Source organism: Luteimonas sp. A277, assembly GCF_054052045.1.
Map to the genome: position 1 here is coordinate 166,482 of NZ_JBSVRG010000007.1, position 44,054 is coordinate 210,535.

Here is a 44,054-nt window from a genome sequence, read left to right on the forward strand (position 1 = left end):
GTGGCCCAGAAGGGCGGGGTGTACACGGTCACCAAGGGCATGCAGAAGGCATTCGGTCCGCGCCGGGTCTTCAACACCCTGCTCGACGAGACCATGATCCTGGGCCTGGCGCAGGGCTATTCCAACATGGGCATGCTGCCGCTGCCGGAGATCCAGTACCTGGCGTACTTCCACAACGCTGGTGACCAGATCCGCGGCGAGGCGGCCAGCCTGCAGTTTTTCTCCAACGGCCAGTACCGCAACCCGATGGTGATGCGGATTGCGTCGCTGGGTTACCAGCGGGGTTTCGGCGGGCACTTCCACAACGACAACTCGATCACCGCGCTGCGCGACATCCCGGGCCTGGTGATCGGCTGCCCCAGCCGCGGCGACGATGCGGTGACCATGCTCCGCACCCTGACCGCGCTGGCCAAGGTGGACGGCCGCGTGTGTGCGTTCCTGGAGCCGATCGCGCTGTACATGGCCAAGGATCTCTACGAAGCGGGTGACGGTGGCTGGCTGACGTCTTTCCCGGCCCCGGGCGAGGCCATGGAGTTCGGCGCCGAGCGCGTCTACAACCCGGAAGCCACCGACTGCGTGATCCTGACCTTCGGCAACGGCGTGCCGATGAGCCTGCGTGCCGCCCGCGACATCGAGGCCAAGCACGGGTGGAAGGTGCGGGTCGTCGACCTGCGCTGGCTGCTGCCGCTCAACGAAGAGGCCATCGTCCGCCACGTTGGCGAATGCGCGCGCACGATCGTGGTCGATGAAGGCCGGCGCAGCGCGGGGATCGGCGAGGGCGTCATCACCGCCATCGCGGAAGCCGGACTGGGAGATCGCCCGCTGCAGCGGGTGGTGGGGGCGGATACGTTCACCCCGCTCGCTGGGGCGGCGTTCCTGGTGATCCCGTCCGAGGACGACATCGTCGCCGCCGCCGCCGCCCTGCCGTAGGAGCGCGCGAAGCCGGGTGACGGCCGGCGTTGCCGCGGGGCGCCGGCAACGTCGACCTATCCGACGCCATGCCGCGTGACCAGAGTCACGCGGTTTCGCGCGCGCGGCGCGCTCCTACGACGGAGGCGCCGCGGGGCGGGGGAGGTCAGTCCGCGAACTGGACGCGCACCTCGACCCTGCGGTTGGGAGCCAGGCAGTCGATGACCTGCTGGCCGCCGCGACCCTCGCAGTCCACCACCGGCTCAACCGCCCCACGTCCGACCGCGGTGATGCGCTCCTCGGGAATGCCACGCTCGATCAGGTAATCACGCACCGCGTTGGCGCGCTGGCTCGATACCGTCTGGTTCGCCACTGCGGTGCCCAGCCGGTCGCTGTGCCCGATCACGTGCACGATCTCCACCGGGCGTTCGGCCAGCCTGGTGGCCAGTTCGTCCAGGGCAATCCGGCCCTCCGGGCTCAGGTCTTCGATGCTGGACTTGCCGAAGGCGAACATGCCGTCAGCCGACAGTCGCTCCAGGAACGAGGACGGCAGTGGCTGCATGTCCTGCGCTTCCGGTACCGGTTCCTGTTCCGGCGTGGTGCTGCATGCGCTGGCAAGCAACACGAAGCCAGCTGCCGCCAGCGTCAGCCAAGGCTTGATCGTCATAGTTCCTTCTCCCCCATTTCCATGTCTGGTTGGCTCCCCCCTGCCGTTCGGAGCATAGCAGCCGCGGATTGCAGTTTGGACAGCCCTGGAAAGGGCGCAGGGAGTGGGCGGGAGGGGAGTCAGCAGGGGCGTTTCAGCGTGCCAGGCCGTCCTCCAGCGCGGCCACCATGCATGGAGTCCCGCCGATGGCGAGGGGGGCGTCTTCCCGCTCCAGGGGCAGGACCGCCAGGGCCTCACGGCCGGCAGCACACACGACCCGCCCGATCTCGCGCTCGCCCGAGGTGACCGCGTCGCCGGAAGCCACCGCGGAATCAACTTGCAGTCGCACCAGGCCGCGCTTTGCCTGGCCCAGGAAGTGCGTGCGGGCAACGATCTCCTGGCCGGGGTAACAGCCCTTCTTCACGCTGTAGGCGCGCAGACGCTGCAACGACAGCTGCTGCGGGGTCCACTTTTCGGTCTGGTCCGGATCCAGCCGCGGCCAGCCATGGGACAAGTCGAACGCGCTCCACCGGCTGGCCACATCATCGCTGACCGGCGCGGTGGTCGCGCCCAGGCGCAGGGTGCGGGCTCCAGCGGGAGTGCCCATGTCCAGTTCCACGCCGCTGTCCTCATCGCCGGCAAACGCAGACCCCGTCGCCTGCTGCGGGGCAGTGAATGCGGCAGCGGCATGCACTGCTTCCAGCGGGCGCAGCGTCACCTTGGTACGGAATACAAAGCGCTGCAGCTGGGCGGCCAGATCCGCCGGATCGGCGTCCGGCAGCAGCAGCCACAGACGCTCGGCGTCAAAGCGCAGCAGGGCGAACAGGGCCACGATCCGCCCCTTGGGAGTCAACCATCCGCTCCATTGCCAATGCCCGTCGGCCAGCCCGTCCACATCGTTGGTGAACTGGGCCTGGGCAAATTTGGCTGCATCCCGGCCTTCCAGGGCCAATACGCGATGACCGGGAAGGGCGGAGAACTGATCAGGTAGTGACGGCGACTTGTCGGACATGGGGGTGGGACTTAGACTTGAAGAGGTGAAAGACCCAGCCATCATAGGCGAAAGCAAAGCCGTGCCCGAACAGGACCAGCCCGTGGAACCGGTGCCTGAGCCTGAACGTCCGCGGGAAATCGGCGGTCGGGAGGGGCCAGACCCGACCCGCTACGGGGATTGGGAAAAGAACGGCCGCTGCATTGATTTTTGAGGCGGCACTGTCCGCCACCTGCCACGCGGCCCGCGTTCCAGCAGCCGCCCAGCGAGGATCCTTCCTGCGATGAGTCACCATCAACGTCCACTGTCCCCTTTCATGTTGGGGCAGACATACCGTTTCCAGATCACCACGGTGATGTCCTTCCTGCATCGCACCAGCGGTGTCGTGCTGTCCGTCGGCGCGTTGGGCATGGCCTGGTGGCTGCTGGCGGTCGCCCAGGGCGGGGAGGCATACGCAAGCTTCTCCGAGTGCCTGGCCTCGCCGCTGGGCATGATCGCCCTGGCCGGCTTCTCGCTGGCGCTGGTGTACCACCTGCTCAACGGCATCCGCCACCTGTCCTGGGACATGGGTTACGGCATGTCGATTCCCGAACTCTACCGGTCCGGCTATACGGTGGCGGTGCTGACGGTGGTGCTGACCGGCATCATCTGGTTCTTTGCAATGCGGGGTGGGGCATGAGCGATACGAGGCTTGATCAGGACGGTACCGTGCGCGAATTCCGCACGCCCCTGGCCCGCGCCCGCGGACTGGGTTCGGCCAAGTCCGGCACCAGCCATTTCTGGTGGCAGCGGGTGACCGCGGTGGCGATGATCCCGCTCGTAGCCTGGCTGCTCGGCACCCTCATCTCGCTGGTTGGCGCGGACCTGGCCACGGTGCAGGAGGTGATTGCACGGCCCTGGAACGCAATCCTGTTTGCCGCGTTCTCGATCGCCATGTTCTGGCACATGCAGATGGGCCTTCAGGTGGTGATCAGCGATTACCTACACGGCGGCCTTGAGCGGGCCCTGCAGCTGATCGTCATCTTCGTTTGCGTGCTTGGCGCACTCGCCTCGCTGTTCGCCATCGGCCGCATCGCGCTGCTGGCCTGACCCCACTTTTTCGACAGAGCTGCAATGACTACTGCCTATCCAATTACCGAGCACCAGTACGACATGATCGTGGTCGGCGCCGGCGGCGCCGGACTGCGCGCCACCTTCGGCCTGGCCCACAAGGGCCTGAAGACCGCGTGCATCACCAAGGTCTTCCCGACCCGTTCGCACACAGTCGCCGCGCAGGGCGGGATCTCCGCCGCGCTGGGCAACATGGGCGAAGACGACTGGCGCTTCCACTTCTACGACACCATCAAGGGCTCGGACTGGCTCGGTGACCAGGACGCCATCCAGTACATGTGCCGCGAGGCCATCCCCGCGATCATCGAGCTCGAGCACCAGGGCGTGCCGTTCTCGCGCACCGAAGAGGGCAAGATCTACCAGCGTCCCTTCGGCGGCATGACCACGCACTACGGCAAGGGCACCGCGCAGCGCACCTGCGCCGCCGCCGACCGCACCGGCCACGCCATCCTGCATACGCTGTACCAGCAGTCGCTGGCCCATGACGCCGAGTTCTTCGTTGAATACTTCGCGCTCGACCTGATCATGGACGAGGAGGGCGCATGCCGCGGCGTGCTCGCCCTGGACATGTCCAACGGCACCCTGCACCTGTTCCGCGCCCACGGCGTGGTGCTGGCGACCGGCGGCTATGGTCGCGCCTACTTCTCGGCCACCTCGGCCCACACCTGCACCGGTGACGGCGGCGGCATGGCGCTGCGCGCCGGACTGGGCTTGCAGGACATGGAGTTCGTGCAGTTCCATCCCACCGGTATCTACGGCGCCGGCTGCCTGATTACCGAGGGCGTGCGCGGCGAAGGCGGCATCCTGCGCAACGCCAGCGGCGAGCGCTTCATGGAGCGCTATGCGCCCAACGCCAAGGACCTTGCGAGCCGCGACGTGGTCAGCCGTTCGATGACCATCGAGATCCGCGAAGGCCGCGGCGTGGGCGAGCACAAGGACCATATCCACCTCGACCTGACCCACCTGGATCCGGCCGACATCCACAAGAAGCTGCCGGGCATCGCCGAGAGCGCGCGCATCTTCGCCGGCGTGGACGTGGAAAAGCAGCCGATCCCGGTCATCCCCACCGTCCACTACAACATGGGCGGCGTGCCGACCAACTACCACGGCGAAGTGGTGCAGCTGAAGGACGGCAACCCGGACTCCGTGGTCCAGGGCCTGTACGCGATCGGCGAGGCCGGCTGCGTGTCGGTGCACGGTGCCAACCGCCTGGGCTCCAACTCGCTGCTCGACCTTGTGGTGTTCGGCCGCGCGGTGGCCAACCGCTGTGCCGAAACCATCAAGCCGGGCCAGCCGCACAAGCGCCTGGCTGGCGACGCCTGCGACCGTGCCCTGGCCAACCTGGACCGTCTGCGCAACGCCAGCGGCGGCACCCCGACCGCTGTCATCCGCGACAACATGCAGCGCACGATGCAGAGCCACGCTGCGGTGTTCCGCACCCAGGAAACCCTGGCTGAAGGCGTGGAGCACGTGCGCGAGATCCGTGATTCCTTCGCCGACGTCAAGGTCAGCGACCGCTCGCTGGTGTGGAACTCGGACCTGATTGAAACCATGGAGCTGCAGAACCTCCTCGGCCAGGCACTGGTGACCATTACTTCGGCCGAGAACCGCAAGGAATCCCGCGGGGCCCACGCGCGCGAGGATTTCCCCGATCGTGATGACGTCAACTGGCAGAAGCACACCCTGTGCTGGCTGGAAGAAGACGGCAGCACCCGAATCGACTACCGCCCGGTGCACATGTACACGCTCGACGACGAGGTCGAAGTAGTGCAGCCGCAAGCGCGCGTTTACTGACGGGAGATAGAGACAATGGCTGAATTCACGCTCCCGAAGAACTCCAAGGTCCAGAAGGGCCGGCACTTCCCCGCCACCGGGGCCAAGCGCACGCGCACCTTCAAGGTCTACCGCTGGAGTCCGGACGAGGGTCGCAATCCAAGCACCGACACCTACGAGGTGGACCTGGACAGCTGCGGGCCGATGGTTCTGGACGCGCTGATCAAGATCAAGAACGAGATCGATCCGACGCTCACGTTCCGGCGCTCCTGCCGCGAGGGCATCTGCGGCTCGTGCGCGATGAACATCGACGGCACCAACACCCTGGCCTGCACCCGGGCGATCGAGGACTGCGCCAAGCAGGAAGTCCCGATCTATCCGCTGCCGCACATGCCGGTGATCAAGGACCTGGTGCCGGACCTGACCCACTTCTTCGCCCAGTACGCCTCGATCAAGCCGTGGCTGCGCACCCAGGGCAAGCCGCCGCCGGACCGCGAGCGGCTGCAGTCGCCCGAGGAGCGCGACCGCCTGGACGGCCTGTACGAATGCATCCTGTGCGCCTGCTGCAGCACCGCCTGCCCAAGCTACTGGTGGAACGGCGACCGTTATCTGGGCCCGGCGATCCTGCTCCAGGCCTATCGCTGGATCGTTGACAGCCGCGACGAAGATATCGGTGCACGGCTGGACGACCTGGAAGACCCGTTCAAGCTCTACCGCTGCCACACGATCATGAACTGCGCCCGCACGTGCCCCAAGGGGCTGAACCCGGGCAAGGCGATCGGTGAGATCAAGCGGCTGATGCTGGCCCGCCAGGGCTGAGTCGCAGAACGCCGTGACTCCCGAAGACCAGGTTGAACTGCGCCGGCTGCGCTGGCGCGCGCGGCGCGGCATGCGCGAGCTGGACGTGCTGTTCAACCGCCATCTGGACCATGCCTGGGCGACGGATTCCGAAGCCCAGCGCGAGGTTTTCCTACGCCTGCTGGCGTGCGAGGACGATAAGCTCTGGCGCTGGTTCATGGGCTATGAGGATGTCCCCGATGCCGAGCTCAAGCAGCTCATCCAGCGGATCCTTGGGTTGCCATATTGAGTGGCAACCCTCGCGCTGGCTTTGCGCGGGGCTGGTACTGCTTGCGATGCTGGCCGCGTTTGCCATAAACGCGTCGGAAATGCCGCGCATGGTTGCCTGGCCGCTGGCGGTGCTGGCCCTGGCCTACGGGCTGTTGTCGGCCGTACGGCATCACGCGCAGCCCGTGCACCGTTTCGTGTTCACTGGCCAGGACGGCCCAGTGCTGATTGACGGCGTGCCCGTGCACGAGGCCAGCGTGACCTGGCGCGGCCCGCTCGCCTTCCTGCGCTGGAATGACGGTGCAGGGCGTACGAGGCGGTTGGCCTGGTGGCCGGACACCCTGCCGGCGCCGCTGCGGCGTGAACTGAGGCTGGCCGCTCCTTTAAGGCGGGCTGCGCGAAAGGGCGCTTCAGTGGCAACATAGCGGCCCTTGTGCCCGGCACCGCCGCGGCATCCGTCCTGCCTGCGAGAGCCGATGTTCAAGCCCGTCCCCGTCGCGATCGGCCTGCGCTACCTGCGCGCAAAGCGCCGCAATGGCTTCATCTCCTTCATTTCCCTGGCGTCGATCCTGGGCATCGCCATCGGCGTGGCGGTGCTGATCACCGCGCTGTCGGTGATGAGCGGGTTCCAGCGCGAGATCCGCGACCGGATGCTGGAAATGACCGCGCACGCCACCATCAGCGCCTACGGCGAGCCGATGGAGAACTGGCAGGGCGCCGTGTCCGAGGCAATGGTGGACGCGCGGGTGGCCGGCGCGGCACCGTTTGTTGAAACCCAGGCGCTCATAGCCGGGCCGCGCCGGGAACCCGCGATGGTGCAGGGCGTGGTGCCCGAATACGAGCGCGAGGTGTCCAAAATCGCCGAGCGCATGGTATCCGGCGACCTGGATGATCTTGCTCCCGGCAGCTTCAATATCGTTCTCGGTCGCGACCTGGCGCTGTGGCTGGGTGTGGGCGTGGGCGACAAGGTGGTGGTGACCACCGATTTCCAGACCACGCCGATGGGCGCAGTGCCGCAGCTCAAGCGGTTCACCGTCAGCGGCATTTTCCAGGTGGGCCACCAGCAGTTCGACCGCAGCCTGGCAGTGGCGAACATGGAGGACCTGCAGCGGGTGTTGCGCATGGGCGATGGCGTGACCGGAGTGCGCCTGCGCCTGCACGACATGGATCAGGCCTGGGAGGTGGCGCGCGATCTGGTGCTGCGCCTGCAGGGCCCGTACCAGGTCAGCGACTGGAGCAGCGAGAACGCGAACATGTTCCGTGCGCTGCGCCTGGAAAAGACCATGATCGCGATCCTGCTGTCACTGATCATCGCCATGGGCGCGTTCAACCTGGTGTCATCGCAGGTGATGCTGGTGACCGACAAGCAGGCCGACATTGCCATCCTGCGCACCCTGGGCCTGACCCCGCGCGGGGTGATGCAGACCTTCATGGTCCAGGGCAGCATGATCGGGATTTTCGGCACCGTGCTCGGGGTGGTTGGTGGCATCCTGCTGACCCTCAACCTGGAGCACATCCTGCGTGCGATCGAACGGACCTTCAACGTGGTGCTGATCCCGCCGGATGTTTACTACATCACGGGTTTGCCAACCGAACTCAGCGCTCCCGACGTGGTGGTGATTGCCGTGGTGGCGCTGGCCATGGCGCTGGTGGCAACCGTATACCCGGCCTGGCGCGCTGCGCGCACCGCGCCGGCGGAGGCGTTGCGCTATGAATGATGCAGTGGTCCGTGCCGAAGGCCTGGGCAAGGTCTATTCCGAAGGCGGTCTCAACACAGCGGTGTTCTCGGGGCTGGACTTTGAAGTTGCGCGGGGCGAGACAGTCGCCATCCTGGGCGCATCAGGTGCGGGCAAAAGCACCCTGCTGCATCTGCTGGGTGGGCTGGACACACCCACCGCCGGAGAAGTGTTCGTTGACGGGCATCGCATGAGCGGCCTGTCGGATGCGGCGCGCGGCCAGCTGCGCAACAGGGCGCTCGGCTTCGTCTATCAGTTCCACCACTTGCTGCCTGAATTCACCGCGCTTGAAAACGTGATGCTCCCGGTGCTGCTGGGCGGATCCGAAGTGAAGGACGCCACGGCGAGGGCGCGCGCGCTGCTGGAGGCGGTCGGCCTGGGGCCGAGGTTGGGACACAAGCCGGGTGAACTGTCCGGCGGTGAACGCCAGCGGGCCGCGGTGGCCCGCGCCCTGGTCAACCGCCCCGCCTGCGTGCTGGGCGACGAACCCACCGGCAACCTGGATGAGAAGACCGCGGCGATCGTGTTCGAACTGATGCTTGAACTCAACCGTGAGCAGCAGACCAGCCTGGTGATGGTGACCCATGACCGCAGCCTGGCACGGCGCCTTGACCGGGTGATGGAGTTGCATGAGGGCAAACTCCGGCCGTTTCCGCAGGCCGGCGGCTGACCCGCTCCCCATACGCTTGCGTTTGGAAGTGTGCTAGCTTTTCCGCAAGGCACAGGTCACGCCCCCCACCGGGACCGGAGCCGACAACAACAGCGGGCAGCCACGCCTGCGCCGTCTTGTCGATTCGATCAACTGGTTTTGGGGGATGTCATCCATGCAATCGATCCAACCGCAACGCAATCTGCTGGCCGCGGCCGTCCTGGCCGGCCTGGTTGCACTGTCCCAGGTCCCTCTTGCGCAGGCTCAGGACACGCAGCCTGCAACCAGTGACCGCGAGGAGCCCGCCACCCTGGCAACCATGGTGGTGACCGCGCAGAAGCGCGAGGAAGCGCTGCAGGACGTGCCGATCGTGATCAACGTGCTGCCCGAGCAGCTGCTGCTGGACACCGGCGTGCGCGACATCAAGGACATGCAGGTGCTGGTGCCGGGCCTGACCGTGACCAGTACCCAGTCCGCCGCCCAGACCACCGCCCGTATCCGCGGCATCGGCACCGTGGGTGACAACCCGGGGCTTGAGTCGTCGGTGGGCGTGGTGATCGACGGCGTGTACCGGGCCCGCAACAGCGTCGGCTTCGGGGACCTGGGCGAGCTGGAACGCATCGAGGTGCTCAAGGGTCCGCAGGGCACGGTGTTCGGCAAGAACACCTCGGCAGGCGTGATCAACGTGGTCACCCGCAAGCCTAGCTATAGCCAGGAAGCCGAGGGCGAGGTGACCGTGGGCAACTACGGCCTGGTGGGCGTGGGGGGCTCCTACAACGATGCCCTGGGTGAAAACGCGGCCTTCCGCGTCTATGCCACCAAGCGCAAGCGCGACGGCGTCGACAACGTGTTCACCGCCAACGGTCCGCGCACCCAGACCGATGATGCGGACCAGAACTACCACGCAATGCGCATGCAGCTGCTGTTCGAGCCCACGGCCGACCTGAGCATCAATTTCGCCGGTGATTACGCCAGCCGCGAGGAAAGCTGCTGCGTCAGCATGACCACGCACCGCGGTCCGACCGCGGACATCATTGATGCGCTCACTCCCGGCGGGGAAGGCATCATTCCTGTGCCGGACCTGGATCGACGACTGGCCTATGCCAACCGTCCCTCCGAGCAGGACCTGAAGGACAAGGGCGTGTCGGCTGAGATCAACTGGACCACGCCGTGGGCGAACAACGCCACGCTGACCTCGATCACCGCGGCGCGCACCTGGGATGCGATCACCAGCATCGACTTCGACTACAGCGCGGCCGACATCATGTTCCGGCCCGCGGACGAGGATTATTCGCTGGTCGCGTTCGACACCTTCAGCCAGGAACTGCGCATGACCGGCTCGACCGACCGTGTCGACTGGATGGTGGGCGTGTTCTATTCCGATGAGGACCTGGCCCGCAATGATTCCTATCACATGGGTGCCGGCTACGAGCCGTACCTGTCCACCCTGGTGGGCAGCCAGGTGCTGGCCGGCCTGTCACAGGCCGTGGCCGGATTGCAGCAGGCGGTCGGTCCGCTGGGACTGAGCGTCAATACAGGCAACCCGGCGACCTTTGTATCAGAGGTCACCGGACGGCCGTTCGGCACCAACTTCACCGGCATTGGTGCACACGACCGGTACGCGCAGAATGCCAAGAGCACGGCGATCTTCACCAACAACACCTTCCACGTCAGCGACACCCTGGATATCACCCTGGGCCTGCGCTACACCCACGAGAAGAAGACGCTCGATTCGTCGTTTTCCAACCCCAATGGCAGCGCGGCTTGTGGCATTACCCTGTCCGATCCGGCCGCCGCCGTGGGCGGGGCAATGATCGGCCGCGTGGACGGGTTCGCCAACCTGCCGCCGGCGCTGCAGCAGCAGCTGATGGCGCAGATGCTGCCGCAGCTACAGCCGGCCATCCAGCAGGTGGCCGGCTTCATGTGCCTGCCGTGGGCCAACGTGCTCCACAACGGTCGCGAGACCCGGCAGGAGCGGACCGAGAAGGAATGGTCGGGCACGCTCAAGGTGGCCTACGACTTCTCCGACGACGTGATGGGCTATGTGTCGGCGGCGCGCGGCTACAAGGGCGGCGGCTTCAACCTCGACCGGGTGCAGGTGGGGGTGACGCCTCAGGATGACACCTACTTCCCGGGTGAGTTCGTGGACAGCTACGAGCTGGGCATGAAGACCACCTGGGCGGACGGCAACCTGCTGTTCAACGCGGCGCTGTTCCACCAGGAGTACGAGGACTTCCAGCTCAACAGCTTCCTGGGCACGGCGTTCGTGGTGCGCTCGATTCCCAAAGTGACCTCCACCGGCGTGGACATGGACGTGCTGTGGCAGACAGGCATCACCGGCCTGATGGTGCAGGGCGGGCTGACCTATGCGGAGACCGAGTACGGCAACGACCTGCTGCCCGATCCCGACCTTAGCCTGCTGCCGGGCAACCAGATGAGCTTCGCCCCCGAGTGGTCGGGCAATGCCTCGGTGACCTATGAGTGGGACATCGGCTCCAACCTGCTCGGCCGCTTCAACATCGGCGCCAAGTACATGTCTGATTACAACACCGGCTCGGACCTGGACCCGCAGAAGGAACAGGAGGCGTACACGCTGCTCAACGCCCGCCTGGGCTTCGGCCGCCAGGACCGGGGCTGGATGGTCGAGTTCTGGGGTCAGAACCTAACCGACGAGACCTACAAGCAGGTGGGCATCGATGCCCCGATTCAGGCCCAGTCCTGGAACACCTACCTGGGCGCACCGCGCACCTACGGCATGACTTTGCGCTTCCGTTATTGAGTTGTAGTCGGCCGGGCTGATTAGCCCAACGCGAGCAAGGGCCCGCGCATCTCCGGATGCGCGGGCTTTTCCGTGTCGCGGGCTGGAATGCGACAATCACCGCACACCCCACTGAGCAGCACAGCGATGGACCAGGCCCCCGACGACCTTGTTTTGTATGAGCTGGCCCGCGAACTGGGCGAACGGCTGCGCGGCGAACGCCACATGCTGGTGACCGCCGAGAGTTGCACCGGCGGCTGGATCGCAAAGACCATGACAGATGTTCCCGGTTCATCGGAGTGGTTCGACTGCGGCCTGGTGGCCTACAGCTACGAAGCCAAGCAGGCGATGCTGGGGGTGCAGCCGGGCACGCTGGAAGAACACGGTGCGGTCAGCCGCGAGACGTCGGTGGAAATGGTGTCGGGCGCGCTGGTGAATTCCGGCGCAACCGTCGCCGTGGCGGTGACCGGTATTGCCGGGCCTGGCGGCGGCACTGAAGACAAGCCGGTGGGAACCGTATGGATCGCCTGGAAACGCCGGGCGGGATACACCCACGCCGAGCTGTTTCACTTCCCGGGCGATCGCGACGCGGTGCGCCGCCAGACCGTGCTGGTGGCCCTCCAGGGCCTGGACAAGCTGCTGTGAATGCCCGCGCGCCGGCACGGGCAGGAACAGGCTGATGTGGGAAACGCTGGGCACCGTCCGTGACCTGGGCCGGCTGCAGGAAATTGCATCGGCCCTGATCCGCTACGGCTTCGGCGAATTCGTACAGCGGATCGGTCTGTCCAGTGCGCTGGAGCGGGCAGGGCGCCTGCTGCACTGGGGGCAGGCCGACGAACGGCCACGGATGGAGCCGTCCGCGCGTTTGCGTCATGCGCTGCAGGAACTCGGGCCCACCTTCGTCAAGCTCGGCCAGGTGCTGGCCACGCGGGTGGACCTGTTGCCGCCGGAGTGGATCACCGAACTCAGCAAACTGCAGAACGCCGTACCCGCGCTGTCCTGGCAGGAGATCCGCCCGCAGCTGGTGGAAGACCTGGGGGACGAGCCGGAACAGGTGTTCGCGCGGATTGAGCAGGTGCCGCTCGCAGCCGGATCGCTGGCCCAGGCCCACCGTGCCTGGCTGGACGATGGGCGGGCGGTGGTGTTGAAGGTGCGCCGCCCGGGCATCCGCGAACAGGTGGAGGCTGACCTGCGGCTGCTTGCGCGGCTGGCGGAGATCGTCGAGACCCGGGCCCCGGATCTGCGCCGTTACCGCCCGACCGATATCGTTCACCAGTTCGGCACCTCGCTGCGGACCGAGCTGGACTTCGCCGCGGAATGCCGCAATGCCGAACGGATCGCGGAGAATTTTGGCGATGACGAGCGCATCGCGATTCCCGCCATCCACTGGCAGTGGACCTGCGAACGGCTGAACGTGCAGGAGTTCATGTCCGGAATCCCGGGCACCGACCTGGCGGCCGTGGATGCGCTGGGGCTGGACCGTCATGAACTGGCGCGCCGCGGTGCCGGGATCGTGCTGAAGATGGTGCTCGAGGATGGCCTGTTCCATGCCGACCCGCACCCGGGCAACATTTTCTACCTGGATGACGGCCGGATCGGCGTGATCGATTTCGGCATGGTCGGACGGGTGGGTGAGCGCCGCCGGCAGCAGGTGGCGCAGCTGCTGTACGGGATGGTGTCGCAGGATTCCGAATCCGTGGCCGACATCATGCTCGAGTGGGGCGACGGCGACGGGGATGTCGAGGAAGGCCGGCTGCAGACCGATGTGGACGCCTTTGTCGACCAGTACCGCGGGGTGCCGCTGAAGGAGCTGCGGATGGGCGCGATGCTGCTGGACGTGGCCGCCATGCTCAGGCGCAACAAGCTGTCGCTGCCGCCGGACCTGGCGCTGATGATCAAGGCCTTCCTGACCCTGGAGGGCCTGGGCCGGCAATTGGATCCCGACTTCGACATGGCCGCCGTAGCCCAACCGTATCTGGAGCGCGCGCTGCTGCAACGCTATTCGCCGGCTGCGCTGGCCCGCCGCGGCCGGCGCACGGTTTCCGGCGCGATGGACCTGATGGGAACCCTGCCGCGCGACCTGCGCCGCCTGCTGCAAGCTGCGCGGCGAGGGCGCCTGCGGGCGCAGATCGAGGTCACTTCCCTCAAGGACTTCGGCAGCCAGGTCAACAGCGCCGCCAACCGCCTGACCGTGGGCGTGATCACCGCGGCGCTGATCGTGGGCTCCTCGATCGTGATGAACAGCGTTGCCGGCGGCGCTTCCAATCGTGCGCTGATGGCCATGGGCGTGCTCGGGTTCCTGGGCGCGGCGCTCAGCGGTATCTGGATCGTGTTCTCCATCTGGCGCAGCGGTCGGCGCCGCTGAGCCGGGCGGGTGATTTTCGTTGACGGTTCCCGTGGTTAGTAGTATTACTACCCACATGCAGATCACCGAAACCCAGCGTAACGTGCTTGCCCTGATTGCCGAGCGTATCGAGGCCGAGGGCATGCCGCCCTCGCAGACCGAGATTGCCCGCGCTTTTGGCTTCAGCGGCGTGCGTGCGGCCCAGTACCACCTGGAGGCGCTGGAGGCCGCAGGGGCGATCGAGCGCATCCCCGGCCGGGCCCGCGGCATCCGCCTGCTGGTCACGCCGGAGCAGCCACAGCGCAGCTTTGATCTGGGAACTGTCACCCCGCCCGCCCACGACAACGCGCTGCGCCTGCCGGTGCTGGGCGAGGTGGCGGCAGGCAGGCCGATCAGTGCCGGTGCGCCGGACTCCTTTTCCTCCTTGGAGGCGGACGATTACCTGATCCTGGACCGGGTGCTGTTTTCGCCCGCGCCGGATTACCTGCTCAAGGTCAAGGGCGATTCGATGCGCGACGAAGGCATCTTCGATGGCGACTTGATCGGCGTGCATCGTACCGGTGACGCCCACTCCGGCCAGATCGTGGTCGCGCGGGTGGACGAGGAAATCACCGTCAAGTTGCTCAAGCTCGGCAGCGACCGGATCCGCCTGTTGCCGCGCAACCCCGACCACGCGCCGATCGAAGTGCTGCCGGACCAGGACTTCGCGATAGAAGGCCTGTACTGCGGACTGGTCAGGCCGAACCGGTGAGGCGGGCCGTCGCCCGTCCTGTTTCCCCGGCACGTGGCGCGGTCTTTCCCTACCCGGTGCAGCGGCGTTCCCGCCTCGTTGCAGACCGGCGCCTTGTCCAACATCAATCCGTGGTCGCAGCCTGTGCGACCCGCCCCCGATAGATTGCCCATCAACCGGATCAACATCATTGCAGAGGAAAGCCAAAATGGACGAGAACAAGAAACGCGCGCTGTCAGCCGCCCTGGGCCAGATCGAGAAGCAGTTCGGCAAGGGCTCGGTGATGCGCATGGGCGACGGCATCCAGCAGGCGTTCGAATCGATTCCCACCGGCTCCCTGCAGCTTGATCTGGCGCTGGGCATTGGCGGCTTGCCCAAGGGCCGGGTGGTGGAGATCTACGGACCGGAGTCGTCCGGCAAGACCACGCTGACCCTGCAGACCATCGCCGAATGCCAGAAGCAGGGCGGAACTGCGGCCTTCATCGACGCCGAGCATGCGCTTGATCCCGGCTACGCGGCCAAGCTGGGGGTCAACGTAGACGACCTGCTGCTCTCACAGCCCGACACCGGTGAGCAGGCACTGGAGATCGCCGACATGCTGGTGCGTTCCAACGCCGTGGACATCGTGGTGATCGACTCGGTTGCCGCGCTCACACCCAAGGCCGAGATCGAAGGCGAGATGGGCGACCAGCTTCCCGGCCTGCAGGCGCGGCTGATGAGCCAGGCGCTGCGCAAGCTGACCGGCAACATCAAGCGCAGCAACTGCATGGTGTTCTTCATCAACCAGCTGCGCCACAAGATCGGCATCATGATGCCGGGCCAGAGCCCGGAGGTCACTTCCGGCGGCAACGCGCTCAAGTTCTACGCCTCGGTGCGGCTGGACATCCGCCGCATCGGTGCGATCAAGAAGGGCGATGAGGTCATCGGCAACCAGACCCGGATCCGGGTGGTCAAGAACAAGATGGCCCCGCCGTTCAAGCAGGTGATCACCGAGATCCTCTACGGTCAGGGCATCAGCCGCGAAGGTGAGCTGATCGACATGGGCGTGAACGAAAAGCTGGTGGAAAGGGCGGGTGCCTGGTACAGCTACGGCGAAGAGCGCATCGGCCAGGGCAAGGAAAATGCCCGTCAGTATCTGAAGGACAATCCCGAGCTCGCCGCCCGCCTGGAAGCCCAGATCCGCGAGCGGCTGATGCCCAAGCCCGTTGTCGAGGCGGAGAAAGACGAAGCAGCCCCGAAAAAAGAGGCCAAGGCCTGAGTTTTGTCCGGTCTGTTCTGTCCAATGATGGTCCTGGTTGGCCGGCACAATGCCGGCCGGTTGACAGGAGGGGGCAATGTCCGAGGCTGACGAGCGCCAAGGCGGTCCTGGCAGCGATGATCAGGACGCGGCGGATGCGGGCCCAGTCAAGCGGCGCCGTCGCAGGCCCGAACCCAGCCCGGCCCAGCGGGCGCTCAGCCTGCTGGTGCGGCGCGAACATTCGCGCCGCGAGCTGGAGCGTAAATTGCAGGCGCGTGGTGTGGGCGCGGAAGAAGCCGCCGAGGCGATCGAGCGCATGCGCAGCGAAGGCTGGCAGGATGACACCCGCTTCGCGGTGAGCCTGGCCCGCAGCCGCGCCGGTACCGGCTATGGTCCGCTGCGGATCCGCCAGGAGCTGGAAATGCACCAGCTGGATGCGGGCGCGGCGGATGCGGCATTCGAGACGCTGACCGAGGACGGCGAAGACGACTGGCAGGGCAAGGCCAAGGGCCTGATCGAGCGGCGCTACGGCTCGCTGGAGGACGCCGACCGGGCGCGCCGGCTCAAGGCGGCTGAGTTCCTGCTCCGGCGCGGATTCGATGTGGAAACCGCGCGGCGGAGCACGGGTTTCATGCCGGAGGACTGACCAGAGCGGCATCGGGTCGGGGGTGGGCGCCAGCCGCACGCGCTCCTGTTAACCTAGGCGTTTCGGGTAGTCAGCTCCACGTCATGGCCGCATCTGGAATCGGTCGGGCGCCGGAACGGCGCCCCTTCACATTTGCCGACTCCATGATGAAAACCACCTCCGATATCCGCCGGGAATTCCTCGATTTCTTCCGCGAGCGCGGCCATACCATCGTGCCCTCTGCGCCGCTGGTTCCTGGCAACGATCCCACCCTGCTGTTCACCAACTCGGGCATGGTCCAGTTCAAGGACGTGTTCCTGGGCGCCGAAAAGCCGGGCTATGTGCGCGCTGCCGATGTGCAGCGCTGCCTGCGTGCCGGCGGCAAGCACAACGACCTGGATGCGGTCGGTTACACCGCCCGTCACCACACCTTCTTCGAAATGCTGGGTAACTGGTCGTTCGGTGATTACTTCAAGAGGGATGCGATTGTCTGGGCGTGGGAGCTGCTGACCACGGTGTGGGGACTGCCGCCAGAGCGACTGCTGGCCACTGTCTATCACACCGATGAGGAGGCCTACGCCATCTGGCGCGACGAGATCGGCCTGCCGCCCGAGCGCATCATCCGTATCGGCGACAACCTCGGCGCGCCCTGGGCATCGGATAATTTCTGGCAGATGGCCGATACCGGTCCCTGCGGTCCCAGCAGTGAGATCTTCTTCGATCACGGCCCGCATATCCCGGGTGGTCCGCCCGGATCGCCTGACGAGGATGGCGACCGCTTCATCGAAATCTGGAACCTGGTGTTCATGCAGTTCGATCGCCAGCCCGACGGCAGCCTGCAGCCGCTGCCGGCGCCTTGCGTGGATACCGGCATGGGCCTTGAGCGCATCGCCGCGGTGCTGCAGGGCGCGCACAGCAACTACGAGATCGACCTGTTCCAGACGCTCATCGGGCGGACAGCCGAGCTGACCGCTACGACCGATCTGGACAACAAGTCGCTGCGGGTCATTGCAGACCATATCCGCGCCAGCGCCTTCCTCATTGTTGACGGCGTGCTGCCTTCCAACGAAGGGCGCGGTTACGTGCTGCGCCGGATCATCCGACGCGCTTTGCGCCACGGCTGGATGCTGGGCGTGCGCGAGCCCTTCTTCCACCGCCTGGCGGCAACCGTCGACGAGCTGATGGGCGTGGCCTATCCCGAACTGCGGGCGCAGCTTGCCACGGTGGAGAAGGCGCTCAAGGCGGAGGAAGAGCGCTTTGCCGAGACCCTGGACGCCGGCATGCGGATCTTCGATGAGGTCGCCGAGCGCAGTGGCGGCCGCATTCCGGGCGCTGACGCGTTCCGGCTGTACGACACCTATGGTTTTCCGCTGGACCTGACCCAGGACATCGCCCGCGAGCGCGGCCTGGAAGTGGACCTCGCCGGCTTCGAGACGGCCATGGAAAAGCAGCGCGAAACTGCGCGCGCCGCGGGTCGGTTCGGCGGTGGCACGGTGCTGCCAGCCGAGTTGGTGGCCCAGCTACAGCCGACCGCGTTCCTCGGCTATGACCAGGTGCAGGCCGAAGGGCTGCAGGTGCTGGCCCTGCTGCACGACGGCCGGCCGGTCGAGGTGATTCAAGCCGGTGACGAGGCAGTCGTGATTCTGGCCAACACCCCGTTCTATGCCGAGTCGGGCGGGCAGGTGGGCGATACCGGTCAGCTGCTGGACGAGGGTGTCAGCTTCCACGTGGACGACACGCGCAAGCTTGCCGGCCAGTTCCACGGCCACTTCGGTCGCCTGCAAAGCGGCACGCTGCGCGTCGGGCAGGAACTGTCGGGCACCATCGACGCGTCGCGCCGCGCCAGCATCGTGCTCAACCACAGCGCCACCCATCTGTTGCACGGCGCGCTGCGCGGCCTGCTGGGCACGCACGTGGCCCAGAAAGGCTCGCTGGTGGCACCCGACCGCCTGCGCTTCGACTTCTCCCACTTCAATCCGGTCACTGCCGAGGAGCTGGCAGAGGTCGAGCGCCAGGTGAACCACGAGATCCGTGCAAACCATCCCGTCGTCATCGGCGAGATGGGCATGCAGGAAGCCATGGATGCGGGCGCCATCGCCCTGTTCGGGGAGAAGTACGGCGAGCGCGTACGCGTGGTGCAGATGGGCGGATCGGTCGAATTGTGCGGCGGCACGCACGTGGGCCATACCGGCGACATCGGCTTGTTCAAGCTGGTGTCGGAAGGCGGCGTGTCCGCTGGCGTGCGGCGCGTGGAGGCGCTGACCGGGCAGGCAGCGCTGGATCATGTCACCGGCGGCGAGCAGCAGCTCCAGCAGGCTGCCGGCTTGCTGGGAGGCACTGTTGGCGAAGTGGGTGACAAGCTGCGGGCCCTGCTGGATCGGCAGAAGAAGCTTGAGCGCGAACTGGCCGCGCACAAGGCAAGGGCGGCAACCGACGTCACTGCCGAGCTTGCCGCCGGCGCGACCGAAATCCATGGGGTCAAGGTACTGGCCGCACGGCTTGAGGGGCTGGATGCCAAGGCGCTGCGCGATTCCGTTGATCAGCTCAAGGACCGGCTCAAGGACGCGGTAGTGATCCTGGCAGGCGTCAGTGACGGCAAGGCCTCGCTGATCGCCGGGGTAGGCGGGAGCGCGAGTGGCCGTATCAAGGCCGGCGACTTGTTGCGGCACGTGGCCGGGCAGATCGGCGGCAAGGGTGGCGGGCGGCCTGATCTGGCCCAGGGAGGCGGGCCGGACGGAGCGGCGCTGGTCAAGGCCCTCTCGCAGGTGAACGGCTGGGTGAAAGATCAACTCCAGTAAGCGGAGCGTTACTTTTTGCCTATCTTCCGACGCGTCGCGACCGGTATCATTACCCTTTGTCGTTAACTGAATTGCAGACCGCACGAGGGCAGGATCGCCCGGTGCGGTTGCTGGTGGATCCTGCCACCAGTCCTTGGAGAGTTCTATGTTGATTTTGACGCGGCGCGTGGGGGAAACACTGATGATCGGTGACACCGTCACGGTCACGGTTCTTGGCGTCAAGGGGAACCAGGTCCGGATCGGGATCACCGCGCCGAAGGACGTTGCCGTCCATCGCGAGGAGATCTACCAGCGGATCCAGCGCGACGAGGCAGGTGGCGAAGCCCCCCCGGACCCCGAATCCTGAAAAAGGTTTGCCGCGCAGCGGCTGACCCGGTAACATTCTGCGCCTGCCCGCTGCGGTTGCAGTGCGCAGGGAACATTTCGGAGAGTTGCCCGAGCGGCTGAAGGGGCTCCCCTGCTAAGGGAGTATAGGGTTTATAGCTCTATCGAGGGTTCGAATCCCTCACTCTCCGCCAGTTTCAAGGTTTCACTGAAACGGCTTTGACTGAAACGGCGTTGACGAAAACGACAAGACGTTTCATAATTCCGCTTCTGCGCCCGTAGCTCAGCTGGATAGAGCACCAGGCTACGAACTTGGGGGTCGGAGGTTCGAATCCTTCCGGGCGCGCCATACAACGCAAAGGGTCAACGGATAATCTCCGTTGGCCCTTTTGCTTTTGGGTCCTCTTACCATCTGCGATCCAGACAGGTCATCATCCCCCGCATGGCGGCGGGAAGTCCCGCGACGTCCCGTACATCAGCGGCATCAACCGGGCGATGTTCCGCGCGTCGTCGATGGCCCGGTGGTGCGTGCCTTGGAACGCCAGTCCGGCGATGCCCAAAGCCGTGCCGAGACCCGGACGACGGGGCAGCTTGAGGCGCTTGGTGAAACGGTCCTTGAGGTTGAAATGGGGCGCCTGGATCGGAAAGCCGATGTCATGGAAGTCGGCGTCCTGCTGGATCTGGCGGCGATCGTAGTTGCCCCACGAGCCCCAGGCCGTCCGGCGGATCGGGCGGAGCCAGTCCTGTAGCCGTGCCACGACGTCGACGAAGCCGGGGGCAGGGTCGAAATCAGCCTGCGTGATCGAAGTCAGCTGCGTGCAGAACGGCGTCAGCCGGGGATGACGCACCGGGCGTACGAACGCATTGAACTCGTCGCTGACCAGCCAGGTGCCAGGCTCGAGCAGCACCGCGCCGATCTCGATGATCTCCATTTCGTCGCGCGGAACCGATCCCTGGTCGTCACAGGTGGCCTCCAGGTCAAGCACCAGGTAGCGCCTCATGCGAGTTCTACCGCTGGCGTGGGGTCGTACCGCACCGCGCTCGCCTTCTTGATCTCGTCGATGATGATGACCGGATTAGCGATATCGGTGCCGATGAACGCCTCCACGATCCGGCCGGGGCGGGCACTGGACCAGCTTGCGGTGCTGCCGGAAAGCACGAACGAGGCGGTGACCTTGGGCATCACGATCATGGTCGCCGGAAGGCCAAGTGCCTGTGCAACCTGTCGCGCCCACCAGGACTTGCCGCAAGCGGGCGGACCCGACAGGAGGATCGGGGCGGGGCGAGGCGGGGCGGGGCGGGGCGGGCCGGCCAGTGCAGCTTCACGCTGCGGGCAGTATTCTGCCGCGATGAACCAGATGATCCCGACCCTGGGCGACGGTGAGCTCGAAGAGCTGAAGCGGGCCCGGGATATTCTTGAAAATCCCGGTCTGGCAGCGCAGCTGGCCAACGTGGTTGGCGCGCCGATGGAGTATGTGTTGGCCCGGCGCCTGCCGTCTTCGGTTACCCGGCTGATAAACACCGCCACGCGCAAGTCGCTGGAGCAGGCGCTGCGCGTGGCCACGGCGACCCTGCGTCGCGGTGAGCTGCACGCGCCGGCCCGCACGCGCACCCACGCTTGGTTGGCCGCGGCGACCGGCGCGGCGGGTGGGGCCTTCGGTCTGGCGGGCCTGGCGGTCGAGCTGCCGGTGACCACCACGATGATCCTGAGATCGATCGCCGACATCGCCCGCAGCCGGGGTGAGGACCTGGACGATCCAGCGGCCGCCCTGGCGTGCTTTGAGGTGTTGACGATGGGCGGGCGCAGCGCCTCCGACGACGGCGCCGAGTCCGGCTACTTCGCTGCCCGCGCGGTGCTGGCACAGCAGGTGGCGGCTGCGGCCGAATACATCGCGGTGCACGGGGTGGTGAACAACACCGGTCCGGCGATCGTGCAGCTGCTGGCGTCGGTAGGTTCGCGATTCTCGGTGACCGTCAGCCAGAAGGTTGCGGCGCAGGCCGTGCCCATTATCGGCGCGGTCAGCGGCGCCACCCTCAATACGCTCTTCATGCGTCATTTCCAGCAGATGGCCGAAGGGCACTTCACCATCCGCGCGTTTGAACGTAGTCACGGGGCGATCGCGGTGCGCGAGGCGTACGAAGCCTTGGCTTGAGGCGCGTTGCGCTGCGGTGTCCGGGGTGGTGGGCCGATTACGTAATCGGATGACATGGACGGTGGCGAGACAAGCGTGGACCTGGGTGAGGCGTTCCGTTCGGGATTGCGGCGGGCGGGCTTTATCGCCGGATCCGGGTCCCGGGTCCAGGTCATGCTGTTCATCACGCGTGAGTGGCTGGGATGGCTGGCGGGCGCTGCCGCACTTCTGGACGCGGCTGACCTGGCGCGTGTCCAGCGGCGGCGCAACCCGCATGAGCGCGATGAGCTGACGCTCTGCTACGCGATCCACCGGCTGGTGATCGGGACACACCTGGGTATCGAACCGGTAACGGTACCGCTGGTGCGCGATGCGCTGGGTTGCCCTCGGGTCCCCGGCACCGGCGTGAGCACCAGTCTCAGCCATGCCGGGGGCGGGTTTGCCGTGGCGCTGTCCACGGCCGGCCCGGTCGGGGTCGACATCGAACCTGCCGACCGCGCCGGCGTGATGCCCGAAATCGCCGAACGGGTGGCGCATCCGGATGAAATGGCTGCCCTGGGTCGTGAGTCGACGCCCGCGGTTGACCGGTCACTGCTCGCGCTGTGGGTTCGCAAGGAGGCGCTGCTGAAGGCGGCGGGTACGGGGATGGCGCGCGAAATGCACACCTTCTGCGCTCCCGAGAACGAGGTCCTGGTGCTGGCACCGCCCGGACCGGCGCTGGCCCGGCTGCAGGCGCTCGATCTTGGTGGAGGCTGGATCGGAGCTGTGGCCGCGCCCCCGGGAATCCTGGTGGAATACGCCAGGCTGCGTCCGTTCTGGCCGCTGCGTCAGCGTTAGTCCGTTGGATTGTAGTGGGGACTGAGTGGGCGGCTGGTTTGCCCCCCGGGGACCTCTCAATCGTACGGAGAACTGGCGGAGGCGGCTCATGGGCGCGACTGCGGAAAGTCGCAAGGTGCGGGCGTTCCGGACGCTGTGGCTGGCGGAAATGCTGGCCCTTGTCGCTGCGGTAGCCGTGGCAGCGGAACTGCCCGGTCTCTTTACCGCAGCAGCCGTGGAAGCGGAGTTGCCGGAGATCACCCGGTTCATGGGCCCGGCAACCTCCTTCGGCGAGGCAACCATCCGGATCCTGCCGGTACTCCTGTTCGTGACCGGGGCGATGGCCGCATTCGGGCTGTACCAGGTGCACGCCCGCCACGGCCGCGGTGATTTCGTATTCCGGCTGCTCCTGTCATTCGCAGCCGCAGCCATTGGGCTGTTCGTGCTGCATCAGCTGGTGGCAGCCACCTGGATCGAGCCCGGCATCCTCGCGATAGCGCTGTTGTTGGGCCTGTGGGCTGTCGTGGGGCTGCGCGTGATCACGCGGCGGTATTTTGGCAGCACTGCCTTCAAGCGCAGGGTCCTGGTATACGGCGCGGGCAGGAATGCCGACCTTATCAACAGCAGGCTGCGGCGCGACAGCGACCGGCAGTCGTTCGTCGTGGTCGGCTTCGTCCCGGTCCCCGGCCAGGTGACCGCGGTTGCACCGGAATTGTTGATCGAGGCGCCAGACGGGATCCTGGAGCTGGCCAGCGCACTGCGTGTGGATGAAGTGGTGGTGGCCCCGGACGAGCGCCGCGGCGGGTTGCCAATGCCGCAGCTGCTGGGCTGCGCACAGAGCGGTGTCGTCGTGTTGGATCTGTCGACCCTTTTCGAACGTGAGGCCGGGGTGGTCAACGCGAACGTGGCGGACCCTTCCTGGCTGGTGTTCTCCGGGGGGTTTGACCATACCGCGGCGCGGCGGCTGACAAAGCGGATATTCGACGTCACTGCCGCCGTTGCCCTGCTGCTGGCCGCCTGGCCGGCGATGTTGCTGGTGGCGCTCGCGATCCGGCTGGAGTCCGGGAGCCCGGTGCTGTACCGGCAAACGCGCGTCGGCGAGAACGGCCACTGCTTTGAGCTGGTGAAGTTCCGCAGCATGCGGCTGGACGCCGAAGGTGATGGTGTCGCGCGGTGGGCTTCCAAGGACGACGATCGCAGCACGCGCCTGGGCCGCTTCATCCGCACCACGCGGCTCGACGAACTGCCCCAGTTGTTCAACGTGCTGCGCGGTGACATGAGCTTCGTCGGGCCCAGGCCGGAGCGCCCGCAGTTCGTAGACATGCTCGCCGAGCAGATCCGCTATTACGGCGTTCGCCACTGCGTGAAGCCGGGGCTGACCGGCTGGGCACAGCTGCGCTATCCCTACGGTGCATCCGTCCGCGACGCCGAGGAGAAGCTCACCTTCGACCTCTATTACGTCAAGAACCAGCGGCTGGTGTTCGATCTGATGATCCTGCTGCAGACGGTGGAAGTCGTGCTGTTCCGCAAGGGTGCGCGGTGAGCGGGCCGGCGCGTCGGCGCAGCACGGCATGTACCGCACGACGTTGGCCGCTGTGGCCAGTGGCCGGCGTTTGAGCTTGGACAGGAGGGTAGACGTGAGCAATGCCGGGAACGTACTTGGGCTTTTCCATGCGGCGGTCGACGCGGACCCCACCGCGCCCGCTGTTTCCTGGCGATCGGCCGACACCAGCTACCGCGAGCTGGACGAACGCTCCAACCAGGTGGCCAACGCGCTGATCAGCGGTGGCGCGCCGAAGGGCACCATTGTTGCCATCCTGCTGGACAATCCGCTTGAGCAGATCATTGCCACTTTGGGCTGCCTGAAGGCCGGATGCGTCTTCGCCTCACTTGATGCCACCTGGTCTGAGCGCCGCCTGCTCGACATGCTGGGCACCATGCGCGCGCAGTGGCTGATCCTGGAGGCCGCCACCGCTCCGGTTGCCGCCGGGCTGATGCAGGCCCACCGCGTGGGCACCATCGTTTCCATGGACACGGACGGTTTGCTGGCCGGGCAGTTTGCCGGGCAGCCGGTCGAGGTTCTGCAGCCATCTGCCTGCGCCCGGCAGGCGGAATCCGTGTCGACCCAGCCCGACGATCCCTGCTACGTCTACTTCACCTCCGGCTCCACCGGCCGGCCCAAGGGGATCGTGGGAAGGATCCGTGGACTTGCCCACTTTATCGAGTGGGAGATCGGCGAGTTCAAGCTGGGGCCCGGCTCACGCATCAGCCAGCTGAGCGGGCCTGCATTCGACGTGTACCTGCGTGACGTGTTTGCCGCGCTTTGCAGCGGCGGCACCGTATGCATTCCCCCGGCCGGGCGCCTGCCAGCGCCGGTGGAACTGGCGGACTGGATCCAACGGGAGCGGATCACCCTGGTCCACTGTGTCCCTTCGGTATTCCGCATCCTGCTGGCCGCCGACCTTTCTCCGGAGAGCTTCCCGGCACTCAAGCTGGTGCTGCTGGCGGGCGAGAGCCTGGCGCCTGCCGACGCCAATAACTGGATCGCCCTGTTTGGTGAACGGATCCGCCTGGTCAATCTGTACGGACCCACCGAAACCACCCTGGCAAAGTTTTTCCACCGGCTGCCGGCGACTCCGGTCGATGGCACGTTCGTCCCGATCGGCAAGCCGATCCCCGGCGCCCAGGCGCTGTTGCTGGACGGAAACCTGGAGCACTGCCCACCGGGGGAAATCGGCGAAACGTTCATCAGCACGCCCTACCGGAGCCTGGGTTATTGCAACGAGCCGGGGTTGACCGCAGCGGCGTTCCTCCGCAATCCGTACGGCAACGGCCCCGACGACCTGCTCTATCGCACGGGGGATCTTGCCCAGCTCATGCCGGATGGCAACTACCGGTTTGCCGGCAGGAGGGACTTCCAGGTCAAGATCCGCGGCAACCGCGTCGAGCCCGGCGAGATAGAAGCGCACATGCGCGAATGCCCCGGCGTCCGCGAGGCGGTGGTGGTGGCGCGCGAGGACCGGCCGGGCGACGTGCGGCTGGTGGGCTACTACGTACTGCGTGCGGCGGCTGCCGGCGAAGAGGTCACGCCGGTCGGCCTGCGCTCGCTGCTGGCCGGCAGCCTGCCTGCGTACATGGTCCCGGACCTGTGTATCGCCCTGGAGCGGATGCCGCTGTCGGTGAATGGAAAGCTGGACCGTGCCGCACTGCCGGCCCCGGGCAGTTCACGGCCCGATCTGGCGGTGGCATACGCGCCCCCGGTCGGAGCGCGGGAACAGCAGGTGTGCGCGGCGTTCGCGGCTGTCCTGTGCATCGAGCGGGCCGGGCGGCACGACAACTTCTTCGACCTTGGCGGCAATTCGATGTTGGCCGTTCAACTGCTCGGGCGCCTGCAGCAGCACGCCGAAAGGCCACTGCCGGCGACCCTGATCTACGCGCATCCGACCCCGGCATCATTTGCCGCTGCGCTGGTGCAGGGAGCGGCGACGGACGTTGGCCAGCGTCGCTTCGCCGGTGCGCGTCGCGATGCGCCGGGCGCTGCCGGACAGACGGGGCCGGCACACGAGCCGGTGGCCATCATCGCGATGGCGGGGCGTTTCCCCGGCGCCGCCGATGTGGAGGCGTTCTGGGACAACCTGTGTGCCGGGCGCGATTCGATCACCGTCTTTGCCCCCGACGAGCTTGACCCGTCCGTTGCGCTGGCCGATCGAATGCATCCGTCCTACGTGACCGCGCGCGGGATCATCGAAGACGTGGAGCAGTTTGATGCCGCTTTTTTCGGCATCAGTCCGCGCGAAGCCGAGCTGATGGACCCGCAGCACCGGATCTTCCTGGAGCTGTGCTGGGAGTGCATGGAGCGCGGTGGGGAAATACCCGATGCCTCCACCGTGCCGGTGGGCGTGTTCGCCGGCACTTACCATTCGACTTACCTGCGGCGGCATGTGGCCGCGCATCCGGAACTGGTGGACGAGGTCGGGACCTACCAGGTCACGCTGGCCAACGAGAAGGATTACATCGCCACCCGCGTTGCCCACAAGCTGAATCTCACCGGGCCCGCGATCAGCATGTACACCGCCTGCTCGACTTCGCTGGTGGCGATCTGCCAGGCGATGGACAGCCTGCGCGCGGGCGCGTGCGACATGGCCCTGGCCGGCGGCAGTTCGGTGGTGTGTCCTCCGCGCAGCGGGCACATCTACCAGGACGGGGCAATGCTGTCCCCCGATGGCCACACCCGCACGTTCGACGCTGCGGCCAAGGGAACCGTGTTCAGCGATGGCGCCGCGGTGGTGCTGCTGAAGCGGCTCTCCGACGCGATCAGGGACGGCAACCCCGTCTATGCGGTGATCAAGGGTGGTGCAGTCAACAACGATGGGGGCGGCAAGGCCAGCTTTACCGCGCCAAGCAGCGACGGCCAGGCCGCGGTGATTGCGATGGCTCACGCCAGGGCGGGGGTGTCGCCGCGCGACATCAGCTACCTGGAGGCGCACGGCACCGCGACCCCGATGGGCGACCCGATCGAGATCGAAGGGCTGGTGAAAGCGTTCCGTCGTGGAACCGCCGATAACGGCTTCTGCAGGATCGGTTCGGTCAAGAGCAATTTCGGGCACCTGGTGATCGCCGCCGGCGCCGCGGGCGTGATCAAGACCGCGCTGTCGCTGGCAGAACGCAGGCTCCCGCCCAGCCTGCACTTTGAACATCCCAACCCCGCCATCGATTTCCCCGCGACGCCGTTCGTGGTCAACGCCGCCATGAGCGAATGGAGCGACGCGGACGGACCGCTGCGGGCGGGCGTGAGCTCATTCGGCGTCGGTGGCACCAATGCGCACGTGGTGCTGGAACAGGCGCCCGTGCTCCCGGCATCCGAGCCGGGCGAAGGCCCCCAGCTGCTGGTGCTGTCGGCCCGCTCACCCGCTGCGCTGGGCACCGCCGCCACGCAGCTGGCGGACTTCCTGGAAAGTGCAAAGGACATCAACCTCGCCGACGTGGCCTGGACCCTGGCGGCCGGGCGCAAGGCGTTCGCGCACCGCGCCGTGGTCGTGGCGTCGGAGGCAACGGCAGCGGCTGCCGCGTTGCGCAGCCCGGAGCTGGCTACCACCATCAGGCGCAGCAGGCCGGCCAGGCATCGTGAGGTGGTGTTCATGTTCCCTGGCCAGGGATCCCATTACGCCGGCATGGGGCGTGCCCTCTACCAGGCCGAGCCCGGGTTCGCCGCAGCTTTCGACCAGTGTGTCGAAGGCCTGAGCACCGGGCGCGGCTTGGACCTGCGCGCGCTGGTGTTCGGAGACGATCCGGCGGCCCTGCTGCCGACTGGAGTGATGCAGCCGGCCATCTTCTCGATGGAGTACGCGCTGGCGCGGCTGTGGATGGAGCGCGGTCTGGAGCCGGTGGCGATGATCGGCCACAGCTTTGGCGAGCTGGTCGCGGCAACCCTTGCCGGGGTGTTTTCACTGCCCGACGCGCTGCGCCTGGTGGCGCTGCGCGGGGCGCTGATGCAGGCCCAGCCGACGGGCGGGATGCTGACGGTGAGGATGGCCAGTGACGAGCTGCTGGCGCGCCTGCCACCCGGGCTGTCGCTGGCGGCGGAAAACGCGCCGGGAGCCAGCGTGGCATCCGGTCCGACGGAGGAGGTTGAGCGGCTGAAGGCGCAGCTGGACGCGGAAGGCGTGGCCTGCCGCATGCTGCAGACATCGCACGCGTTCCACTCGAAGATGATGGAGCCGGTGGTCGCGCCGCTGCTGGCCGAGATCGAGGCGATCCAGCGTTCGGCCCCCATGCTGCCGCTGGTGTCCACGGCCACCGGCGAGTGGCTGGATGCCGACACGGCCAATTCCCCGGAATACTGGGCGCGCCACCTGCTGGAGCCGGTCCGCTTCGCCACGGCGCTGGGCCGGGTGCTGGAAACGCCCGGCCGCGTACTGCTCGAGGTTGGCACGCGCACCACCCTCACGTCCCTGTCGCGACAACATCCGGCCCTGCAGCAGCAGGGGGCTACGACGGTGGCGTCGCTGGCTGATTCCCCGGCGAACGAGATCTCCTCGTTTCGCCTGGCGGCCGGACAGCTGTGGGCACAGGGCGTGGACCTGGACCCGGGCATGTTCGATCGTCGCAATGTCCGCCACCGCCTTCGCCTGCCGACCTATCCGTTCGAGCGCAAGCGCTTCTGGGTGGAAGCCGCACCCGCAGTGGCTGTGGATCACCGCCAGGCGCAGGCAGCGCCGGTGATCGCCAGGGCAGTGGATACTCCGGCCGAAGCGGTCATGGCCCAGGAAGGCGCTGCCGGGCAAATGGAATACGCCGATCGCCAGGCACGGCTGCTGGCGCAGCTCAGGACCCTGTTCGGCGGGTTCCTGGGCATGGAAATCGACATCGAGGACAATTCCACCAGCTTCGTCGAGCTCGGCCTGGACAGCCTGATGCTGACCCAGGTGGCAAGGAAGCTGCAGGGCACTTTCGACGTGCCAGTGACGTTCCGGCAGTTGATGGGCGAGTCCGGATCCCTGGAGCGCCTGGCGGCGTGGCTTGACCGGGAACTGCCGGCCACAGAGTCGTTGCCCCAGGGTCCCCGGCCGGCCGAAGCCGGGCCGGATGACGGGCCTGCCGCAACGGAGGCGCCGACGACGGCATCGCAGCAGGAAATCTGGCTGGCGGGTGAGATGGGACGGGAGGGGGCGCTCGCCTTCAACCTGTCTATGTCGTTGCGCATGCGCGGGCGGCTCGACGTGCAGGCGCTGCGATCCGCATTGAAGGATCTGGTTGCACGGCACGATGCGCTGCGCTCCCGCCTGTCCACCGATGGGCAGACCCTGCACGTGCTCGACGACGCCGGGATCGACCTGAAGATCATCGACCTTACGGCTCTGGACAACGAGACGCGTGAGGCCCGGCTCCAGGAGCGCGTGCGCCTGGCGGCCGAGGAGACATACGAGCTTGATGCCGGCCCCCTGTTCCGCGCGGAGCTGCTGCAGCTGGAGGACGGCGAACACCTGCTGTTGCTGGCTGCGCACCACGTCATCTGCGATGGCTGGTCGTGGGGGTTGGTGGTGCGTGAGCTGGGCGTGCTGTACCGGCGCCAGCTGGGCGAGCCGAGCGAGGCACTGCCAGAGCCGGCCAGCTTCCTGGACTACGCCAGGAACGAAGCCACGCGGACCCGCGAGAGCCTCGACAGCGCGGACGAGGCGTATTGGCTGTCGCGCTTCCAGACGCCGCCGGCGCCGCTCGACCTGCCGGCCGACCGCGTGCGGCCGGCGCGGCGCAGCTTTGTTTCCGCGCGCGTGGACCACACGATCGACGAGGCGTTGCTGGATGCCGTGCGGAGCATGGGCGCCAGCCGCGGTGCCAGCCTGTTCGCGACGCTGCTGGCAGGGCTCTCCGGGCTGCTGTCGAGGCTGTCGGGCCAGTCGGACATCGTCATTGCGATCCCGGCCGCGGGGCAGCCTGCGGAAGGACACGAGAGCCTGGTCGGGCACTGCGTGAACACGCTGCCGCTGCGGTTCGATGTCGATCCGTCCAAACCATTCCCCGACCTGGTGGAGGACTCCCAGGCACACCTGCTCGATGCCATGGAGCATCGGCGCTGCACGTTCGGCACGCTGCTCAGCAAGCTGCGCATCGCCCGCGATCCGTCGCGGGTGCCGCTGGTCAGCGTCATGTTCAATCTGGAGCAGGCGTACGAGAAGGAGAAGGATGCTTTCCCGGGTCTGGCGATCGAGGCTGGGCACAATCCACGCAGTTTCGAGGCGCTCGAGCTGTTCGTGAACGCAGCCCGGGTCGGTGACGGCCTGCGCCTGGAGTGCCAGTACAACCGCGACCTGTACGACGAGGGCACCGTGCGCCGCTGGCTGCGCGCCTACGAAGCACTGCTGCGCGCGGCAGTGGATCAGCAGTCCGTCGAGTTCGGCGACCTGCCGCTGGTGGATGCAGTGGAGCAGGCGGAGCAGGCAGCTTTGCAGCCGGTCCCGGTTCCGTTCGAACGCGACCGGCTGATGCACGAGTATTTCGAGCTGCAGTGCGACCGGTCACCCGACCGGATCGCGGTCAGCTTCGGTGCCTCCAGTTTCAGCTATGCAGAGCTGGAAGAGCGATCGAACCGCATTGCCCACCTGCTGCGAAGCCACGGCGTGCGCCGCGGCGCGCTGGTGGGCCTGGCGGTGGATCGCGGGTTCGACATGCTGGCTGCGCTGCTCGGGACGCTCAAGGCGGGCGCCGGCTACGTTCCCCTGGACCCGGGATTCCCGCATGAACGGCTGGCCTATATGGCGGCCGATGCCGGCCTGGCAGCGCTGCTGACCACGCGTGAGCACGCGAGCGTCTTCGACCTGCAAGGCCGACCGGTGCTGGTGCTGGATGAATTGGAGACGGCGCTCGGCGCAGCCCCCGGTACCCGCCTGGGCCGCGATGCAGGCGCCGCGGAGCCGGAGGGGCCCGCCTACGTGATCTACACCTCGGGGACCACTGGCCGGCCGAAGGGCGTGCAGGTGCCGCATCGTGCGGTTTCCAACTTCCTGGTCAGCATGCGGCACGAGCCCGGGCTGTGCGCCGACGACCGGCTGCTTGCGGTGACCACGCTGTCTTTCGACATCGCCGTGCTGGAGCTGTTGCTGCCGCTTGGCGTGGGCGCGACGATCGTACTGGCCGATGAACTGACCGGGGCCGACGGTTTCGCGCTGGCCGGGTTGCTCGCCAGCAGTGCCGCCACGGTGCTGCAGGGCACGCCTTCGACCTGGCAGATGCTGCTGGAAGCCGGTTGGCAGGGCGCGCCGGGATTCAAGGCGCTGTGCGGTGGCGAACCGCTGCAGCCGGAGCTCGCCACGCAGCTGCTTTCGCGATGCGGTGAGCTGTGGAATCTCTACGGCCCGACCGAAACCACGGTGTGGTCGACCGTCGCCCGGATCCTGCCTGCATCGGATGCGGGTGGCAGGCCCGACGTCGGCATCGGACACCCGATTGCGAACACGCGTATCTGGATGCTGGATCCACGTGGCGGACTCTGTCCCGCCGGCGTGGCTGGTGAGATCGCCATTGGCGGCGAGGGGGTGACGCTGGGTTACCTGGACCGTCCCGAGCTGACCGCCGATCGCTTCGTCACCGACCGTTTCAGCACCGACATGGGGGCAGGCCCGGGCCTGCTTTACCGCACCGGTGATCTCGGCCGCTGGCGCGCCGACGGGCGGCTCGAACACCTCGGTCGGCTTGATTTCCAGGTCAAGATCCGCGGCCACCGGATCGAACTGGGTGAAGTGGAGGCAGTCCTGGCCCAATGCCCCGGCGTAGCGCGGGTGACCGCGGTGGCGCGGGAAGACCGTCCGGGTGACGTGCGCCTGGTCGCTTACATGGTGGCGCAGGCCGGCGCGGTGATCGGCGTAGCAGCCTGCATGGCGTACCTGCGCCAGCAGGTGCCGGACTACATGGTGCCGCAGCATCTGGTCACAGTGGCCGAAATGCCGCTGCTCCCCAATGGCAAGATCGACCGCGGTGCGCTGCCCGCGCCGCTGGCCCCGTCGACGAGTGCGACCCCCTCGCGCAAGCCGCGCAGCGAAGCCGAGGAGCGTATCGCCGCGATCATGGCCGGCGTGCTGGGGGTGCCCTCAGTCGATGTGGAAGACGATTTCTTCGCCCTTGGCGGACATTCGCTGCTGGGCGCGCGGCTGCTGGCCCGCATCGGGCGGGAGTTCGGGGTACAGCTGTCACTTGACGCGCTGTTCGCGGCATCCACCACCGAGCGGCTCGCGGAACAGGTCGAGGCGGGCGGAAACCCGCACGTGGAGCGCGAGGAGATTGCCCGCCAGCCGGACCAGTCACAGGCGCCCCTGTCGAGGATGCAGCAGCGCGTGTGGGTGCAGGAGCAGCTTCTTCCCGGCCAGGCGGCTTTCACCATCACCACCGCCCTGCGTCTGACCGGGCCGCTGGACGTGCGCGCGCTGGAGTCGGCGCTGGCCGAAGTAGTGCGGCGCCAGCCGACGCTGCGTACGGAGGTGAGCGAGTGCGACGACGGGGAGGTGCAGCGTGTCCTCGAGCAGATGAAGGTGGTCCTGCCACTGGAGGACCTGTCCAGCCTGCCGCCCGCCGACATCGAGGCCGAGGCCACGCGGCGGATGGTTGAACTGTCCACGCTGCCCATCGCCCTGGATCAAGCTCCGCTGTTCCGTGCCCGACTGTTCCGGCTGGGTGCGCGGACGCACGTATTCTTCTTCATGGTGCACCATGCCATCTGGGACGGCGTGTCGCGGAATCTGTTTTGCGCGGAGCTGGCGGCCGTGTATGCGGCCATGAGCGAAGGGCGGGACGCGGATCTTCCGGAGCTGGAACGCAGCTACGTGGACTTCGTCCACTGGCACCTGGCGCGGGCGGAATCCCCCGAGGCGCGCAGGCAGCTCGCGTTCTGGAAGGAGTCGCTGTCCGGGGAGCGGGCACCGCTGCAGCTGCCCGAGGATCTCCCGCGGCCGTCCGTGCCGACCGGGCGCGGCGGCTCGGAGCCGGTTCGACTCGACGCTCCGTCGCTGGCCCGTCTGCGTGAGGTGGGGGCGGGCGCCGACGCCAGCCTGTTCATGACCCTGCTTGCGGCGTACTTCACCTGGCTGCATCGCATGACCGGCCAGCAGGACCTCCTGGTCGGCGTGCCGGTGCGCGGGCACGTGTCCGAGGCGATGGACCGCGTCATGGGCTTCTTCGTCAACATCCTGCCGGTCAGGGTGCGCGTCGATCCGGACATGCCGTTCGTGGAGCTGCTCAAACACGTGCGCCGCGCGGTGCTCGATTGCTTCGCCAATCCGGATCTCGCCCTGGAGGACCTGGTGAGGGAGCTGGGCCTGCCGCGCGACCCAAGCCGCAGCACGATCTACCAGGCGTTGTTCTCTTTCCAGGAGGCCGGCCACGAACCCGCTTGGGGAGCGCTGACCTGCGAACGGATGAAGTTGCCGCACACTTCCGCCACCACCGACCTGGCGCTGTGGTGCCAGGCTGATGGGCGCGGGCTGGTGGCCACCCTGAACTACAACGCCGACATCATCGCCCCGGGGTCGGCCGCGCGCATGCGCCGCGGGTTCGAGGCGCTGCTGGCGTCGGTACACACCGGGCCGGAGACCCCCGTCGGCAAGGTCGACTGCGTGGGTGCGGCGGATGGTGGGCCGCAAGGATTGAACGCCGCCAGTGAACCGCTGGAAGCGGCGACCGCAGCCATCCACATCGATGGCCAGGTGACAGGTGGTTCACAGCCGCAGACGCGCAGCGAATTCGAGCAGCGCATCGCTGCGATCATGGCGGACGTGCTGGGCGTTCCGCGCGTCGACGTTGATGTCGATTTCTTCGCCCTCGGCGGGCATTCGCTGCTGGGTGCGCGGCTGTTGGGGCGCATCAGGCGGGAGCTCCAGGTGCAACTGCCGCTGGGTGCCCTGTTCAAGGCTTCCACGGTGGAGCAGCTGGCGAAACTGGCCATGGTCGCCCGCGGCGGCGAGCTGGACCCGGAGGAGATTCCCCGCCAGGCGGACCAGTCGCTGGCTCCGCTGTCACGGATGCAGCAGCGCGTGTGGGTCCAGGAGCAGATCCTGCCGGACCGGGTGGCTTACACCATCAACTCTGCCTGGCGCCTGAGTGGGCGCCTGGACGCCCAGGCGCTGCAGTCGGCATTGGCTGAAGTGGTTCGTCGCCAGCCGACGCTGCGCACGCAACTGGAGGACACGGACGGGGTGGTGGTGCAGCGCGTGCTTGAGCACGTGGCGGTGTCCTTGCCGGTGGAAGACCTGTCCATGTTGCCGCCCGAGGATGTCCGCAGCGAAGCCACGCGTCGGATGGCGGAGCTGTCCACGCAGCCCATCGCCTTGGACAAGGCACCGTTGTTCCGCGCCCGCCTGTACCGGCTTGACGCGCAAACGCATGTGTTCTTCTTCATGGTTCACCACGCCATCTGGGACGGCGTGTCGCAGAACCTGTTCGGCGCGGAACTTGCCGCGCTGTACGCGGCCCTGAGCGAAGGACGGACTGCGGACCTGCCGGAGCTGGAACGCAGCTATGTGGACTTCGTCCACTGGCACCTGGCGCGGGCGGAGGGTGCGGAGGCGCGCAGGCAGCTGGCGTTCTGGAAGGAGTCGCTGTCCGGGGAGCTCGCACCGCTGCAGCTCCCCGAGGATCGCCCGCGGCCCTCCGTGCCGACTGGGCGCGGTGGCTCCGAGCCCGTTCGACTCGACGCACCGTCGCTGGCGCGGCTGCGCGAGGTCGGCGCGAGCGCCGACGCCAGCCTGTTCATGACCCTGCTGGCGGCGTACTTCGCCTGGCTGCACCGCATGACCGGCCAGCAGGACCTCGTGGTCGGCGTGCCGGTACGAGGCCACCTCTCCGAAGCAATGGACCGTGTCATGGGGTTCTTCGTCAACATCCTGCCGGTCAGGGTGCGCGTCGATCCGGAGATGCCGTTCCTGGAGCTGCTCAAACAGGTGCGCCGCGCCGCGCTGGATGCTTTCGCCAATCCGGATGTTGCCCTGGAAGACCTGATGAGAGAACTGGGGCTGCGGCGTGACCCTGGTCGCAGCCCGATCTACCAGGCCGTGTTCTCGTTCCAGGAGGCCGGCCCTGCGCCTGCCTGGGGCACGCTGGCCAGCGAGCCGCTCCAGCGGCCACACACCTCCGCCACCACCGACCTGGCGCTGTGGTGCCAGGCCGATGGACGCGGGCTGGTGGCCACCCTGAACTACAACGCCGACATCATCGTTCCAGAGTCCGCCGCGAGCATGCGCCGCGGGTTCGAAGCGCTGCTGGCCTCGGTGCATGCCGGGCCGGAGATCGCCGTGGGCGATATCGACTGCCTGGGGGCGGAAGATCGCCGTGCGCTGGAGGAATGGAACGCGACCAGCGTGCCCCTGCAGCCGCCGGCCAGCGTCCACGCGATGGTCATGGCGCAGCTGCGCGCCACGCCAACGGCCGCTTCGATCCATTTCGAAGGCCAGGTGACGACCTGCTCGCAGCTGCAGGCGCGCAGCGAGCGCATCGCTTCGGCGCTGGCGGCGCGCGGCGTCACCAGCGGCGACCTGGTGGGCGTGTGCCTGGATCGCGACGTCGATCTGGTCGCGGGCATGATCGGGGTGCTGCTGGCCGGCGCCGCCTATGTGCCGCTGGACCCCGCCTATCCGCCGGACCGCTTGCGCTTCATGGCCGAGGATGCCGACTTGAAGCTGGTGGTCAGCAAAGGCGACCTGGCGGCGCCGCTGCAGTGGCCGCGGGAGCAGCAGCTGCTGCTGGACGCCGATGGTGCGCAGATCGCGTCAGCGACACCCGCCGTCTTCCCGGAGGTGGGGCCCGATGCGCCGGCCTACGTGATCTACACCTCCGGGTCGACCGGAAAGCCCAAAGGCGTGAGCGTGCCCCATGGGGCCGTGGTGAACTTCCTGCGCAGCATGCAGCGCGAGCCGGGCATCGTGCCTTCCGACCGGCTGCTGGCGGCGACAACCACGTCTTTCGACATTGCAGTGCTGGAGCTGTTCCTGCCGTTGGCCGCCGGTGCGAGCATCGTCCTGGCCACGCGCGAACAGCTCTTCGACGGCGCGGCGCTGGCACGTCTGCTGGATGCCAGCCAGGCCACGCTCCTGCAGGGCACGCCGTCGGTCTGGCGGCTGCTGCTGGAGACAGGGTGGCGGGCGCGCCCGGGTTTGAAGGCACTGTGCGGCGGTGAGCCGCTGCCGGAGGACCTGGCGCGGCAGCTGCTGGCCCAGGGCGTCGAGCTGTGGAACATGTACGGCCCGACCGAAACCACGGTCTGGTCCACCTGCGCCCGGGTGCAGGCGCCCGAACGCGGTGGCGCACTGGATATCCACATCGGCCGCCCGATCGACAACACCACGGTGTGGGTGCTTGATGCACGCGACCGGCCCTGTGCGCCCGGAGTGCCCGGCGAGATCCACATCGGTGGAGCCGGGATGAGCCTGGGCTATCACGACCGCCCGGAGCTCAACGCCGAGCGCTTCATTCCCAACCCGTTCCCGGGCGTGGCGCGGTTCAATGGGTCCACGCTTCCAGCGCTGCTCTACCGCACCGGCGACCGCGGGCGCTGGCGCCACGATGGCGTACTCAGGCACGAAGGGCGGCTGGATTTCCAGGTCAAGCTGCGCGGCCACCGGATCGAGCCGGGCGAGATCGAGACCCTGCTTGTGGCCCGCAACGAGGTGGCCCGTGCTCTGGTGATGGTGCGCGAGGATCGGCCAGGTGACGAGCGGCTGGTGGCCTATGTGGTCGCGGCCACCGGTGCTGGGATTGAGGACGATGCGCTGCGCAGCCATCTGCGTGGCCTGCTTCCCGCCTACATGGTGCCGCAGCACTTCGTCGCGCTCGCTGCCCTGCCGCTGCTTCCGAACGGGAAGGTCGATCGCAATGCGCTGCCGGTACCGTCAGCACATGCCGTCCAGGCGCCGCGGGAAGTGGCCGGGGTGACCGATCCGCGCGTGCTCTACCTGTCTGAAGTCTGGTCGCGCCTGTTGGGAATGTCCGCCGGCCCGGAGGACAACTTCTTCGACCTGGGAGGCCACTCCATGCTGGCAGTGCAGATGGCGAACCGCGTCGAGCGGGAAACGGGCGTGCGGATCAAGCTGATCCGGCTGGGGGCCGAAACCCTGGCGCAGGTTGCGGAGGGACTTCCGATGTCCGCGGACGGGGCCGAAAAGGCGTCCGGTTTCCGGGCGCGGATAGGCAACAGCGTGCGGCGCCTTTTCAAGCGCACGGCGGACTCGCCGCAGTGATGGCGGCGGGGCGAACGGCTACGCGATGGATGATCAGGTGGGGAGGGGGACGCAATGAGTAACGGGAACTGGGAGCCATTCTGGCTCGGGTCGCCCGCGCGGCCGCTGTACGCCGCCCTGCACCCGGTGCCGGGCGTGCCGCCGGTGGGGGTGGTGCTGGTGCCTCCGTTGCTGGACGAGCAGCCGCGCAGCCGCCGTTTCATTGCCGAAGTGGCCAGTGAGCTGGCGGAGTTGGGTCTGCCTTCGCTGCGCTTTGACTTCCTTGGCACCGGGGACTCCTGCGGCCGCGGTGATGAAGTGGATTTCCAGTCCATGCGCTGCGACCTGGACCTGGCCACTGCCGCACTGCGCGCGCGGACCGGCGCGCGACGGGTGGTGCTGGTGGCCTGGAGTGGGGCGGCGCTGGTTGTGCACAACTGGCTGGCACGGGGCGGGGCGGCAGACCTTGTCGTCCTCTGGGATGCGCTACCCGATGGCGCCCGCTGGCTGAAACGATTGGTGCAGGCCGACGCTGAGACAAGGGCGACCCAGCCGCCTCCGCGCCCGGGCGTATCCCGCCCGGGCGACGCCCCCGACGGTCAGCTGATGGGTTTCATGGTTTCGCCACGCCTGCGCCATGACCTGGCGCGGGCGCGGCTGGATGCGGGCTTGCCGGTGGACCGCTCCCGGATGTGGGCGGTGGCGCGCGAGGAAGATCTGCCGTCACCGGTGCAGGTCGAGCGGGTCGTGCCCCTGCCAGCATCGGCGCCGAGGTTGGAGGGTGGGCCGTCGATGGCCGGCACGCTGTTCATGACGCCGCCGATGCGTGAGCTGGTGCGCGGGCTGGGTTCAGCGATATGCGCGACGCCATGGATATGAACGTGGCGTATTGCAGCGAGCGGCCCGCAACCGGGACGGCGTCGAACGTGCTCGTGCAGTTCGGCCCGGACGACCGGTTGACGGGGGTGCTGGCAGGTGCGCATGGAAGCGGACCCACGCTGCTCCTGCCCAGCGCAGGACTGCAACCACGCGCCGGCCCCTTCCGTTTGCACGTGGAGCTGGCCGAGCGGCTGGCCGCCAGCGGCATCCGCAGCTTCCGCTACGACATTCCGGGCGTGGGAGAAGCGCCACGGCTGGCCGGATGCGACGCCGTGGGAGCAACGCGTGCCGCCATGGATGCGCTGGAATCGCGCCATGGGTGCCGCACTTTCGCGGTGGGCGGGGTCTGCAGCGCCGCGGATACAGGCTGGGAGGTGGCAAGCCTGGATTCGCGGGTATCGGCGCTGCTGCTGCTCGATGGCATCTGCTTTGCCGGGCCGTGGTACGCGTGGGCGCGAATGATCGGGTTGCTGCGGCGCCTGCCAGCCGAGTGGCCTTCGTTCGCACGGAAGCTGCAGTCACGCATGCGGGGCGGTGCCGGCCTGGACTCCGGGGATTTCCGGACCTGGCCGGACCGCGCGCGGGCGCGGCGCGAGTTCGAGCAGCTGTTGCAGCGGGATGCCCGACTGCTTTTCATCTTCAGCGGAGGCTACGAGGACCGTTTCCTGCATCCGCGCCAGTTCGCCTGGACGTTCGGTCCGCTGGCCAGTGACCCGCGCGTGGTGATGCATTACTGGCCGGAAAGCGATCACACCTACTTCGGAAGGATCCAGCGTGACCGGCTGATCGCGACGATCGATCAATGGATGGTCGGGTTGGCGGCAGGAGTGGAGCCGTGAATCGCGAAGCCGTGGCGGTCACCCCGCTGTATTCGGCGTCCAGGGATCCGGGCAGGCCGTTGCGGGTGGTGCTGGCGGCGCCGACGAGCGTCCCCGGCTGGCTGCGCGCGTTCCGTGACCTGGCGGTGCGCACCGGTTGGGTGGACCTTGTCGTGGTGTCCGGCCTGGACGTGCCGTTGCCCGCGTTTGGAGACGTCGGCCTCGACATGCGCCTGTTCCTGGCCGTGGAGCGCACCCTGCATCGGAATGCCAACGCAAGCCTCGATCCGGAAGTGATTTCCCGCGAGCAGCCCAAACACCGCGGCGAAGGCGCGCTGGAGCGTCTGCTGGAGCAGGTGGAAACACTGTCTCCCGATGTGGTGCTCCTGGCCGGACCGCAGGCATGGGCATCCAGCCTTGCTCCAATGGCTCGCCTTGGCTGCTGGCATCTGGACGCCAGCCTCACCGATCCCCGTTACGCGGGTCTGAGCCTGGTCGGATCGGTGCTGCGGGGTGACGCGGCGACGCGGGTTGAGCTGGTGCTGCAGGGCGCAGCCGGGACGGACGCCGTCCTGGCGGGGAGTTCGGGCAGGACCCGGGTGCCTTCGTTCCTGATGACCCGCGACGATGCATTTGCAAAGCTGCCCCAGCTCCTGCTGCGCGGGCTCCTGCGGGCTGCCTCCGCCACTGGCACCAGCACTAGCACCAGCACCAGCACCAGCTCCTCGAACATGGAGGGTTGGCCGGAGCGCCAGCCGGCGACGTTGAAGCTGTCGTCGCGCGTGGCGACCCGGCCAGGCGAAGGGCTGCGCCTGCTCCTGTCGACGTCCCTGGCCAAGGTCCGTTCGCTGGCAAGGCGTTTCAACTACCAGGGCTGGGCACTGGTCGTTCGCACCAACCAGGACCCGCTCGATCCCGACGCCCCGGTGATCGGTACGCACGCCATCCTGGAGGCATCGGAGGGCTGGTGGGCCGACCCCTGCGTAGTGACCGACGGGCCGCGGACGATCGTATTCGTCGAAGAGATGGACCTGGCAACCAACAAGGCCTTCATTGCCTGCGTGGAGCTGGTCGACGGGGGTGCCTGCCGGCTCGGAACGGCGCTCAGGGAGCCGGGCCACCTGTCGTTTCCGCAGGTATTTGCTTGGCAGGGACAGTGGTACATGACCGTGGAGTCCGGCTACGCCAGGAGGGCGAGCCTTTACCGGGCCGTGGAGTTCCCCCTGCAGTGGGTCCGAATACGCGATCTGGTGACAGGCTGGTCCTGCGTGGATCCGGTGCTGCACCATCACGATGGCCACTGGTACCTGTTCCTCAACGTGGCCGAGAGCGGTGACGGCACCAGCGACGACCTGTTCCTGTTCGTAGCTGCAAGCCTGGAGGGGCCGTTCAGGCCACATCCCGCGAGTCCGCTTGTGTGCGATGTGAGGCGGGCCAGGATGGCGGGCCGCCTGTTCCACCACCAGGGTCGTCTGATCAGGCCGTCCCAGGACTGCGGGCCGAACTACGGCAGTGCCGTGGTGTTCAATGAAGTGCTTGAGCTCGGGCCACAGGTGTATCGCGAGCGCGAGCTGTCGCGGCTGACTCCTGATTGGGGGCCGGCGCTGCATGGCTGTCATACCTACAGCGCCGGTGGGGACTGCGAAGTGCTGGATGTCGCCGGCCGCCCGCCGGCCGGCTCCGCCCGGCTTCGCCTGTTCGATGGTGATTTGGCGGGATGCAGCTGAGCGCCATGGGCAGCCCCCCGGACAAGGCCACCGCAGCGATCACGCAGCCAGCCGGCTTGCTGCGGAAACCGCCGGGGCTGGGCACCCATTACCTGCGCTACTCGGTGTCCAACGCGCTGGTGCTGCTGGCGGGGTTCATTTCCTTTCCGATCCTCACCCGGATGCTCGACAACACCGAGTTCGGGATCCTGCGGTACTACGAAACCTTCATGCTGGTCGGGGTCGCACTTGCGAAGCTGGGTTCGCAACACGCGATCGTGCGCCTGTACCCCTACGGCGATCCCGGGCGCATGCGGACATTCGGCACCAATGTCGTCCTGTTGCCGCTGGTGATGTCGGCGACGCTGTGCGCGGTGGCTATCGTGGGGATGTTGCTGTGGAGCGGCTGGAGCGGCAGAAGCTTCAGTCCCGTGCTGTGGTGCGTGGTGGCAATTACGCCGATGCTGGCGGCGAGCGCCATCGTGCAATCGGTGATGCGGGCGGGCGAGCGCTCGGACGTCGTCATGGTCACGCGCATCATCGGCCGCATGCTGGAGCTGGTGCTGGTACTGGGCGCTGTCATCCTGGTGCAGCAGAGCGCTCTGGCGGTGTACGGCGGCAAGCTTGTTGCGACGGTCCTGCTGCTGGCGTGGCTGATGCACTGGCTGCGCCGCAATGTCCGGTTCGCGCGTGAGGCGATCGACACCGAGGCCTTCCGCGGTGCGCTGGTCTACGGCCTGCCGCTGATGGGGCACGAGCTTGCCTACGCCATTTTCAGCAACGTCGATCGCGTGATGCTCAGGGCGATCACCGATGACTTCGCCGTCGTGGGTATCTACACCATTGGAATGGCGTTGGCTCTGCAGGTGAACCTGTTCATCGATACGACGCTGTCGGAGGCGTTTGTCCCGGTGGCCAACAGGGCCTATGAGACTGGCGGCAACAAAGCCGTTCGCGCGCTGAAAAAGCAGGTCCTGGTGCCCATGACCTACGCCGTGGTGGCCATCATCGCGATGGTGCTGGTGACGGGAGAGGACCTGATCGTGGCGCTGAGCGGGCCGTCCAAAGCCGCGTCCGGTGAGGTGTTCGTGGTGCTCGGGATCGCGGTGGCGGCGCATTCCCTACTCTGCATTTCCAACTTCGGCATGCTGCTCAAGCGCCGCACGATGCCGGTGTTGATGATCACCGTCGGTACCGCGGCCGTCAGCGTGGTAATGAACTTCATCCTGATCCCACGCATGGGATACATGGGCGCCGCGTGGTCCGTCGCGATCAGTTACGCGGCCATGAGCACGGCGCGATTCATCTGGTGTCCAAAGGGGTTGGTGCAACTGCCCGCCGCCCGCACGCTGGCGGTGGCGATAGCCCTTGGGACGTTGCTGGTGTCCGTTGCCCAGGGTGCCGACCTGTTTGGAGTGCAGGGGGCGTGGGCACGCCTGGCGGTAGCAGGGGCACTGTTCGTGCCCCTGTATGCCTTGCCTGTGCTGGTCCTGGATCCGGACCTGCGGCAGGCCGCGCTCGCGCTCCTGGCGCGGGCCACGGCACGCCGCAGGACGCAATTACCGGATGGTGTAGGTGACTGAAGCGTTGCTGTTGTGGACATCGCCCGCGCCGCTCTTCACGTTCGCGGAGATGCCATAGCGTCCGGATCGGGCGTTGGAGGGCGAAGCTACTTCCAGCCTGGTGCGATACGTCCTGCCGGGGGCAATGCGTGCGCTGTTTGCGTTCAGTGAGCCACTCCAGCCGGACGGAACGGAGTGCCCGATCTGGAACGTCTGCGCAGTATTGCAGCGGTCGTCGTTGTTGCGGATCGACACCGTGTACCTGACCGTGCGGCCGGCCCGGCCGGAGGACAAGCCGCTCAGCGTCACGGTCGGCTCGCGGCGCGCGCAGCTCGTGGCCGTGTCGGCGATCCGGTAGGTAGCCGAGCCATTGGCGGAGTGGATGGCACCGATGGTGCTGCTCACGCCCGCACCGACTCCGTAGGTGCCGGCCTCGGCGCTGGAAGGCGAGGTCACGCGCAGCGTCGTGCTGTAGGTGTCGCCAGCGTTGATGTAGGCGCTGCTGGCACCGAGTGAGCCGTTCCAGCCGCTGGGCAGGGTATCGGCAAGGAAGAAGGTCTTGCCGTTGAAGCAGGAGGCGGGATCATTGTTACGCGCGGTTACGGTGTAGGTGACCGTGCTGCCCGCCGCCGTCGCCGTCGAAGGTCCGGCAACGCTGACAGTCGGAGCCTTGCGCTCGCAGGTCGGGGCCGCATCGATGACCGTGTAGGTCGCGGAACCATTGCCCGCATGTGCTGCGATGGTGGTGCTCGCACCGATGGCGATCCCGTAGTTGCCGGCCTTGGCGCTGGAAGGCGAGGTCACGCCCAGCGTCGTGGTGAAGGTTTCGCCGGTGTTGATGTAGGCACTGCTGGCACCGAGTGCGGCGCTCCAGCCGCTGGGCACGGTATCGGCCAGGAAAAAGGTCTTGCCGTTGAAGCAGTCGGCGGGGTCATTGTTACGGACGGATACGGTGTAGTTGATCTTGCTGCCTGCTGCCGCCCCGCTCGAGGGTCCCGCGATGCTGACGGTAGCCGCCTGGCGGGTGCAGCTCGGGGCCGGATCAGGCGTCGGAGTCGGAGTCGGGGTCGGAGTCGGGGTCGGGGTCGCTGAGTCCGCCGCGGCACCGTACTCATAGGCGCCGATGTCGTTGGCGGAGCCAACCGGACGCTTGCCGCCCAGGAAGTCGGTGGTGACGGCACTGATCATCGGTGCCTTGTCGATCACCGGGCTGCCGGAGCGCGGCTCGGCGTCGAAGTTCGCCAGGGTCATGTTGGTGAGCTTGGGGTCCGCACAGCTGACACCGCTCGGGCACGAGGACAGGTTCCAGCCGATGTTGCCGGAGATGTTCAGCGTGCCGGGGGCCTTGCCCGCGTTGAAGGCGCGCTTGGAGCCGTTGACGAAGTACGGGAAGCCGACCACGACGTTGTTGCGGATGTCGATCCGGTCGGAGGAGTTGCCGCTGTTGTAGGTGATGTTGCCATCGCCTTCGCCGGCCAGGGTGTTGTGGCGCAGGGTGGCGGTGTGGCCGCCGTTGAGCACCAGCAGCACGGTGGCGCCGTAGGCGCGGCAGATATCACCGTCGGCCATGTTGAACTTGCCCTTGAAGTAGGTGCAGTGACCGACCAGGACCGAGTTTTCAACCGTTGAATTGCCGGTGATCTTGACCTGGTTGCCGGCGTTGCCAGCCGCGTACACCCGGCGCAGGGTCACGCTGGTGCCCGGGGCGCCATCCATGTGGTAGAAGTCCAGGCCGTCGGAGGTGTTGTAG

General features: G+C 67.2%; 31 protein-coding genes and 2 tRNA genes (1 of these 33 only partly in view). 28 read left to right on the forward strand and 5 right to left on the reverse strand.

Features of this window, described 5'->3' with window-relative positions:
* Positions 1–930, forward strand: the final stretch of a protein-coding gene (locus ACW7G2_RS08820) for a thiamine pyrophosphate-dependent enzyme (RefSeq protein ID WP_456974824.1). It extends 1,341 nt beyond the left edge of the window; only the last 930 of its 2,271 coding nucleotides appear in the window; its start codon lies beyond the left edge, outside the window; its stop codon occupies positions 928–930.
* Between the two features lie 145 nt (positions 931–1,075).
* Here the strand turns inward: ACW7G2_RS08820 and ACW7G2_RS08825 are convergent, their stop codons facing one another.
* On the reverse strand, positions 1,076–1,576 hold the full coding sequence (locus ACW7G2_RS08825; protein ID WP_456974826.1) for an OmpA family protein: 501 nt from the start codon (positions 1,574–1,576) through the stop codon (positions 1,076–1,078).
* A gap of 133 nt (positions 1,577–1,709) precedes the next feature.
* Positions 1,710–2,567, reverse strand: coding sequence for a CAF17-like 4Fe-4S cluster assembly/insertion protein YgfZ (gene ygfZ / locus ACW7G2_RS08830; protein WP_456974828.1), 858 nt, complete (start codon positions 2,565–2,567; stop codon positions 1,710–1,712).
* Here ygfZ and ACW7G2_RS08835 point away from each other — a divergent pair.
* From ACW7G2_RS08835 to ACW7G2_RS08925, 19 genes are all read left to right on the forward strand, one after another.
* A complete protein-coding gene (locus tag ACW7G2_RS08835; RefSeq protein ID WP_456974830.1) occupies positions 2,566–2,760 on the forward strand; it encodes a DUF1674 domain-containing protein in 195 nt (64 codons plus the stop codon). The genes ygfZ and ACW7G2_RS08835 overlap by 2 nt on opposite strands.
* 69 nt (positions 2,761–2,829) lie before the next feature.
* The gene (gene sdhC / locus ACW7G2_RS08840) at positions 2,830–3,225 is read left to right on the forward strand and encodes a succinate dehydrogenase, cytochrome b556 subunit (protein WP_456974832.1); all 396 of its coding nucleotides are present in this window, start codon (positions 2,830–2,832) and stop codon (positions 3,223–3,225) included.
* Positions 3,222–3,635: a succinate dehydrogenase, hydrophobic membrane anchor protein gene (gene sdhD / locus ACW7G2_RS08845; RefSeq protein ID WP_456974834.1), complete on the forward strand. Its 414-nt coding sequence runs from the start codon at positions 3,222–3,224 to the stop codon at positions 3,633–3,635. Before sdhC ends, sdhD begins: the two co-directional genes overlap by 4 nt.
* A 24-nt stretch (positions 3,636–3,659) precedes the next feature.
* A complete protein-coding gene (gene sdhA / locus ACW7G2_RS08850) occupies positions 3,660–5,450 on the forward strand; it encodes a succinate dehydrogenase flavoprotein subunit (RefSeq protein WP_456974836.1) in 1,791 nt (596 codons plus the stop codon).
* A 15-nt stretch (positions 5,451–5,465) separates the two neighbouring features.
* Entirely contained in the window at positions 5,466–6,248 is a 783-nt protein-coding gene (locus tag ACW7G2_RS08855; protein WP_456974838.1) for a succinate dehydrogenase iron-sulfur subunit, read from the forward strand.
* Between the two features lie 70 nt (positions 6,249–6,318).
* Positions 6,319–6,516 carry an FAD assembly factor SdhE gene (locus ACW7G2_RS08860; RefSeq protein WP_456974897.1) on the forward strand — a complete coding sequence of 66 codons (198 nt, stop codon included), beginning with the start codon at positions 6,319–6,321 and terminating at the stop codon, positions 6,514–6,516.
* Positions 6,517–6,604: 88 nt separating this feature from the next.
* Positions 6,605–6,919: a hypothetical protein gene (locus ACW7G2_RS08865; RefSeq protein WP_456974840.1), complete on the forward strand. Its 315-nt coding sequence runs from the start codon at positions 6,605–6,607 to the stop codon at positions 6,917–6,919.
* Positions 6,920–6,970: 51 nt separating this feature from the next.
* The gene (locus ACW7G2_RS08870) at positions 6,971–8,212 is read left to right on the forward strand and encodes a lipoprotein-releasing ABC transporter permease subunit (protein ID WP_456974842.1); all 1,242 of its coding nucleotides are present in this window, start codon (positions 6,971–6,973) and stop codon (positions 8,210–8,212) included.
* Positions 8,205–8,900 carry a lipoprotein-releasing ABC transporter ATP-binding protein LolD gene (lolD, locus tag ACW7G2_RS08875; RefSeq protein WP_456974844.1) on the forward strand — a complete coding sequence of 232 codons (696 nt, stop codon included), beginning with the start codon at positions 8,205–8,207 and terminating at the stop codon, positions 8,898–8,900. Before ACW7G2_RS08870 ends, lolD begins: the two co-directional genes overlap by 8 nt.
* 154 nt (positions 8,901–9,054) lie before the next feature.
* Positions 9,055–11,658: a TonB-dependent receptor gene (locus tag ACW7G2_RS08880; protein ID WP_456974846.1), complete on the forward strand. Its 2,604-nt coding sequence runs from the start codon at positions 9,055–9,057 to the stop codon at positions 11,656–11,658.
* Positions 11,659–11,784: 126 nt separating this feature from the next.
* Complete coding sequence (locus ACW7G2_RS08885; RefSeq protein WP_456974848.1) at positions 11,785–12,282, forward strand: CinA family protein; 498 nt, start codon at positions 11,785–11,787, stop codon at positions 12,280–12,282.
* A gap of 34 nt (positions 12,283–12,316) precedes the next feature.
* The gene (gene ubiB / locus ACW7G2_RS08890; RefSeq protein WP_456974850.1) at positions 12,317–14,002 is read left to right on the forward strand and encodes a 2-polyprenylphenol 6-hydroxylase; all 1,686 of its coding nucleotides are present in this window, start codon (positions 12,317–12,319) and stop codon (positions 14,000–14,002) included.
* A 55-nt stretch (positions 14,003–14,057) separates the two neighbouring features.
* A complete protein-coding gene (lexA, locus tag ACW7G2_RS08895; RefSeq protein ID WP_456974852.1) occupies positions 14,058–14,732 on the forward strand; it encodes a transcriptional repressor LexA in 675 nt (224 codons plus the stop codon).
* A 187-nt stretch (positions 14,733–14,919) separates the two neighbouring features.
* Positions 14,920–15,969: a recombinase RecA gene (gene recA, locus ACW7G2_RS08900; RefSeq protein WP_456974854.1), complete on the forward strand. Its 1,050-nt coding sequence runs from the start codon at positions 14,920–14,922 to the stop codon at positions 15,967–15,969.
* Positions 15,970–16,045: 76 nt separating this feature from the next.
* A complete protein-coding gene (locus ACW7G2_RS08905; RefSeq protein WP_456974857.1) occupies positions 16,046–16,594 on the forward strand; it encodes a regulatory protein RecX in 549 nt (182 codons plus the stop codon).
* Positions 16,595–16,737: 143 nt separating this feature from the next.
* The gene (gene alaS, locus ACW7G2_RS08910) at positions 16,738–19,371 is read left to right on the forward strand and encodes an alanine--tRNA ligase (protein ID WP_456974859.1); all 2,634 of its coding nucleotides are present in this window, start codon (positions 16,738–16,740) and stop codon (positions 19,369–19,371) included.
* A 145-nt stretch (positions 19,372–19,516) separates the two neighbouring features.
* Complete coding sequence (gene csrA / locus ACW7G2_RS08915) at positions 19,517–19,717, forward strand: carbon storage regulator CsrA (RefSeq protein WP_456974861.1); 201 nt, start codon at positions 19,517–19,519, stop codon at positions 19,715–19,717.
* A gap of 79 nt (positions 19,718–19,796) precedes the next feature.
* A tRNA-Ser gene (locus ACW7G2_RS08920) sits at positions 19,797–19,889 on the forward strand.
* A gap of 78 nt (positions 19,890–19,967) precedes the next feature.
* A tRNA-Arg gene (locus tag ACW7G2_RS08925) sits at positions 19,968–20,044 on the forward strand.
* 82 nt (positions 20,045–20,126) lie between these two features.
* On the opposite strand, the gene ACW7G2_RS08930 is transcribed toward ACW7G2_RS08925, so the two are convergent.
* Positions 20,127–20,696 (reverse strand): exonuclease domain-containing protein, encoded by a 570-nt coding sequence (locus ACW7G2_RS08930; protein WP_456974863.1) that lies wholly within the window; start codon positions 20,694–20,696, stop codon positions 20,127–20,129.
* The gene (locus ACW7G2_RS08935) at positions 20,693–21,145 is read right to left on the reverse strand and encodes an AAA family ATPase (RefSeq protein ID WP_456974865.1); all 453 of its coding nucleotides are present in this window, start codon (positions 21,143–21,145) and stop codon (positions 20,693–20,695) included. The genes ACW7G2_RS08930 and ACW7G2_RS08935 overlap by 4 nt, the downstream gene beginning before the upstream one ends.
* Here ACW7G2_RS08935 and ACW7G2_RS08940 point away from each other — a divergent pair.
* The 8 genes from ACW7G2_RS08940 (at position 21,045) to ACW7G2_RS08975 (ending at position 42,325) form a co-directional block, all read left to right on the forward strand.
* Complete coding sequence (locus tag ACW7G2_RS08940; protein WP_456974867.1) at positions 21,045–21,848, forward strand: EcsC family protein; 804 nt, start codon at positions 21,045–21,047, stop codon at positions 21,846–21,848. The genes ACW7G2_RS08935 and ACW7G2_RS08940 overlap by 101 nt on opposite strands.
* 153 nt (positions 21,849–22,001) lie before the next feature.
* Positions 22,002–22,664, forward strand: coding sequence for a 4'-phosphopantetheinyl transferase family protein (locus tag ACW7G2_RS08945; RefSeq protein WP_456974869.1), 663 nt, complete (start codon positions 22,002–22,004; stop codon positions 22,662–22,664).
* Positions 22,665–22,752: 88 nt separating this feature from the next.
* A complete protein-coding gene (locus ACW7G2_RS08950; protein WP_456974871.1) occupies positions 22,753–24,186 on the forward strand; it encodes a TIGR03013 family XrtA/PEP-CTERM system glycosyltransferase in 1,434 nt (477 codons plus the stop codon).
* 94 nt (positions 24,187–24,280) lie between these two features.
* Positions 24,281–37,360, forward strand: a complete 13,080-nt coding sequence (locus ACW7G2_RS08955; RefSeq protein WP_456974873.1) for an amino acid adenylation domain-containing protein — start codon at positions 24,281–24,283, stop codon at positions 37,358–37,360.
* A gap of 54 nt (positions 37,361–37,414) precedes the next feature.
* Positions 37,415–38,218 (forward strand): hypothetical protein, encoded by an 804-nt coding sequence (locus ACW7G2_RS08960; RefSeq protein WP_456974875.1) that lies wholly within the window; start codon positions 37,415–37,417, stop codon positions 38,216–38,218.
* Complete coding sequence (locus tag ACW7G2_RS08965) at positions 38,209–39,057, forward strand: hypothetical protein (protein WP_456974877.1); 849 nt, start codon at positions 38,209–38,211, stop codon at positions 39,055–39,057. Before ACW7G2_RS08960 ends, ACW7G2_RS08965 begins: the two co-directional genes overlap by 10 nt.
* Positions 39,054–40,763 (forward strand): glucosamine inositolphosphorylceramide transferase family protein, encoded by a 1,710-nt coding sequence (locus ACW7G2_RS08970; protein WP_456974879.1) that lies wholly within the window; start codon positions 39,054–39,056, stop codon positions 40,761–40,763. The genes ACW7G2_RS08965 and ACW7G2_RS08970 overlap by 4 nt, the downstream gene beginning before the upstream one ends.
* Positions 40,754–42,325 (forward strand): oligosaccharide flippase family protein, encoded by a 1,572-nt coding sequence (locus tag ACW7G2_RS08975; protein ID WP_456974881.1) that lies wholly within the window; start codon positions 40,754–40,756, stop codon positions 42,323–42,325. Before ACW7G2_RS08970 ends, ACW7G2_RS08975 begins: the two co-directional genes overlap by 10 nt.
* On the opposite strand, the gene ACW7G2_RS08980 is transcribed toward ACW7G2_RS08975, so the two are convergent.
* The coding region (locus ACW7G2_RS08980; protein WP_456974883.1) for an NEW3 domain-containing protein at positions 42,302–44,054 on the reverse strand (1,753 nt) is incomplete at its 5' end. The two genes, ACW7G2_RS08975 and ACW7G2_RS08980, sit on opposite strands and share 24 nt — an antisense overlap.

Coding starts and splice junctions, on each gene's coding strand:
- ACW7G2_RS08825 (WP_456974826.1), bottom strand. CDS start 1,576: ATGACGATCAAGCCTTGGCTGACGCTGGCGGCAGCTGGCTTCGTGTTG.
- ACW7G2_RS08835 (WP_456974830.1), top strand. CDS start 2,566: ATGGGGGTGGGACTTAGACTTGAAGAGGTGAAAGACCCAGCCATCATA.
- ygfZ (WP_456974828.1), bottom strand. CDS start 2,567: ATGTCCGACAAGTCGCCGTCACTACCTGATCAGTTCTCCGCCCTTCCC.
- sdhC (WP_456974832.1), top strand. CDS start 2,830: ATGAGTCACCATCAACGTCCACTGTCCCCTTTCATGTTGGGGCAGACA.
- sdhD (WP_456974834.1), top strand. CDS start 3,222: ATGAGCGATACGAGGCTTGATCAGGACGGTACCGTGCGCGAATTCCGC.
- sdhA (WP_456974836.1), top strand. CDS start 3,660: ATGACTACTGCCTATCCAATTACCGAGCACCAGTACGACATGATCGTG.
- ACW7G2_RS08855 (WP_456974838.1), top strand. CDS start 5,466: ATGGCTGAATTCACGCTCCCGAAGAACTCCAAGGTCCAGAAGGGCCGG.
- ACW7G2_RS08860 (WP_456974897.1), top strand. CDS start 6,319: ATGCGCGAGCTGGACGTGCTGTTCAACCGCCATCTGGACCATGCCTGG.
- ACW7G2_RS08865 (WP_456974840.1), top strand. CDS start 6,605: ATGGTTGCCTGGCCGCTGGCGGTGCTGGCCCTGGCCTACGGGCTGTTG.
- ACW7G2_RS08870 (WP_456974842.1), top strand. CDS start 6,971: ATGTTCAAGCCCGTCCCCGTCGCGATCGGCCTGCGCTACCTGCGCGCA.
- lolD (WP_456974844.1), top strand. CDS start 8,205: ATGAATGATGCAGTGGTCCGTGCCGAAGGCCTGGGCAAGGTCTATTCC.
- ACW7G2_RS08880 (WP_456974846.1), top strand. CDS start 9,055: ATGCAATCGATCCAACCGCAACGCAATCTGCTGGCCGCGGCCGTCCTG.
- ACW7G2_RS08885 (WP_456974848.1), top strand. CDS start 11,785: ATGGACCAGGCCCCCGACGACCTTGTTTTGTATGAGCTGGCCCGCGAA.
- ubiB (WP_456974850.1), top strand. CDS start 12,317: ATGTGGGAAACGCTGGGCACCGTCCGTGACCTGGGCCGGCTGCAGGAA.
- lexA (WP_456974852.1), top strand. CDS start 14,058: ATGCAGATCACCGAAACCCAGCGTAACGTGCTTGCCCTGATTGCCGAG.
- recA (WP_456974854.1), top strand. CDS start 14,920: ATGGACGAGAACAAGAAACGCGCGCTGTCAGCCGCCCTGGGCCAGATC.
- ACW7G2_RS08905 (WP_456974857.1), top strand. CDS start 16,046: ATGTCCGAGGCTGACGAGCGCCAAGGCGGTCCTGGCAGCGATGATCAG.
- alaS (WP_456974859.1), top strand. CDS start 16,738: ATGATGAAAACCACCTCCGATATCCGCCGGGAATTCCTCGATTTCTTC.
- csrA (WP_456974861.1), top strand. CDS start 19,517: ATGTTGATTTTGACGCGGCGCGTGGGGGAAACACTGATGATCGGTGAC.
- ACW7G2_RS08930 (WP_456974863.1), bottom strand. CDS start 20,696: ATGAGGCGCTACCTGGTGCTTGACCTGGAGGCCACCTGTGACGACCAG.
- ACW7G2_RS08940 (WP_456974867.1), top strand. CDS start 21,045: ATGAACCAGATGATCCCGACCCTGGGCGACGGTGAGCTCGAAGAGCTG.
- ACW7G2_RS08945 (WP_456974869.1), top strand. CDS start 22,002: ATGCTGTTCATCACGCGTGAGTGGCTGGGATGGCTGGCGGGCGCTGCC.
- ACW7G2_RS08950 (WP_456974871.1), top strand. CDS start 22,753: ATGGGCGCGACTGCGGAAAGTCGCAAGGTGCGGGCGTTCCGGACGCTG.
- ACW7G2_RS08960 (WP_456974875.1), top strand. CDS start 37,415: ATGAGTAACGGGAACTGGGAGCCATTCTGGCTCGGGTCGCCCGCGCGG.
- ACW7G2_RS08965 (WP_456974877.1), top strand. CDS start 38,209: ATGGATATGAACGTGGCGTATTGCAGCGAGCGGCCCGCAACCGGGACG.
- ACW7G2_RS08975 (WP_456974881.1), top strand. CDS start 40,754: ATGCAGCTGAGCGCCATGGGCAGCCCCCCGGACAAGGCCACCGCAGCG.